The sequence below is a fragment of the Nonomuraea sp. NPDC050643 genome, from assembly GCF_040654715.1.
In the GTDB taxonomy this organism is placed as follows: Bacteria; Actinomycetota; Actinomycetes; order Streptosporangiales; family Streptosporangiaceae; genus Nonomuraea.
The window spans coordinates 1-54820 of sequence record NZ_JBFAIM010000055.1 but is presented as its reverse complement, the minus strand read 5'-3'; the positions used below and the strand labels follow the sequence as shown (position 1 = coordinate 54820).

The window sequence follows — 54820 nt, the reverse complement described above, 5'->3', positions numbered from 1 at the left end:
AGGCCGGGCTCGACGAGATCGTGGTGCAGCCGGTCATCGATCCGGCGACGGAGCTGGCCGGGCTCGCGAAGCTGATCACCTGAGCGGTGCTCGGCGGTGCCGACGTTCGGCCGCTCCGTCGCGCTCGCCTCATTGGGCGAGGCGCCGGAGTAGCCCTTCGTGCACGTCGCTCACCCACTCCCAGCCGGGCTTGGCCGACGGGCCGATCCGTGGGTCGGCGGAGTCCTGGCCGTTCCGCAACGCGAGTACGTACGCCCGATCCAGGTCGATCCGGGCCTGTACCTGGCCGGAGCCGCCGACGGAACCGTGGCCCGGGACGACGACATCGACGTCACCCGCCACGCCCTCGAGCAGCCGCAGCGCGGTGAGGTACTCCTCGATCGCGGTGGCGACGTCTCCGTCGTCGAGCATCGGAACCAGGACGTCGGACAGCATGTCGCCGGCGACGAGAACCCCGCGCTCCTCGATCAACAGCGCCGCGTGGCCCGGGGCATGCGCCTGATGCTCGATGATCCGGACCTGAGGGCCGTCCCAGGGAACGTGCGCGGTTCCGGCGGGCAGGCCGGTAATGAGGCCGAGCAGGTCCAGCGGCACCTGCCCGGCGACTTCCGTCTCGATCAGGTGGGCGGCGATGCGGGCCTTCGCGTCTGCGTCCGACAACTGCTCTCGGACGGCGGCCGCGCAGCGCGCCGTGCCGTAACGGGGGGCCTCGCCGAGCCGGGCGTGCCAGAGCAGGTGGTCCCAATCCGGATGCGTGGAAAACCCTGCCACCACGGGCTGACCCAACTCGCGAAGGTCGTTCGCGAGGCAGTCGATCTCGGAGCCCGTCACGCCGGGGTCGATGAGCAACACACCGGCCCGGCCCCGCACCACAACGCCGTTGCTCTGCACGAACTCGCTCTCGTGGACCAGCACACCCTCGGCGACCTGCCTCAGCATGGGCTCGCCTCCTTTACGTCCCGGATGGCGTAGCGACGCATCGTGACGCCCTGGTTGAACGATCGCTGCTCGAGCAGGTCGAGCTCGATCGGCACGTCGTAGTCGTCGAACAGCGGCCTGCCGAAGCCGAGGATCGCGGGATGGGTGATGAGCAGCAGCTCGTCGAGTAGCCCAGCCCGGAGCAGTTGCGTCGCGAGCGCCGCGCCGCCCACACTGATGCTGCCGTCGGTCCCGGCCCGCAGGGCGGCGAGTTGCTCGATCGCGTCGTCTCCGCCGATGATCCGGGTGTTGTGATCGGCGCTGCGGCGGGTGCGGGAGACGAGCACCTTGGGCTTGGCGGTCCAGATCTCGCCGTACTCACGCATGAACTCCGGCAGCGACGCGTCCTCGCGCGCCTGTGGCCAGCACTCCTCCATGACCTCGTAGTAGACCCGGCCCTGGACCATGAGCGCGAGCGCCTGCGTCAGCGCGTTGCACTCGCGGTGCAGTTCCTCGTCGATGCGCAGCCACTCGCCGGCACCGTTGTCCCCGGGAACTTGCTCGATCCGCAGGTCGAGGGAAACCTGCATCGAATAGACGAAGCGGCCCATCAGCTCCTCGTCCCATGAGTGATTGTATTCTGCAACTACTATAGGTAGGGCGAAAAGCCTGTCAAGGAGGAATCGTGGAACCACGGTCCGGGTGTCCGATCAACGCCGCGGTCGAGGTGCTCGGAGATCGCTGGTCGTTGCTGGTGCTGCGCGACGTCATCTTCGGCGACCGCCGCTACTTTCGGGCGCTGCTCACCGGGTCGATGGAGGGCATCGCTTCGAACATCCTCGCCGACCGCCTCGTGCGGCTCGTCGACGCGGGGATCCTCACCCGCGGCACCGCCGTACGGGGGCAGCGCGCCCGCTACAGCCTCACCGAAGCCGGTATCCAGATTCTTCCGATCATCTACGCCCTCGGCAACTGGGGCCTCGACTGGCGCCCGGGCAGCGAGGAGCTCCGGAGCCGACAGCGGCTCATGCGCGATGAGGGTCCGGCGTTCGTCGAGGAGCTCATGGACGAGCTTCGCGTCCGCCACCTCGGCGCCCCGCCGAAGCCGCGCAACGGTCCAGGCCCGTTCGAGCGTCTCGAGGTCGCCTACGCCGCGGCCGGTGACGATGGGAGGCGTCCGCCGGGCTCCTCGACGTGACGGGCCGTTCGGTGCTGAGAAGGCGGCTCGGATCCCTTTGAGTGATCACGCCCGGTGGGTTCTTGATTCGTGCGGTGAGCCTGCCATCCGGCAGCTTTGTTACGCTTCGCGCCATGATCCACTTCCTCCACGGGTCATTCCGGCTTCCCGCGAAGTTCGCCATGCCCGGGGCGGGCACCCTGTTGGTCGTGCTGACCGGCGTGTTCATCACGATCCTGGACTTCTTCATCGTCAACGTCGCCATCCCGGCCATCCAGCGTGACCTGCACGCCGGTGCCGCCGCGACCGAGTGGGTCGTCGCCGGGTACGGCCTGGCGTACGGATCCGGGCTCATCCTCGGCGGGCGGCTCGGCGACATCCTCGGCCGACGCCGCATGTTCACCCTCGGAATGGCCCTGTTCACGCTTGCCTCGATCGCGTGCGGCCTGGCCCCCGACGCCGGTACGCTGATCGCCGCCCGGGTGGCGCAGGGCCTGGCCGCGGCGGCGCTCACGCCTCAGGTGCTGGCCATCCTGCGGACCGTCTACAGCGGTTCCGCCCAGGCCAGGGCCCTCAACGCGTACGCGCTGACCATGGGGATGGCCGCCGTCTTCGGCCAGCTCATCGGCGGCGTGCTGATCCAGGCCGACCTGTTCGGGCTCGGCTGGCGGGCCTGCTTCCTGATCAACGTGCCGATCGGGGTGGTCGCGCTCGCCCTGACGGGCCGCCTGGTCCCCGAGAGCCGTCCCGGCGCCTCGGCACGGCTCGACCTGGGCGGCACCGCCCTCGTCACGCTGGCGCTGCTCGCGATCCTGCTGCCGCTGATCGAGGGCCGCGACCAGGGCTGGCCGTTGTGGACGTGGTTGTCGCCGGCCGTCGCCGTCGTCCTCTTCGCCGCCTACGCGCGGCGGCGGCACGAGTCACCCCTGATCGACCTGACGTTGTTCCGCGAGCGGGCCTTCACCGCCGGCCTGCTCACCCAACTGGCCTTCACCATGGGCATGGCCGCCTACTTCCTGGTCTTCGCCCTGTACGTCCAGGGAGGACTCGGGCTGGACGCGCTGGGGGCCGGCCTGATCTTCACACCGATCGGCGCCGGCTATGTGGCGGCCTCACTGCTGGCGCCCAGGTTCGCCGCACGGCTCGGCCGCCAGGCGATCGCCCTCGGCGGTCTGGTCCGGGCCGCCGGCCTGGCGGCGCTGCTCGCCCTGGTCGCCTCGGGCGCGGCGATCGGATGGCTGGTGCCGGCGCTGGTCGTCGACGGGTTCGGCATGGGGCTGGCGCTCGCGCCGATCATGGGCACCGTACTGGCCAGGGTCGCGCCGCACCACGCCGGGGCCGCGGCCGGCGTGCTGACGACGGCTCAGCAGGTCGGCGCGGCCCTCGGCGTCGGCATCGTCGGCATCGTGTTCTACGGCAGCCTGCCGGACGGGGTGGGCCAGGCGTTCCAGCACGGGCTGCTCTACCTGATCGCCATCGCACTGGCCATCGCCGGCCTCGTCCAACTGCTGCCTCGCGCCCCCGGCAGCAGTAACGGGGATGAAGAAATTTCCCAGTAACCGAGCGCGCCGGAGTTTGTTGGAGCCACTTCCCGTCGCCAGCCGGAGCCCCTCACCAGTACCTCGGCGGGCTCGCATCGCGTCTGTAGCCGCGGTGTAGCGGAATTGTGGCGTCGCTGCGGAGCATGTGCCTGAAGTGCCAGTCATGGCCGAGAGGAGATCGCTAGATGAGCGCAGAACCAGCACCGATCAAGGTCGAGGACGACTTCGGCATGGAGGGTTACGAGGGCATCGGGCTAGAAATGGCCGTCGGTGACTCCCAGTTGGACCAGGTGGCCGGGTAGACAGCTGTTCGCGGTGCCCGCCATCCGCCGGGTGCCGCGAACATCCTCGTCAAAGGTCGGCAGACGAGAGGGACGAAAATGGACGCGACTTCAGGCCAGACAAAGATCCGCATCGTCAAAACCTCGACGCTGCATGGCCACGAGCTACATGACCTGCTCCCCATCCCACACACGACACGCCCCTCGGACTCGCAGGCCCTGCGGCGTTGTGTCGGTGACGTGGAATCCTTCACCACTCAGATTTGGGGCAAACGCACTCACGTGTCGCATGACAGCGCTCTGAGGGCCGAGCTGATCACCCTCACCGACATCGACCGCCTGCTGACGGCAACCTCGGTGTTGCGATGGGATCATATCCGGCTGGTCCAGGATGGCACGATCATCCCCCGCCCGAGTCACCTCAGACCCATGCGGGAGGCCATGCCGCAGGCGTCGCGCGGGGCCGCCGAGAGCGATCGGCTCCTTGACGCCGTGCATCGCGGCATCGCCAGCCCGTCCGAGGTCATCGTGGCGGTGACCGCCGGAGCGACCCTCATCCTCCAGGCGGTGCATTGGTACCACCGACCGGTCATGGACTTCTGCCGGGCCCTGGAACTCTTCATCGGCCACAAGTGCCAGGCCAACTTCTATCTGGGCCCCCCATCCGCGCAGGCGTTCACCCGCCACACTGATGAGCACGACCTCTTCATTCTTCAGGTGTTCGGAGAAAAGGTCTGGCACCTGGAGCAGACCCCTTGGGAGGAGGAACATGGCGTGGCGGCGACGCACGGCGAGATCGTGCTCCGTCCAGGGGACGTCCTGTACATGCCCAAAGGAACACCACATCTAGTGCGCACCGAGTCGGAGATGTCCGGGCACCTGTCCATCGGGGCTCTGCCGAACACCTGGCGCGACATCATGCTCGGCGTCCTGATGGAATCCCTGGAAGGGCACAGCCTGGACGAGGAACTGCCCCTCGACTGGATGCGCGAGGCCTCCCGATTGGCCGAGATCGGCGACAAGCGGATGGCGGAGCTGTCCGACCGGCTGGCCTCGCTGTCCCTGGAGACCGCACACTCGGCGCACCTCCGGCGTTTCCTCGACCAACTGCCTGACAGGATCCCCGGCAGCTTCGAGACTCGGGTGTCGTGCGAGGAAATCAACGATGACACGATCCTGGTCCGAGCGAGCGGCGTCCCATGCGAGCTGTTCGCGCGGTCGGCCGCCCGGACCCTGTACGCGGTGCTGGGGCAGCGCACCGTGAGCATGCCGCTCGAGTTCTCACCGGCGATGCGCCGCATCCTGGACCTTGAGACGTTCCGGCCGGCGGATCTGGCCGACACGCTGTGTCAGCAGGACCGCATCGAGCTCTGCCGCACGCTGCGTAACGCTCACCTGCTGCTTCCCGAAGCCACAGACGGAATCGATGAGCGCCCCGTCGCGTGCTAGGACGACCCCTGGTGGCCAGGTCGGCTGGTATCGCGTATCGCAGGAACGCCGGCTGGCAGGCGCAAGCTTCGTCTCCTGGGCCGGCTATGGGATGTACGCCCCAGGCAGCCTGCTCTTCCTGACGAAGGTCGCGGACGTCTCCATTGTGTACGCGGGTCTGGCGCAAACGGCCGGAATGGTGTGCGGACTGCTCGTCAGCGTTCCCGCCGGGCGCGTCATCGATGTCGTCGGCCCGCACCGGATGGCTGTCATGTCCTACGGTCTGCAAGCGGTGCTGTTACTGGCGATGAGCACCGCCTCTCCCCTCATGGCGATCCTGATGGTGATTCTCCAGGCGATCGCGGCCCAAATGGCGTACATCGCGCTCGGCGCCGTCGTCGCCGAGTTGCCCAATCCCGATCGACGGACCCGCGTCAGCGCGCTCCTGCAGAGCGCCAACAATCTCGGCTTCATGGCCGGAGCCCTGCTGTTCGGCGCGATCGTGACCGCAGGTGCGTCCACTGCCTACACCTCCTGCGTCATTGGGTACGCCGTGGCCCAAGCCCTCTGCGCGGCCCTGCTCCCGCGGACGAAGGGTGGCACCACCAGGCTGGATCAAGCGGACGAGCGAGCGCCCACGTTCTCGGTATCGGCGATCAAGGACATTCCCTATCTCGTCATGGCCGTGATGTGCGGACTCATGATGATCTCCGATGCCGTGCTCATCGTGGGCATTCCACTGTGGATAGCCGGCCATCCAAATATCCCCACCATTTTCACCACGCTGCTTATCGTGTTGAACACGGGCATTGTCATACTCCTTCAGATGCGGTTCAGCAGAGCGGTCGATTCCAGGCAGGCCGCCGTACGCCGCCTGCGGCTCTCCGGCCTCCTCATCGCGACAGCCTGCCTGCTCTTCGGGGCTTCCGGTCTGTTCGCACTGAGCGCGGCTCCGACGTTCCTGATCATCGGGGCGGTGGTTCTCACCCTCGGGGAGCTGATCTTCAGCCCCGCCAAGTGGTTCCTCCGTTACAACCTGGCCCGTGAATCCGCCCAAGGGGAGTACGGAGGGGTGTTCGGTATGGCCGTGGGGGCGGGCGCCGCTATAGGACCGGTCCTGATCGCAGGACTGATCGCGGGGATCGGCTCATGGGCCTGGCCGATACTCACGGTCGGCTTCCTGATCATCAGCCTCCTCACCTCGATCAGTGTCCCGCCCCGAGCAGCGGGCCGAAAGCCAGCGTTCAGCGATTCGGGCCGGCCGACGCGCCGGAGTCCGGCACTCCTGCGTAGTCGGGCAGTTCGGCGCCGTTGATCGCACGCTCGACCAGTTCGGTGAACCATTCGCCGGCGAAATCGGGGCTCGGCCCGGCGTCCGGCCCCGGGACCTCGAGGCTGTGTACGTGCAACCGGCCGATCTCCTGGTTGGCCTCCACGAACGAGCGCATACGAGCCTCGTAGCCGGCGAACCCGGCCTCCGGGTCCCACCCGGCGGCGGCCAGCTCTCCGGCCAGCAGGTAGGCGCCGACCAGGGCCAGCCCGGTGCCCGCCCCGGACATCGGCGACGCGCTGAACGCCGCGTCCCCGAGCAGCCCCACCCGTCCGCTCGACCAGCGGTCCATCACCACCTGAGCGACCTGGTCCAGATAGAAGTCCGGGGTGTCGTCCACGTGCGCGAGGATGCGCTGGGTCAACCAGCCGAACCCGTCCATCCGCTCGCACAGCAGGCGCTTCTGCGCCGCGACGTCGCGGTAATCGACGTCGAAGTCGGCCGCGGGGAAGGAGAGCATGGCCATCGCCCGAGTGGCATCCGGCATGGGCCGCAGGCCGGCGGACAGTCCGGCCTCCTGATAGTCGATCATCCAGCGGTCCACTCCGAACTCGTTGGGCACGCTGTAGAAGGCCAGCACGAGCCCGAGATGGCGGATGAAGTGCTCGCGCGGCCCGAAGACCATCGCTCGCAACTGCGAGTGCAGCCCGTCGGCCCCGATCACCAGGTCAAAGCGCCGCCGGTCGCCGCCGGCGAAGAGCACGTCAACCCCGTCCGCGTCCTGGCTGAGCTCGGCGATCCGGTCACCGAAGACGTACTCGACACCGTCCCGGGTGTCGTCGTGGAGCACTCGGGACAGGTCCCCGCGCAGGATCTCGATATCCGCGATGAACCCGTCGCCGCCGTGGTCGTCCGCGCGGTGGGTCTCCAGCACGTTCCCGTCCGCGTCCACGATGTACGCGCCGGCGGTATCGGTGCGGGCCGCGCGCACCGCCGCGTCCAGCCCCATCCGCCGGATGACCTCTTTGGCCACCCCGCGCGCGTCCACCGCCTGCCCACCGGGGCGCAGCTCGGGGGCGCGCTCCACCACGGTCACCTCGGCCCCCCGCCGGCGCAGCCAGTGGGCCAGCGCTGGTCCCGCGATGCTCGCCCCCGCCACCAACACCCTGATGCCGCTCATATCGCCTCCTGCTCGTCCGATTCGTGTCGATGATGTGAGTCGGCCCAGTCCTCGGTCCGCCTCCATCTCGATGGTCAGACTCGGGCGTGGCCAGGAAATCATCGCTGCGCGGTCATCGGATTCAGCGAAGGGTTGAACAGCAGCGTCGGCGAGTCGTGCTCCATCGCCCGGCCCAGCAGGAAGGCGCGTGAGATCGTCCGATGAGGGGCGTCGTCGAGCGCGCCCCGCATCGGACGATCACGGACGTCAACGCACGTAGATGTCCGGCCGGGCGGGAGCGCTCATCCGGTCGCCGATGAAGTAGCTCGTGTGCGGGGGCTGGTTGTAGGCGGTGTTCTGCCAGGCCACCGACACGCGGTAGAGCGGGTCGTGCATCAGGGTGTAGAGGCGCCGGTCCGTCGGCGTGGGCGTGGAGTAGACGCGCAGCGCGCGGTTGTCGCTGGTGGGCCAGACGACCTCCTCGCGCCAGTCGCCGAACAGGTCGGCCGACAGCGACGGGGTGGCCTTGGTGCCGTTGTTGGAGTGCACGCCCGAGGCGGTCAGCAGGCGGGTGTCGGAGCCGGTGCCGTATTTGTCGATGCGGGTCTGGTCGAGCAACTCCCTGACCGGGTCGGCGTCCCACCAGATGAGGAAGTTGACCGAGGACGGCTTGCGGCCGGCGGTGTTGCCGGTGACGCTGCGCAGATTGCCGTCGGCCGCCGACCAGAACTCACCGGCGACCCGCACCGTCGAGATGTCCCCGGCCACACCGCGGCCGTTGTCGGAGCCCGAGGCGGTGGACCAGAGGATCTGGCCGGTGCGCGGATCGATGTAGAGGGAGCCGGGCTGCGAGGTGGACTCGCTGACCTTGAAGTACTCCAGGCCCGCCCTGGCCGGGTCGAAGTCGCCCAGGTGCTGGGCGTCGCCGTGGCCGGTACGGGTGCTCCACAGGCCGGTGCCGTTGTCGTTGACGGTCATCGCGCCGTACACGATCTCGTCACGTCCGTCGGCGTCCACGTCGCCGACGGACAGGCTGTGGCTGCCCTGCCCGGCGTACTGGGAGCCCGCCGAGTTGCTGTCGAACGTCCAGCGTTTGGTGAGCGTGCCGTTACGGAAGTCCCAGGCGGCGATGACGCTGCGGGTGTAGTAGCCGCGGGCCATGATGAGCGAGGGACGTTCGCCGTCCAGGTACGCCGTCCCGGCCAGGAACCGGTCGACGCGGTTGCCGTAGTTGTCGCCCCAGGAGGAGACCGTGCCGCGCGGCGGGTCGTAGGTGACCGTCGACATCGCGGCGCCGGTCTGCCCGTTGAACATGGTCAGGAACTCGGGGCCGCTCAGCACGTACCCGCTGGAGTTGCGGTAGTCGGCGCTGGAGCTGCCGATCACCGTGCCGCGGCCGTCCCTGGTGCCGTCGGCGGTCTTCATCGCGACCTCGGCCCGGCCGTCGCCGTCGTAGTCGTACACCTGGAACTGGGTGTAGTGGGCGCCGGCGCGGATGTTGCGGCCCAGGTCGACGCGCCACAGCCGGGTGCCGTCCAGGCGGTAGGCGTCCACGAAGACGTTGCCGGTGTAGCCGGACTGGGAGTTGTCCTTGGCGTTGGACGGGTCCCACTTCAGGACGAACTCGTACTGGCCGTCGCCGTCCACGTCGCCCATGCTCGCGTCGTTGGCGCTGTAGGTGTAGGAGACGCCGTCGGGGGTGGTGCCGCCCGACGGCGGCTGGATGGGGACGTCCAGGTAGGAGCCGCCGGTGAAGCGGAGCGAGGCGGGGGACGCGGCCTGCTCGGCCCCGCCGACCACCGCGCGCACGGTGTAGGAGGCGTCGGCGGCGGCTCCGTTGTCCAGGTAGTTGGTGGAGGTCGTCAGGCCCGAGGCCACCCTGGTCGAGCCGCGGTAGAGGTTGAAGGAGACGCCGTCGGGGTCAAGGCCCAGCAGTCTCCAGGAGACGAGGTTGCCGGAGCCGGAGCGGACGCTGATCAGCCCTCGGTCCAGGTCCTCCATCTGCTTGGTGGGCGGCGCCGCCTGGGCCGGGGCGGAGGGGAGCGTGGAGGCGGCCAGAGCCAGGACGGCGGCGGCCGCGAGGCGTAAGCGCATGATGGGTTCCTTTGCGTGTGGTAAGCGCTTTCCCGATGAGCAAAAAGAAAGTTTCACGAGGCGGGGTGACGCGGTGATAGCGCTAACAGGCACGCGCGGAGAACGAGGGCGGTGAAGAATGCTGCCCGACCTGCGGGGATGGTCACAGGGACTCCTCGACGGCGACAGGGTTGGCTGGGGTCAGCGCCAGGGCGTATTAAAGCCAGGCGCCTGCCCGTCGGCAAGGCCCTTTCAAGTCCGCGCCGCCGCCGGCCCGGCGCCACGGCGACGGCGTGGTCGGTGCGGCTCGATGGCTACACTGTTCCCGTGATCGTGGGCCGCCCCCTCGAACGGTCGCGACTGACCCGCCTGGTGGCCGATGCGAAGGACGGCCGGAGCCGGTCGCTCGTGCTGCGCGGCGAGGCCGGGATCGGCAAGACGGCCCTGCTCGACTACGCGGCCGCCATCGCCGACGGCATGCGCGTGCTCCGCATGGTCGGGATCGAGTCCGAGGCCGAGATTCCGTTCGCCGCCCTGCAGTTGATGCTGGCCGGCGACCGCCACCGTTTCGACACCCTGCCAGAACCACACGCACAAGCGCTGCACGCCGCGTTCGGGACGGGGTCCGCCTCCGGCGACCGGCTCATCGTGGGAGCGGCGACCTTGACGCTGCTCTCGGAGCTCGCCGGTGACGGCCCGTTGCTGTGCCTGTTCGACGACGTCCAGTGGTTCGACCAGTCCTCCGTCGACGCCCTGTTGTTCGCGGTGCGGCGGCTCCACAACGACCCCATTGCGGCGATCTTCGCGGTGCGTGACGGCGAGCGGCCCTTCACCGCCTCCGGGATCGACGACATCCGCCTGCCGCGCCTGGATCACCGGGATTCCGCCCGGCTTCTCGCCAGCATCGGCTTCTTACCGAAGGAGATCGCCGACCGGGTCCTGCTGGAGTCGGGCGGCAATCCGCTGGCGATCGTCGAGCTCGCGGCCAACGCCGCCGGTGGCACGCTGCCGGCACCTGTCGTCCCGCTCGCGGCCGCCGGACGGCTGGAGGAGCACTATCGCCTGCAGATCCGCGCGCTGCCCGAGCGCACCCGGCTGGCGTTGCTGCTCGCGGCCGCCGACCAGGGGTCCGAGCCGTTGTTGTTCCTGGCCGCCGCCCGGCGGCTCGGGCTGGACGCCTCCGACCTGGAGCCGGCCGAGCGCGGCCGGCTCATACGCGTGATGTCCGACGCCGTGGAGTTCCGGCATCCGCTGATCCGCGCGGCGGCGTACCAGGAGGCGCCCTTCGCCCGGCGGCTCGAGGCGCACCGGACGCTCGCGGACGCCCTCTCCGATCCGCGCGACGCCGACCGCCGCGCCTGGCACGCTGCGGCCGCCGCCACCGGCGGCATCGACGACAAGGTGGCGGCCGAGCTGGAGAGGGCCGCCGAGCGGGCCTTCGGCCGCGGCGGGCCGATGGGCGCCGCGCGGGCGCTGGAGCGGGCCGCGCAACTGAGCGGCGACCGCGCCGTCCGAGCCCGGCGTCTGGTGGCCGCCGCACGTGCGGCGTATGACGCCGGCCAGCTCGACCGCGCGGCCGAGCTGGCCACCGCCGGTGCCGCGTTGACCCAGGACCCGGGCGAGGCGGCCGAAGCGGGGTGGGTCCGGGCGCAGGTCGCCTACGAGCGAGGCTCGCCCGCCGGAGCGAGTGTGCTCGCGCTCGACGCCGTCACGCCCGTGCTCACGGCTGATCCGGTCCTCGCCGTCGGCCTGTTGACGGAGGCGACCTGGTGCGCGCGCGACGCGGCCGACGAAGACCTGCTCAGCCGATGCGCGGAGCGGTTGCGGATCGTCCGTGGTGGCCCCACCGAGATCATCGGCGGTCTGGTGGGCTTCACCGACTTGTTGCGCGGCCGGCCCGAGGCGGCCGTGCCGCCGATGCGCGACCTGCTCCATGCCGCCCACACAGGGGGCGTGGAGGGGTCGGTCGAGCGGCTGACCGCCGGATTCATGGGCGTGCTGATCGGCGCGGACGACATCGCCGTGCCCCTGCTCGACGGTCACGTCGCGACGCTCCGCGACCAGGGCGCGCTGGGCTGGCTGCCCTACGCCCAGGAGCCGCTCGCGCTTGCCCTGCTGGTCACCGGCAGGTTCCAGGACGCGGCCGCGAACGTGGCCGAAGCCATGTCGTTGGCCGCCGAGCTGGGTCAGGACCTCCAGGTGGTCGTCCTCACCGCGATCTCGGCCTGGCTCGCCGCGGTTCGCGGCGAGGTGGCCGCCACCCGCCGGCAGGCCGACCTCGTCCTGGACGATCCCCGGCACCATGCGATGGCGGCCGCCCAGGCGAGGTGGGCACTGGCCCTGATTGATCTCATGCACGGCGACCCCGCCGCCGCGCTCGACCGGCTCGACGACGTCTGCGGCGGCATGTGCGGCTGGGACGTGACCATCCGGGCCATTCCCGACCTTGTAGAGGCCGGGGTACGCGCCGGTGACCCGGAGCGCGCGCGGCGGCATCTGACCCGGCTCGCCACGTGGGCGGAGCAGACGCGGAGCCCGGTGGCGACCGCGCTGGTCCTGCGCTGCGAGGCTCTCCTCAGCGATGGACCCGAGGCCGGGCAGCGATTCGAGGCGTCATTGGGCGTCAAGGGATGCGGGCCCTACGACCGGGCTCGCACGCGGATGGCGTACGGCGAATGGCTGCGACGCAACCGCCGCCGCTCCTCTGCCCGGACCGAGCTACTGGAGGCACTTGCCGCGTTCGAACGCATCGCGGCGCATGGCTGGCGTCAACGGGTCAGAACCGAGCTCGACGCGCTGGGCGGCGCCGTCCCCGACCCGCCCGCGGCCGTCGGCGGGGTCGCCCGCCTCACTCCGCAGGAGTTGCAGGTCGTACGACATGCGGCACTCGGGTTGAGCAACCGCGAGATCGCCGCTCGATTGTTCCTCAGCCCTCGCACCGTGGGGCATCACCTCTACAGGGCGTACCCGAAGCTGGGCATCAGCAGGCGCGCGGAGCTGTCCCAGCTCGACCTGTGACGGGTAAGTACGCCGGCAATTCACCGCCAGTCGTTCGACCGATGCGGCCCGGTCACCTCCACTCCTAACGTTCACGGCATGTGAGGGGAGAGGCGTCCGCCATCGTTCGCGGGCGCCCCTCCATGAACGGAGATCGGAGAACCCCCGATGGGACAGCTCGTCGTCCACAACGACATCGCCGCCAACGGCGTGTTCGAGTCGCCCTCACCCGAGGACTGGCTGGTGCTCGACACCGACAGCTCGGACGCCGGGCTGGAGCAGCTCATTCTGGCCGACGCGTTGGTCCTCGGCCGCAAGACCTACGAAGGCCTGGCGGCCGTCTGGCCCCACCTGACACAGGACCCCGTGCTCGGGCGCTTCGCCGGCCGGATCAACGCCATGCCGAAATACGTCGCGTCGCGCACGCTGACGGAGCCGCTGGAATGGAACGCCACGCTCATCAAAGGTGAACTCGACCAGGCGGTGGCGGAGCTGAAGAACGCGCACAGCGGCAGGTTGATCGTCTCCGGCGCCGGAGAGCTCGCCCATGCTCTCGCCCGCCAGGGGCTGGTCGACGAGTTCTGGCTCCGGGTCCATCCCACGCTGTGGGCGACGGGCCCGCGCATCTTCGACGGCGTCGGACCCATCCGCCTGCAACTGGTGGCCGCGACCCCGTACCGGTCGGGGGTCGTGTGGCTGCGCTACCGGCCCGCGACCGGCTGATCCCGCCTGGAGCGTCGACGACGCGAGCGCTCTGGCGCGGTTGGTCTTTTGCCCGCATTCTAGAGCGATGATTACTGACCGAGTGACCTGGCCCGCGAACTCCGGGTTGGGCACGAAGCACTTGGAGGTGCAGCGATGGACACATCCGCGTATTTGACGGCCGTCGTCGAGCAGACGGCCACCTTGGCCGATTGGGTGCACGGCAGGGACGCGGCGACCCCGGTACCGACATGTCCGAAGTGGACGCTGGCCGATCTTGTCGACCATGTCGGCGGGACACAGCGCATGGTGACCATGCTCGTGGGCGAGCAGATGACCGAGCCGAGCAGGGCGTTCGCCGGCCACGTCCCGGGTCCGACCGATTCGGGCCAGTGGCGCGCCTGGCTGAGCGACGGCGCGGCCGAGGCGAGACAGGCGTTCGCGTCGGCCGCCGATGACACACCGGTGTGGGATCCGTCGGGCGCCGCCGCGGGCGTGCCGTTCTGGTCACGCCGGCTGTTCGGCGAGGTCTGCGTGCATCGCGCGGACGCGGCGGTGGCGCTCGGCGTGCGGTACGAGTTGGCGCCGGAGCTTGCCGTCGCCGCCATCGAGGACTGGCTGAAGACGATGACTTCCCGCGGCTATTGGGAGAACAGGTCGGGCTTCGCCGACGCGATGCGCGGGGGCGGTCAGACTCTGCATTTCCACGCGACCGACGCGCCTGGGGAGTGGGTGGCACGCCGGGAGCCGGACATGGTCGTGCTGGAGCGCACGCACACCAAGGCGGACGTCGTACTACGCGGCCCAGCCGTCGATCTCCTGCTCGTGATCAGCAGGCGTCGCCCCCTGGATGCGGCTCCGGCGCTGGAAGTGGAAGGCGATCGGACGCTGGTCGACCACTGGATCGAGCACATGGACTGGATCGCCGAGGGCTGATCCACGCGTGTCCAGGCCACCTGATCGCCGCGACTGCCCGGAGATCACCGCAGCAGAACCTGTAACGACCGGACCCGAGGATGATCGAGAAAGGGTAAGGTCGCCGCATGAGGAACAAGATCATATGTATGGCCGCCGCTGCAGCCGCCATGGCGTCAGCGGTCGCCATCAGCGCGTTCGCCACGTCTCCAGCCAACGCCACGTCGAGCGCGGCGGCCGCCTGGGAGTATGTCGCGTCTTATCCACTGACCACCGCGGGCCAAAATAGCTGCCGTGCCGCCGGCAGGCTTTTGGGAGGCACTTGGCGGTGTAACGGCATTCAAGGCGCGCACTGGTCCCACACCACCTCGCACTATCACCTTGAGGTCTTCGAGTAAGGCATAACTCGGCCCGGTGGCTCACCCTGCTCTTTGCCGCCGGGTCGGCTGGACGCCTCGGGGAGAAACGCCGGTTCAGCGCGTCGCCCGACCGGCGCAGCAGGTCGGTGGCCACCCGGGCAGCGACCTGCTGATCGCGGGCCAAATCGTGAATACGCTCGACCTTCTCCTGCACGCTGACCGGATGATCGACCAGCCGCTCGGCGGCATCCTGCGTCCACCGGTGCTCACCCGTCCGCTCGTCGCGTGGCGGTTTCGCGATGGTCGTCCACCGCTTCTCGTCCTCGGGGATCTCCGCCAGGATGCGATGCACGCTGTGGCACACGCCGGGCCGACCTACGGCTTCACCGGGCTCTGGCCGTCGCGTGCCAACGTGTCATTCGACGGCGCTCTGGCCCAGGGAGTACACGCGGTGGACGTCATGGTCGAGGCGAGCCTCTACGATCCGGCGCGCGCCGCTGCCGGCCGCTCTGCACCTGCTCACGTGGCTGCCCAACGCGCTGGTGATGCTCCGCGGCGGCCCCGGATGATGACCATCGACGCGTACCTGGTGCCCGGCGACGTCGACTGGCCACCCTCAAAACCGGCAAAGGCAGGGCCATCAGGTTCTCCACCCTGGCCCGGCTGTGCGAAGTGCTCGAGATGCCGTGCAAGCGGATGGCCGCCCACGTCAAAGCATCCCAACCAGGACGCCGCCCGCCGCGCCGAGACCTCGCCGGAATTTCCTGGCCGTTGAACCACCGGGACTCACAGCCTGGCTGCCGCCGGCGCGCTCCAGGTTCGGCATGGCCGGGAAGGCGTCCGCCGAGCCGCATGCGGTGCGCGAGCTCATCCGGCCTCGTGCTCGTGAGGCCGGATGAGCCGGTGCTGTTGAGCGGTCATCGTGATCTCGGCGGGCACATCTCGGCTTCCATTTCCTTGGTGAGGATGCTGATCGGGTTGTCCCAGTCGCCGTTGATGTTGGTGACGACCATGTGCCTGCCGTCTCGGGTGCCCATCGCATAGGTCCAGGAGCCGTGGATCCTGCCGCCGTTGCCCCAGACCGTCACGCCGCAGGACAGCTTCTGGGAGAAGATGCCGAGCCCGTAGGCGGTGTTGTCGATCCACTGCACGCCCTTGGTGGAGACAGCGGTGAACATCTCCGTTTGCTGTGCGGGCGGCAGCAAACGGCCGTTCAGCACTGCCCGGTAGAAGGTGTGCAGGTCGCTCATGGTGGAGACGATGCTGCCGGCCGCCCCGGCCCAGGAGGGGTTCATGTCGGTGAGGTCGTAGGGGGTTGTGGTGTCCTCGCCGACCAGGAACTTGACGTAGTGCCGTGCGTGCGGCTTGCGCAGCTTCGTGCCTTCGCCCGGCAGGTACGTTTTGCGCAGGCCGAGCGGGCGGATGATGCGCCGGTTGATCTCTTCGGTGTAGGACCTGCCGGTGACCTTCTCGATGATCATCCCGGCGAGCGTGTAGTTGGTGTTGGAGTAGCCCCAGCCCTTGCCCGGCGCGAAGGAGGGCGGGTTGGCCATGGCCACCTTCACCAGATGCTCGGGACGGTAGCTGTTGAAACGGCCCTTGAGGAAGGCGGTGCTCCACTGTTCGGTCGCCAGGCCCTCATCCGAGGTGTAGGGGAAGATACCGCTGGTCTGGTTGAGCAGTTGCCTGATGGTGATCTTGCCGCCGTCGTGGCCGTTGCCCTTCACCACGCCGGGCAGCCACCTGTCCACGGTGTCGTCCAGGCTCAGCCGGCCCTCGGCCGCCAGCTTCAACACCACGACCGCGACGAACGTCTTGGTGGTGCTGCCGGCCCGGAAGTACTCCTGCCGGCGGCGCTTGAGGCCGGTGTCGGTGTCGGCCACGCCTGCCGTACCGAACCATGACCCGCGGCCGTCACGGACTTCAGCGATGGCGCCAGGCAAGCCGTCGGCCACGGCTCGGTCAAGCACCCGCTGGAGCCGGGCGTGGTCGTCGGTGCGGCGGTCGGCGTGGTCGCCGGCCGCCGCCGACGACGCGCTTACGGTCACGGCGACTGCGGCGGCGAGCAGGCAGGCGGTGGTGGTGCGGAGGATCTTGGTCATGGGTCGATCGCCATTCATACAGGTGGAGTGTTGGTGTAGGGGAATACGTGAGTCGGCTGGTGACGCGATGGAGCAGGATGTCGCCCTGGGTGACGTGGGCGTGGAGCTCGACGGTGTTGCCGTCGGACACCTCGGGGTCGTCGGCGGTGGTGAGGGCAGCCTGGCCCCGGGCGTGGCCACGGTGATGTCGCCGTCGCCGGTGCTCAGGCGCGACCCGCCGGTGCGGGCGAGGTGGATGTGGCCACGGGAGACGTGGGCCCGTACCTCGCCCAGGCGGCCCTGGCCGTTCAGGTGCCCGTCGCGGAGGCTGATGTCGAGCGCCGAGCCGTTGGGCAGTTCGACCGTCACTGCGCGCGTCCGGGAAGGGATCGGATGCTCGAGCGGTCCCTGACCGTCAGGCGGCCGCCTGCGTAGGTGACGCGGGCGCGTTCGGCGGCTGCGACGTCGGTGGCGTCGGTGCACTGGGTCGCGCTGGTGCGGATGTCGGCGGTGGTGGGCGGCGTGCTTACGCACCGATGGAAACGCCGAACTCCGCTTCGATGATCTTGAACATGGGGTCCCAGGACTTCCACTCGGTGTTGGTGTGCACGGCGATGGTGTGCCGGCCATCGGGAGTGCCGACCGCGAAGAAATAGGAGCCCCAGAAGCTGCCGCCGACGCCGCGCAGCGTCCGGCCGCCGGTCGCCTGCTCGTCGAACTCGAACATGCCCAGGCCGTAGCGGGCGTGCGGCATCCAGATGCCGGGAATGCCGACCTCGGCCACCGACCAGTCGAGCACCTGCTGCACGTTCTCGTGGGCTGCCATTGCACTGCCTTTCGGAGGTTTCTTCCGTACGTCCTCCACGGTGTCCACCGGCGCTTACATGCGTCTTAGAACGCTCTTTTAGCCGGTATGGCGCCACTTTCAAACGGCACGTACGCGTCTTCGTGCTCATAGCCTTTGTGCATGCGGATGGAGTTGCTGGGACCGGTCCGGGCCTGCGCCGACGATGGCACGCCGATCGAGGTCGGCGGCGTCATGGTCCGAGCGCTGCTGGCCCGGCTGGCTCTGGCCGAGGGCGAGACAGTGCCGGTCGACGCACTCGTTGACGGCCTGTGGGGGGAGCATCCGCGCGGGGGCACCGTCAACGCACTGCATGGGCTGGTCCATCGGCTGCGCAAAGCTCTGGGCGAGGCCGAGGTCGTGGAGAGGGCGGCCGGCGGGTACCGCCTGCACGTACGCGCCGAGGACGTCGACGCCTGTCGGTTCGAGAAGAAGGCGAAGCGGGGCGGTCGCGAACTGGCCGCGGGTGACGTGCGGCGAGCGGCCTCGCTGCTGGACGAGGCGCTGGCGATGTGGAGGGGAGACGCGCTGGCCGACGTGCGTGACACCCCCTTCGCCGCCACGGCCGGCGCGCGGCTGGACGAGCTACGGGTCGCGGGCATGGAAGACCGTTTCGAGGCGGAGCTGCGACTGGGCCACCACGACGAGATCCTGGCCGATATGGCGGCGTTGACCGCCGGTCACCCGCTGCGCGAACGGCTGGCCGGACTGCGCATGAGAGCGTTGCACGCGGCAGGCCGCCAGTCCGACGCGCTGGCCGTGTTCGACCAGGTCCGCGGCACCCTCGCCGAGGAACTGGGCGTCGACCCCTCCGCGGACCTCCGCGAGACGTACCTCGCCGTACTGCGGGGTGAGCGGGAGCACCCCCAGGCGCGACAGGCTCGGCCGCACGCAGTGCCAGGACGTCTGCCCGCCCAACTGACCAGCTTCGTCGGCAGACAGGAGGAGCTGAGGTTGCTGGCCGGGTTGCTGGAGTCCTCCCGGCTGGTCACCGTCGTGGGCCCTGGAGGAGTGGGCAAGACCCGGCTGGCCGTGGAGGCCGTGAGCCGGCATCGGGTCCATCAGCGAGGCCGGGCCTGGCTGGTCTCGCTGGCCGCGGTGAACACGGCCGACGGGCTGGTGGAGGCGGTGCTGAGCACGATCAGCCTCGCCGGAGCCCAGCCGGCCGGCACGCTACTGGAGCGGGTGGTCAACCTGCTCGCCGGTGGTGAAGGCGTGCTGATGCTGGACAACTGCGAACAGATCTCCGGAGCCGTCGCGGAGTTCGCCGGGCAGTTGCTGGAGCGCCAGCCGGACCTGACCATCCTGGCCACGAGCCGGGAACCGCTGGACGTCATGGGTGAGGCGCTGTGCCGCCTGGGACCCCTCGGTCTCCCCCCGGAGCACGTGGATCGCGATCGTGTCTCCGCATCGGCCGCGGTGCGGCTGTTCCTCGACCGGGCGGGAGCCGTACGACCCGGCTTCGCACTGGACGCGTCGACCGCGCGGCCGGTCGTGGACATCGTGCGCCGGCTGGACGGGCTGCCGCTCGCCCTGGAACTGGCCGCGGCACGCCTGCGGACCATGAGTGCCGAGCAGATCGCCCGGCGGCTGGATGACCGCTTCCGGCTGCTCAGCACCGGTAACCGGACCGCCCAGCCCCGCCAGCAGACGTTGCATGCGGTCATTGAGTGGAGCTGGGATCTCCTCACCTCACAGGAGCGCACCCTGGCCGCCCGGATATCGATATTTCCGGCGCGGACGGGTATCGCGGTGATCGAAGCGGTCTGCGCGGATGAGACGCTTCCCGCGGACGAGGTTGTCTACCTCCTGGACTCCCTGGTCGACAAATCCATCGTGGAGCGGGCCGGCGACGGCTACCGGATGCTGGAAACCATCCGGGCACACGCGGCGGGGAAGCTCCGACTCGCCGGAGAGACCCACGCCGTCCTGCGTGGGCTCACCCGGTACTTCGCGGACCTGGCCGACGAACACGAGCCGCTGCTGCGCTCGGACAAGCAGGCGGAGTCGCTGCGGCTGTTCCAGGCCGAGTACGACAACCTGATGTACGCCCTGCAAACGGCCATCGACGGAGACGACGCCGAGACCGCGGCCCGGATTCTCGGACCGCTGTACTGGTACTGGGTCATGCTCCGCTACGACGCCCGGGCCGAGACCTACATCGCCAAGGTCACCGAGTTCGGCGACGCGCTGCCCGCGGACGCCCGCGCCGCGTTCACCGCGATCCACCTGGTGGGCGTCGAGGGCGGGCCGATCACCGACCCCGAGCGGCTCCGCGCGCTCATCGGCGACTGCGCGCGCACGGGCGCGCTGCGCCGCTATCCGATGCTGCTGACGATAGTGGTGGTGATGGCGGCGATACTCGGGCTGGACGAGCTGCTCGATCAAGAGATCGCCCGGGTGCGCAGCGGCTCGGACCACTGGGCGATCGCCTGCACCTTCATGATCGAAGCCATGCGCCATCGCGAACAGGGCGACCGGGAGGGCTCCGCGACCGCGATGACCACGGCACTGCGCCTGTTCGAGGAGACGGGCGATCGGTGGTGGACGGCGAAGGCGCTGTACGGCCTGGCCCAGATCCACGCCATCGCCGGAGACCACGACCAGGCGATCACCGCCTACGAGCACAGCCTCGCGATCGCCACCGACCTCGGCTCGCAGGACGAGGTCTCCACCCGGCTCGGGCTCGCCACAGAACGCGTGCGCGCCGGCGACCTGGCCGGCGCGAGGCGCGACATCGACACCGCCGAACGAGCGGCCTGGCGGCGTGGCCAGCCGGCGCTGGAGATCGAGGTGCTCGGCGTCCAGGCAGAACTGCACCGCCGCTCCGGAGAGGTCGAACGCGCCGATCAAGCGCTCGACCGGATGGAGGCGCTCCTGCGCAAGCTGCCCCAGTCGGCGGAGGCCATCGACCGTCGGCTGCTCCTCGCTCGGGTAGCCAACCTCCTCACCGCTGGCGACGCCGTACGCACCCGCGAACTGATGCCCCGCGCTGTCGAGGCGGCGCAGGCGATCATGGATGCCCCCTTGGCTGCTCAACTCCTGGCCAGGCTACTGTTGCTGGAGGGCGATCCGGCAGGCGCGGCCACCGCGCTCGGCCTGAGTCAGGCCATCCGCGGCGCCTTCGACCACGGCGACACCGAACTGCGCCGGTTCTCGGAGCTGCTCGCGGAGTCGCTCGGCCGTACCGACTACGACAGCGCCTATGAACGGGGCGCCGACCTGACCCCACACGAGGCCACCGACCGTCTGACACAGCTACGTGTATAAGTCACATCTGTTGACAGTGCTCCCGGATGGAGGCAGGCGGCCCGCCGAAACCGATGATGTCGGCAGGGGCGACCGATGTCGGAGGCCTATCGATGGCGGGACCCCGGGTGTTGACCGCTGAACAGAGGGCGATGGCCTTCTAGGGGTTCACCTGAGCCCAGAACGCGCCCGGGAGGCGGGACGGCGGGCATCCGGGGCAGGTGCCGCCGGGGTGAGGTTCAGCCGGTCAGGCCGGCGTCGTGGGCGAGCAGGGCGATCTGGGTGCGGTTGTTGAGGTCGAGCTTGTCGAGAATGCGCGAGATGTGGGCCTTCACGGTCGCGATGCTCATGAACAACTCGCCGCTGATCTCGGCGTTGGACCTGCCCCGGCCCACGGCGACGGCCACCTCCCGTTCCCGTTCGCTGAGCAGGCTCAGCACGCGTACGGCGTGCTGCCGCCGGGCGGCGGCGCCGGTGTCGGCGACGTGGGCGATCAACTGGCGGGTCACCGTCGGCGACAAGATGGGCTCCCCGGCCGACACCCGTACGATCGCGCGCAGGATCTCGGCGGGCGGCGTGTGCTTGAGCAGGAAGCCGCTGGCCCCGGCGCGCAGGGCGCGCAGCACGTACTCGTCGGCGTCGAAAGTCGTCAGCACGACGACCTCAGGCGGGTCAGGCCGGGCACGCAGCAGCTCGGTGGCGGCCAGGCCGTCCAGCACGGGCATGCGGATGTCCATCAGCACCACGTCCGGGGCGCAGGCCTCCACCGCGGCGGGCACCTCGGCTCCGCAGGCCGCCTCGCCCACCACGCTCAGCTCGGGCGAACCGCCGATGATCATCGCCAGGCCGGCCCGTACCAGCGGGTCGTCATCCACGATGAGAACCCGGATCGCGGCGTTCACCTCGGCCACGGCAACCATGCCCACAGCCGGAACTCACCCGCGGCGGTCGGGCCGTACTCCAGCCGTCCACCGGCCAGGCCGGCCCGCTCGGCCAGGCCGATCAGGCCACTGCCGCCGCCCGGAATCCCGGCGGCGGCGGTGGCGCCGGCCGGGTTGCGCACCTCGACCGTCAGCCCCTCCCCCGCCGACCCGCCGACGGTCACCGACACCTGGCCGTCGCGGCCGTGCTTGCGGGCGTTGGTCAGCCCTTCCTGCACGATCCGGTACGCGCCGCGCCCGATCGCCGCGGGCGCGGCCGCCGGTTCCCCCACCCGGCAGTCGAGCAGCACCCGCATGCCCGCGCGCCGTGACTGATCGACCAGGTCGGGAAGATCGGCCAGGGTGGGCTGGGGCCGCTCCGGCGCCTCCTCGGACCGGTCGAGGCGGCCGGCGCGGAGCATGCCGATGACCTCGCGCAGATCCTCCAGCGCCCGGTGCGCGCTGTCGCGGATCACCCCCGCGGCCCGGGCGACCTCCTCGGGCGCGGCGTCGGGACGAAGCTCCAGCGCCCCGGCGTGCAGGCTGAGCAGGGACAGGCGGTGGGCGAGCACATCGTGCATCTCCCGGGCGATCCGGTCGCGTTCGGACCGGCGGACCTGGGCGAGGCGCAGTTCCCGCTCGGATTCGACCCGCCGGGCCCGTTCGCGCAGGGACTGCCGCCGGGCTCGTACGAACATCCCCCAGGCGAGCACCGCGGCGATGCAGGCGAAGCCCAGCAGGACCTGCCACCAGGGCGGCACCGGGACGTCCGGCCGGACCAGCGGCGTCAGCAACGGCACCACCACGCACCCGGCCACGATCGGGCCGGCCACCGCCACGCGCCGGTGCGCCGCGACGGTGAACAGCGCGATCAGCGCCACCCCCGCGGCCGACATCGAATAGACGCTGAACGCCACCGCGACCACCGCGAAGCCGACCGGCCGGCGCCGGCGCAGCCACACCCCCAGGCAGCTCAGCCCGCCGAGGGCGGCGTCCACCGCGAACGGCACCGGTGCGGGATGCTGGCCGAGGCCTTCCACCACGCCGAGCGCCGTGAGGCCAACGGCCAGCAGGAACAACGCCACATCAGCCGCCCAGTCGCGCCTGGTGCGCCCGGCCGGGCGCACCGGGGCGGGCCCGGGGCCACTGAGCGCGCCGGCGGGGAGCAGGATCCGATGGTCCAGGCCGGCCGGGGTCGTCACGACCCAAGGGTACGGCCGCCCCCGGTCCAGCGGAATCCGACCAAAGTAGATCCCGTACCGCCGACCTTCGGCCATCCGGGCGCCGACCTGCGGCCGTAGCGACGCGCCCGCCCGTCGCGCCAGCCTGTCCCCATGACCGGTCCGGGCAGCTTCCGTCATCGCCGGCAGCCGCGCGGAACCGGCCGGGAATCCCCAGACCCCCGTCCCACGACCCAGAAAGGCGCCGAGACCGAAATGAGTGACGTGCGAGCAAGACTCTCCACCCTGTGGATCGTCGTCATGTTCACCATGCTCTACGCGGATGTCCTCAGTTTCCTGAACGCCGAATTCCTGCGAGGGCTCATGGCGGGACATGCCGAGGGCGTACCCGTCACCCCGCTGCTCCTGGTGGGATCCGCGGTCATGGTCGAGATCCCGATCGTGATGGTGGTGTTGTCGCGTGTGCTGAAACCGGCGGTGATCCGGTGGGTCACCTTGGTGGCGGCCCCGCTGACCGCGGCGTTCATCATCGGCGGCGGATCGGCGAAACCCCACTACCTGGTCCTGGCCGCCGTGGAGGTGGTGTGCCTGGCCGTCATCCTGCGGCAGGCCTGGCGCATGGACACCTCTCCCGCCGTGAGCCGTCCTGCGGGATGAGGCTTCGCCGACGCCGGGCCCGCACCGGCCTCGCGCAAGCGCCGGACGGCTGTCCTGCTCGGCGGCACCAACCCCTCCTACGGCAAGACGCTCGCCTACCTGACCGAGCAGGCGACCGAACCGACCTGGTCCTCCCTCAACGCAGACTCCGCCCGGCCTGATCTCCGGTGGCCGGCAGGGCGCGCACGGCGCCCTGCCGGCTGAGGGCTTCAGTTCAGCAACGCGACGAGCTGCTCCTCCTCGTAGTCCAGGTGGGCCTCCACCTCACGGGTGAGCCGCTCGACCCCGGCCAGCAGCGCGGGCGGGGCCACGTCGTCGGCGGCGAGGAGGGTCTGGAGCTCCTCCAGCAGCCGCTGTACGGTCACGTGCTCGGCACGCAACCGCGCCATCACCGGGGCGAGCTCCGGATAGCGCTCCTCCAGCGCGGGGAACATGTGACCGTCCTCGCGCGAGTGGTGCCCGTGCAGGCCCTCGCACATGGTCAGGCAGTTGACCCGGAGCTGCGCGGCCAGGCGCGGCCCCGACGCGGCCACCTCGCGGCGGATCAGGGCCAGTTCCCGGCGGAACGCGCCGTGAATCGTCTTGAGCGCGTCGCCCATGGACCCCGTGGGCGGCCCGAAGTCGGTGGGCAGCAGGGCGAGGACGGGCAGGGTTCGGCCGGACCTGGTCTCGTACTCGGCCCAGCCGGGTTCGGACTCGACGGCGCGGGCGAACAGGCGAGCCCGCTCCTCGCCCTCCAGCACGACCGCCTTGGCCTGGTAGGTGAAGCTCCCGTCCTCGACGGTGGCCTGCGGATGGGCGAGCAGGTTGTGGTACCAGGCCGGGTTCCTGGGCGCGCCGCCGGCCGAGGCGATGATGAGGATGCGGTCGCCGTCGGGCAGGTAGCCGAGCGGCGTCGTGTGCGGCGCGCCGGTTCTGGCGCCGGTGGTCGTCAGCAGGAGCAGTCTGGCCCCTTCGAAATAGCCGCCGACCCGGCCTTTGTTGGCGCGGAATTCGTCAATGATCTGCTGGTTGAAGTCGTTGGGCATGCTGAGTTCAGGCTCCAGGGCGGTGTTGGTGTCGATGACATGACGAACCCCGCACGGGCATGCCGATGCGAGCGGGGTCAGGACACCGCCGAGGGCATGGGACGACGCGCGGGGGCGGTGCGCTCAGGCACGACCGAAGTAAGCGTTCACGGCGTCATCCCCTTTGATTCGGCGCCTCCGTGCCACCCCCTTGCTCCCCGGGTGGCGGCACGCGACGCGACGGCCATTACACGCCTCTCGCGGGAGATGTGTCAAGCCGTTACGTACCCCGTACCGGACTCGAACCGGCGATTTCCCGGGTGAAAGCCGGGCGTCCTGACCGCTGGACCAACGGGGCTCGCGTACGTCCGGCGGGATTCGAACCCGCACCGCCCGGCTCCTAAGGCCGGTGCCTCTCCCATTGGGCCACGGACGCTTGTCGCGCAAAAAGAAAATGCCGCTCGGTGCTTATCCGGCGGCCTTGGGATGTCCTTTCCGTGGACTATCCTTCGAGCCGCCGCGGCAGAATGCGGCCGAGCGCCGCAGGGCGGCGCAGCCGCTGTTCGGGCGGATTGGCTGCGTATCTCATGGCCGACTTTTCCTTTCGACGAGTTCGACGGTAACGGGCGGGAGCGTTGGCCACTTAATTTACTCGCGGAATTAAGACGGACCGTACCGTCTCGTTGTCGTGGTAAAGTGCTCCGCATGACCAAGCCACCCGACCCGGCCCGGCGCAGCGAGCGGTCGCGTCAGGCCATCCTCGACGCCACCCGCGAGCTGGTCTCCGAGGTCGGCTACGCCAAGCTGTCGATCGAGGCCATCGCCGCGCGGGCCGGCGTGGGCAAGCAGACGATCTACCGGTGGTGGCGCTCCAAGGGCGCGGTGGTCTTCGACGCGTTCCTGGCGCTCAGCGACTCGGGCGAGGGCATGGCGCTGCCCGACACCGGCGACATCGAGGCCGATCTCAAGGTCGTGATGCGGGCGACGGTGGCCGAGTTCGCCGATCCGGCGTTCGAGGCGCCGATCAGGGCGCTCAACATGGAGATCATCAACGATCCCGATCTCGCCGTCCAATACCGGGAGAAGCTGGCCGGTCCGGTCGACGAGGCCAAGAAAGACCGGCTGCGCAGCGCGCAGCGGGCCGGCCAGATCGCCGCCGACGCGGACCTCGACCTGGCCCTGGAGCTGCTGTATGCGCCCCTCTACCAGCGCTGGCTGCTTCGCTCGGGCCCGCTGACCCCCGCCTACGCCGACGCCCTGGTCGACCTCACCCTCAAGGCGCTGCGCCCCCCGGTTTGACGTTGACGCCACGTCAACGTCTTAACTGGAGACATGCGGATCGGAGAGCTCGCCGCACTGCTCGGGGTGTCCACCCGGACCGTGCGCTACTACCACCACCAGGGCGTCCTGCCGGAGCCGCCGCGCCTGGCCAACGGCTACCGCGAATACGGCATGCGCGACGCCGTCGCCCTGGCCCGCGTCCGCCGGCTGACCGAGCTGGGGCTCAGCCTCGACGAGGCCCGCGACGTCATCGCCGAGGACCGCTCGAGAGATCTGCCCGAGATCCTCGCCGAGATCGACGCCGACCTGGCCAGGCAGGAACGCGAGATCCACCTCAGACGCGCCCGCCTGGCCCAGGTCCTCGAACGGGCCGAGGCCGGCACGCTGACCCCCGACGACACCGCCTCGCCCGACCTGCTGGCCTTCCTGCGCACGGTGGAGCTCCCGGCCTCGAAGGCGGCGGCCTGGGACCGCGACCTGCTCGTCCTCGTGGACAGCGTGGCGGCCGCCCCCGACAAGACCCGGACCTTCGCCATGCTGGACACACTGACGGTCGATCCGGAGATGGCGGCGCGCGGGCACGAGTTCTACCGCCGCCTGGACGACCTGGCCGACGCCGACCCCGGCGACCCGCGGGTGGGGACGCTGGCCGAGATGATCGCGGACTTCAGCATGGAGCACCTGCTGGCCGACTTCGCGCCGGCGACACCGGGGTGGGACCCGCAGGTGGTGGAGCCCTTCCTCGACGGGCTGGCCCCGGCGCAGGCGGAGGTCGTACGGGAGGCGATGCGGATCATGACCGCGCGCGGGCGTGGCGACGCCTGAGCCCTGAGGACGCGCGGGGCATACGCGGCGATTTCGTGGGTGATGCCGGAGCGGGAGCGTAAAGAACGCGCCCGGTCCCTGTGGCGTACCGGCCTGGACCGCCACGGCTCGTGATCTCCTGAGCGAAGTCGTCACCGTACGTCACTCGGGAGGTCACATATGCGCCGTCATACTCCGGCTCACCTGCTCGCCACCGCCGCCCTGGTCACCGCCCTCGTACCGCTCGTCGCCGCGAACCCCGCGGGCGGGCTCCTGGACCAGTTGCGCACCATCGTCGAGGAACTCGTCGGGGAAAGCGCCATCCCCAGTGTGGCCGACCTCCTCGAGCGTCAGGGCGCGGTACGCATCGCCGCCGGTCTGGAACCCCAGACCTTCGCGCGCTCGCTCTGAACCCGATGCCGGCCATCCGCGCATCGGCTTGACGGGGAACCAGGGGCCAGTCCTCAGCCCGTGCACGCGTTGAGTTCCTCCTGGCACACGTCCAAGCACCTGAGGTACGCACTGCCGCCGAGCGGATAGGCTCGGCGGCAGTTCTGGACACAGTGCTTGTGCTCGAAGGCGCAGGTTCCGCCACGTACGTCCGGCTGCCGCGCGGCCTTGCCGACGGCGTGGCCCAACTGCCGGAAGACCTCGCTCAGCGCCGGGTCGGCGAAGGAGACCTCGACCACCATCAGCCGCTTGCCGCAGCACTCCTTGGTGTCCTCGGTCGTGGTGATGGACTCCAGGGCGTCCTTCGGCACGGTCACGCCGAGGGAGCAGGAGCATCCGAGACCGGACACGAACGGCGTCACCTTGACGCGGTCGGGCCGATCGGGGACCGCTTCGACGGTGGACAACGTGCCGGCCCTGTCCTGGCGCGTCAGCAGGTCATCCAGTGAGATCGGCTCGCGGGCCATCCCGGCCTCCAGAGAATCGGAGATGTCCTCTCGTCTTCTCTATCCCCGGCCGCACGACGAATCGCCTGGGTGAGGGGCGTTTTGGCCCGTCGCGGCGACTATCCATACTTCCTCGTCGCCCGCCGGGACTCCCCCGCGCGTGTTCCTTACCCTTATGACGATTCACCCTGCTCCTGGCCCGGCAGGTTCGTGACGGGCCCACTTTCACGGTCGCCGGTCGGCTCCCCCGACTCCGCGATCTCCGTCATCGGCGTCTCGAACTGCCGGCCGAGCCGGTCGCGCTCCTCCTGCGATCGGCTCTGGGCCTCGGCGGCACGCAGGAACGCCGGGTGCCCCCAGTTCTCGGTGTTGCCGTAGATCATCAGCAGGTACTTCATCGTCGGCTCCTCGCTGTGACGCGACGCCCGGCTCCGGGCCTCTCACCTCACAGGTCGGAGCCGGAGGGCCGGTCTCGACAATCCCGCGTCATCCGGTGGGGGCGACGAACTCGGGCTGGTCGATGACGCGCAGCCAGCTTCCGTCGGGCTGGCGGCGTACGACCTGGGCGCGGGCGCCGGAGCCGTCCTTCGGCGGGGTCGAGGTGAGGGCGAGGTCGCCGTGGATCAGGGTCGGCAGCGGCTCCTCCTGCTCGAAGTGCGGCCGCCCGGCCAGCACCTTCTCCCACAACTCCCGGATCGCCTCCCGGCCCACCGTCCGACCGCCCGGCGGGTACGCCAGCACCGCGTCCTCCTCGTACAGCGCCGCCACCCCGGCCGCGTCCCCGGCGTTCGACCGCTCGACGAACAGGCGGGTGATGTCCTCGGGCCGCATGGCCTTCTCGTAGTCCGGCATGAAAGCTCCTTCTTGACGTTCGGTCGGTTCCCAGCCTGCCGGGCCCACTTTCAGAAGTCCAACAGATGGATCTGATGAGAGCTAGAATTCCCAGTTATGGAACTGAGGCAGCTCGAGTACTTCGTCGCGGTCGCCGAGGAGCGGAACTTCACCCGGGCCGCCGAGCGGGTGCACATCAGCCAGTCCGGCGTCAGCGCCCAGATCCGCGGGCTCGAGCGCGAACTCGGGGCCGAGCTGTTCGACCGCTCGGGGCGCGGCGCGACCCTGACGGCCGCGGGCCGGGCGGCGCTCGAGCACGCCCGCGCCGCGCTGGCCGCCGCCGAGGCCGTGGGGCAGGCGGTGGGCGAGGTGGCCGACCTCATCCGGGGGCGGCTCGCGGTCGGGATGGTCATCGGGTGCACGCTGACGCCGTTGTTCGACGCGCTCGCCACGTTCCACCGCGCGCATCCCGGCGTGGAGATCGCGCTGCTGGAGGACAACTCCGACCGCCTCGTCGAAGGCGTCCGCGCGGGCAGCCTCGACCTGGCCCTCGTCGGCACCGCGAGCGCGGCGCCGGAGGGGCTGGAGGCGTACACGATCATCAGGGAGCGGATCGTCGCGGCCGTTCCGGCCGGGCACGAGCTGGCGGGGCGGGACGGCGTGCTGCTGCGGGAGCTGGTGGCGTACCCGATCGTGTGCATGCCGCCGGGCACGGGGCTGCGTACCGTGTTCGACCGGGCGTGTGCCGCGCAGGAGCTGCGGCCGGTGATCGCGATGCAGGCCAGCGCCGCCGACGCCATCGCCGACCTGGCCGGGCGCGGGATGGCGGTGGCCGTGCTCAGCGACTCGATGGCCGCCCACTACGGCGACCGGCTCACCGCCCTGCCCATCCGCGACGTCGACACGCCCGCTCTGCTCGCGCTGGTCTGGAGGACCGCGCACGGCCCCGCGGTGCGGGAACTGCTCAGGTACGCGCGGCGGGCCTTCCCGGCGTAAGGGGGAGGCCGATCAGCAGCAGGCGCCGGCCGAGCCGCTCTTTCCTTCCAGGTCGGAGGCGATCCGGCCGCGCAGCATGGTCTCCATGACCTCCATGAAGCGCTGCGTCCTGGCACGGCCGATGACGAACGGGTTCCCGGCGGACCCGCCGCGCAACTCCTCCATGCGGGCCAGCCCGTTGTCGGCGAGCCCGTGGTTGTTCAGCTCGACGTCCACGCCCGCCCGCCGCATCCGGGAGGCGAAGGCGCGGATGGAGGCGAGGTAGGTGCGCTTCTCCGCGGTCGCGGTGGGCGGATTGGTCCCGCCCCACAACATCGCGGTGTGCCGCCTGCCCTTCCAGCGCACCGGGAAGATCGGCGAGACCGTGCCCGGCGTGTGCCCGGGGGTGTGGTGGAATTCGATCGTGGTGTCGCCGAGGGTGAGCCGCCCGCCGTCGGCGATCTCCAGGTCGCGGGTGGGGGCGTTGGCCTCGGTGGCGGCCAGGGCCCAGTCGGCCCGGGTCATCATGACGCGGGCGCCGTACTGGTCGGCGAGGTACTGGGCGCCGCCGAAATGGTCGGCGTGGCCGTGCAGGGCCACCACGTACTTGATCTTCGACGGGTCCACGCCCACGGAGCGCAGCTCGGGGACGATGACCTTCTGGGCGTCGGCGGGTGAGCCCAGCGCGTCGAGGAGAATGACGCCCCCGGACGTGAGCAGCGCGGTGGCCGAGACGAAGCCGGTGCTCACCACCGCCACGTTGTCGAAGATCCGCAGCGGCTTGGGCGCCTTGACCTGCGGGATCGGCCTGCCCGGGGTGAGCGCCTTGACCAGGGAGCGCAGGACCGGGTCGTCGCCGGCCAGCCTGGCCGCGCGGTCGTAGTAGTGCCGCGCCGGCTTGGGCGCGGTGGCCGACGCCTCGGCCGGGCCCGCCGTCAGGGGCAGGAGGGCCGCGCCGGCCAGCAGGGTACGGCGCGACGGGGCGGACTGCTCGAAGGACATGCGATGGGTGCCTGCTTTCACCCGCCCAGCAGACCAGAGCCGATCATGTGGCGTCCAATATTGGTATTGCTCGCGTGTCCATAGAGGAGTCGATATCGAGGCAGGTCAGGCGCCGTTCCACACCTCGCGGGACAGGCCCATGGTGATCGAGGTCCACCAGTCCTCGCCCACCTGGATGGACTTCGCGTCCACCTCCTCCTCGCGGAACCCGAGGCGTTCGTAGAGCCGCGCGGCCCCGCGGTTGTGCGCGTAGACGGCCAGGCCGACCCGCCGTACGCCCGGATCGGCGAACGCGGTGCCGAGCGCGGCCTTGAGCATCGCCAGCCCGTACCCCTTGCCGCGGGCGGCGGGTGACACCAGGACCATGCCGAGGCGTACCGATCCCGGTTCCTCGGGCCGCAGCATGAAGTGGCCCGTCGCCCGGCCGCCGGTGTCGGTCGCGATGAGGAGGCGGTGGGCGGGGTGGGCGTCGCGGAAGGCGAGCAACTGGGCGCCGTCGAAGGGCCAGGCGAAGCCGGACCTGCCGGACCAGGTGACGAGGGCGTCCAGATCGTCGATCCAGGAGGCGACGGTGGGGGCGTCGGTTCGCTCGAACGCGCGTAACTCGATCATTCGGACATTTCTAGCAGGGCCGCGCCGGGCCGACCGCATGCGGCCTCCGGTGGGCAAGGGATGCTCACTTCGTCAGCAGGTCGGACTCCTGGACGGCGTTCTCGTGGCTGGCGACGAGGAAGGCGTGGACGGCCGCGAGCTGTTCCGCGGTGAACCCGTCCATCAGCCGGCGGCTCCGTACGTCGAATCCGGTGTAGAGGGCGGCGATCCTGGCGAGCGCGTCGGGCACGGCCTCGACCACGACGCTGCGGCGATCGTCCGGATGGGGGCGGCGCCGGACGTATCCGGCCTTCTGGAGGCGGTCGATCATCTGCGTGATGGCCCCCAGCCTTCGGCGTCACGATCTGGGGCAGCCTCGTCCTGCTGGCACTCACCATCGCGGCCAGCTTCCTGCTGCCCCGCAGGTCCGCCGCCGGCTGATCCTCGGCTTCGCAGTCTCCTACCTGCTGCACGCGTGGGGCAGCGCGGGCAAGTACACCCTGCTGGCCGAGCTGCTGCCCGGCGAGCAGCGGCCGGCCGCGAACACCCTGGTCAGCTCGCTCGACTTCACCGCCACCATCGCCGGGCCCACGCTCGCCGGCTCAGGACTGGTCACCGTGGCGCTCGGCGCCGTCGCCGTCGTCCTGCTGCTGGCCCGGCGCGGAACCGGCGCACGCGTGAGCCCGGAGCGACACCTGAGCAGGAATGAAGAAGCGCCGACCCGGGGCCGCACCTAGCCTGACCACCATGGACGTCACCATGAGCCGAATCGGGTGAAGTCCGGGCACACTCGTCGAAGCTGGTTAGATCGAGCAGGCGACGCCGACGAAGAGAGCACGAAGGCAGCCCCGCACAACAGATGGAGACACAATGAGCATGGCCACGAGGACGGACACGCAGTCGCCTGCGCCGCACGTCGCCGACAGCCACGACATGATCCGCGTGCACGGCGCGCGCGTGAACAACCTCAAGGACGTCAGCGTCGAGATCCCGAAGCGCCGGCTGACGGTGTTCACCGGTGTCTCCGGCTCGGGCAAGAGTTCCCTGGTGTTCGGCACGATCGCCGCGGAGTCGCAGCGGCTGATCAACGAGACCTACAGCACCTTCGTGCAGGGCTTCATGCCGACGCTGGCGCGGCCCGAGGTCGACGTGCTCGACGGGCTGACGACCGCGATCCTCGTCGACCAGCAGCGGATGGGCTCCGACCCCCGCTCCACGGTCGGCACCGCCACCGACGCCAACGCGATGCTCCGCATCCTGTTCAGCCGGCTCGGGCAGCCGCACATCGGCTCGCCCAACGCGTTCTCCTTCAACGTGCCCTCGGTGCGCGCGAGCGGCGCGATCACCGTCGAACGCGGTGGCGCCACCAAGGCCGTCAAGCAGACCTTCACCCGCACCGGCGGCATGTGCACCCGCTGCGAGGGCCGGGGCGCGGTCTCCGACATCGACCTCACCCAGCTCTACGACGACTCCATGTCGATCGCCGAGGGCGCGTTCACCATCCCCGGCTGGAAGTCCGACAGCTGGTGGACGGTGCGGACCTACGCCGAGTCCGGCTTCCTCGACCCGAACAAGCCGATCCGCGAGTTCACCGAGCAGGAGATGAAGGACTTCCTCTACCGGGAGCCGACCAAGGTGAAGGTCGAGGGCGTCAACCTCACCTACGAGGGGCTGATCCCGAAGATCCAGAAGTCGTTCCTCTCCAAGGACCGGGAGGCGATGCAGCCGCACATCCGGGCGTTCGTGGACCGGGCGGTCACCTTCACCGCCTGCCCCGAGTGCGGCGGCACCCGGCTCAGCGAGGGGGCCCGGTCGTCGCGGATCGACGGGATCAACATCGCCGAGGCGTGCGCGATGCAGATCAGCGACCTGGCCGTCTGGGTCCGCGGCCTCGACGAGCCGTCGGTGGCGCCGCTGCTGACGACGCTGGCGCGCACGCTGGAGTCGTTCGTGGAGATCGGGCTGGGCTACCTGTCGCTCGAGCGGCCGTCGGGCACGCTGTCGGGCGGCGAGGCGCAGCGCGTCAAGATGATCCGCCACCTCGGCTCCTCGCTCACCGACACCACCTACGTCTTCGACGAGCCCACCATCGGCCTGCACCCCCATGACATCCAGCGGATGAACGACCTGCTGCTGCGGCTGCGCGACAAGGGCAACACGGTGCTCGTCGTGGAGCACAAGCCGGAGACGATCGCGATCGCCGACCACGTCGTCGACCTGGGCCCCGGCGCCGGCAGCTCGGGCGGCACCGTCTGCTACGAGGGCACCCTCGACGGGCTGCGGGCCAGCGGCACCATCACCGGCCGCCACCTCGACGACCGGGCCGCCCTCAAGAAGACGGTGCGCGCCCCCTCCGGCGCGCTGGAGATCCGCGGCGCCACCACCCACAACCTGCAGAACGTCGACGTCGACATCCCGCTCGGGGTGCTCGTCGTCATCACCGGCGTCGCCGGCTCCGGCAAGAGTTCGCTCGTGCACGGGTCGATGCCGGCCCGTGCCGGTGTGGTGTCGATCGACCAGGCCGCGATCCGCGGGTCGCGGCGCAGCAACCCGGCCACCTACACCGGGCTGCTCGAGCCGATCCGCAAGGCGTTCGCGAAGGCCAACGGCGTGAAGCCGGCGCTGTTCAGCGCCAACTCCGAGGGCGCCTGCCCCAACTGCAACGGCAACGGCGTCATCTACACCGACCTGGCGATCATGACGACCGTCGCCACCCCCTGCGAGGAGTGCGAGGGCAAGCGGTTCGACGCGTCGGTGCTGGACTACCACCTCGGCGGCCGTGACATCAGCGAGGTGCTCGCGATGTCGGTGAACGAGGCCGTGGAGTTCTTCGCCGCCGGTGAGGCGCGCATCCCGGCCGCGCACGCCATCCTCGTCCGGCTCGCCGACGTCGGGCTCGGCTACCTCAGCCTCGGCCAGCCGCTCACCACGCTGTCCGGCGGCGAGCGGCAGCGGCTCAAGCTGGCCACCCACATGGCCGAGAAGGGCGGCGTCTACGTCCTCGACGAGCCGACCACCGGCCTGCACCTCGCCGACGTGGAGCAGTTGCTCGGCCTGCTCGACCGGCTCGTCGAGTCCGGCAAGTCGGTCATCGTCATCGAGCATCACCAGGCGGTCATGGCGCACGCCGACTGGATCATCGACCTCGGCCCCGGCGCCGGTCACGACGGCGGCAAGATCGTCTTCGAGGGCACCCCCGCCGATCTCGTCGCCGCCCGCTCCACCATCACGGGCGAGCACCTCGCGGCCTACGTCGGCGCCTGACCGAGGCTCACCGCTGCCGGGGGCCGCGCCCCCGGCAGCGGTTGTCCGCCCTCGCCGCATCGCACTACCGTGCCGATGTGGATCTCTTCTCACGCTCTTGGACGGCGTTGCGCACGGCGGTCGCCGAACTCCGGGACGAGGACTTCGCACGGCCGTCCGGCTGCGCCGGCTGGCTCGTGCGGGACCTGGTGTGCCATCTGGTCATCGACGCCCAGGACGTCCTGATCACCCTGGCGACCCCCGCCGCGACGGAGCCGACCCGCGACGCGGTGACCTACTGGGAGGTCGCCGAGACGCCGCCGACCGGCGACGACCCGCTCGACGCGCTGACCGTCCGGCTGGCCGCCGCGTACGGGGAGCCCTGGCTGCTCCGGTTCCACCTGGACGACGTCGGCTCCGCCGCTGGCCGCGCCGCCGGGCTCGCCGATCCGGGCCTGCGGGTCGGCACCCGCGACGAGGTCCTCACCGTGGGCGACTACCTCTCCGCGTACGTCCTGGAGTGGACGCTGCACCACCTCGACCTGATCGCCTGCCTCCCGGACGCGGCGGAACCGCCCGCGGAGGGGCTCGCCCGGTCCCGCGAGATGCTGGAGAAGATCGCCGGGACCGCGTTCCCCACGTCGTTCTCCGACAAGGACGCGCTGCTGGTCGGCACCGGACGGCGCGTCCCGACCGACGCGGAGAGGGCCGCGCTGGGCGAGCTGGCCGCGAGAGTCCCGCTCGTCCTCGGCTGAGCGAGGCGTCACGGCAGGACGCGGTTCCCGCCCTGCCGGACCGGCACCCGCACGGCCTTGACCAGCAGCCACACGATGAACGAGATCTCCGCGACCGCCGCGGGCGTCATCGCGAACGGTGAGATGGCCGCGCCGAAGCCGGGGGCGAGCAGACGCGCGAACACGTCCACGAGGTGACCGAAGCAGCCGATCACCAGCAGGATGCCCAGCGCCTTGGGGAAGTAGCCCGACTTGCCGACCAGGTAGCCCAGCGGCAGCAGCCACAGCCCGAAGTACGTCTGGGCGATGAGGTATCCGTCGTGTTGCAGACCGGCGAACAGCAGGGTGAGCTGGTCGGCGCCGGCGGGGCCGAAGGCGGCGGTGTGGCCCGGCCCGGTGGCGATCGTCACCGCCGCCTGCTGGTTGAGCAGGCTCAGGCTCTGCATCGCGACGCCGACCGCGACGAAGGTGACCATCGCCGCGGCGACCGGCCGGTTGACGTGCTTGAGCAGCAGGTACAGGGCCATGCCCGTCGACAGGAAGGCGGTGGCGCCGACCAGTTCGCTGACCAGGCCGACGCGGAACAGGGTGGCCGAGGCGGCGATGTCTCCTGGCTCGACGATGCGCGTGTTCACCAGCCCGGCGAAGATGGTGAGCACGGCGACCGTCAGGTAGAGGCAGCCCGCGATCCTCGCGAGCGTCTTCGGGGCGGGCGGGGCGCTCACGCGGGATCGCCGGCGTGGGCGAGGGCCGACGGGGTCAGCCGGCCGACGATGGCCGGGGCCTCATGGACGAGGGCGTCGTCGGCCACCGCCTCGACCATGAAGCGGGCGTAGTCCACGCGACGGGTCAGGTTGCTCGCGAGGACGGGGTCGCCCACGTGCCGGCTCCACACCGGCAGGCCCTGGCTGTCGCCCTCCTCCAGGTCGCTGCCGCGCACGACCGTCCAGCGGGTGTCGCTGGCGAAGATCCTCCGGCACGCCTCCACCTGGTCGTTCACGTCCACGACGCGGGCCAGCTTCGCCAGCCGGCCGAACACGGCCGCGTACGCCTTGAACGTCCGGCTGTAGACGTCCTTCCCGTCGCGGGTGATGTGCCAGCCGCAGGAGAACACCAGGCGGGAGCCCGGACGGGCATGGTCGAGCACGGCCTGGGCCGTGCCGGAGGCGTAGTGGTTCACCCCCCACGGCACCAGCACCGTGAGCACGGCGTCGCAGTCGTGCACCGCCCGCGCGATGACCGCGCGGTCGTCGGTCGCCCCGGGGACCACCGTGATCCGCCCCTCGAACTGGGCGAGCTTGTGCACGCTCTGCTCCCGGCAGACGCCCACGACCTCGTATCCGCGGTCGAGCGCGTGCCGCACCATGTACTGCCCGAGCTTCCCGGACGCGCCGACGACGCACATCCGCTTCCCCGTCTCTTCCACGACCCTCTCCTCTGTTCGCCGACCCTCTCCACCTAACGGTGTTAGGTGGAGACTAACGCTGTTAGGTTCCCCTAACGGTGTAAGGTTGTCAAGCCTCGTCCCAGCGACCCAGGTGGAGGACCTCGTGGCCATGGAGCCGACCGGCACCGCGCCCCGCCGCGCCGCGCTCAGCCGGGAGACGGCGCTCCGCACGGCGGTCGAGCTGGCGGACGAGGCCGGCACCGGCGTGCCGAGCATGCGCCGGCTCGCCGAGCGGCTCGGCGTCGAGGCTGCGTCGCTCTACCACCACTTCCGCGGCAAGGACGTGATCCTCGACGGCATGCTCGACCTCGTCTTCGGCGAGATCGAGCTCCCGTCCGGCGACGTCGGCTGGCGGACCGCGATGCGACGGCGGGCCGTCTCGATGCGCGCCGCACTGGCCCGCCATCCCTGGGCGATCAGCCTGATGGACTCACGGACGAACCCCGGCCACGCGACTCTGCGCCACCACGACGCGGCCATCGGCTGCCTGCGGTCGGGCGGCTTCTCGATCGCCGGCGCGGCCCACGCGTTCTCGGTGCTGGACAGCTACATCTACGGGTTCACGCTCCAGGAGCTCAGCCTGCCCTTCACCTCCTCCGACGGCTTCGAGGACGTGGCGGGCTCGATCCTGACCGGGCTGCCCCGCGAGGAGTTCCCGCACCTCACCGAGATGATCGTCGATCGCGCCCTGAAATCCGCGTACGCCTACACCGAGGAGTTCGGCATCGGACTCGACCTGATCCTCGACGGGCTGCAGCGGCAGCGCGACGGCTGGCGGTGACCCGCACACACCACGTAAAGGACACTTCACGCATGAACAGGACGTACGCAACGGAAAGCTGGCTCACCCCGAGCGCCCGCCGGCAGCCCTCCCCCATCCACGGCGCCGGCCTGTTCGCCCGTGAGCAGATCCGCCAAGGCGAGCCCGTGATGCGCCTCGGCGGACGCGTCATCACCGACGAGGCCCTGGCCGATCTCACCCCGCCCTACAGCAGCCTCACCGTCGCGGAGGGCACCCACCTGCTCCTCGATCTCGCTCACCCGGTGAGCTCCGGCAACCACTCCTGCGACCCCAACCTCTGGCACCTCGACGCGACCACGGTGGTCGCCCGCCGCGACATCGGCCCCGGCGAGGAGCTGACCATCGACTACGCCACGCACACCGGCGTCGAATCCTGGTCGATGACCTGCCGTTGCGCCGCCGCCGCCTGCCGCAGCGTCGTGACCGGCGGCGACTGGCGCCTGCCCCGCCTCCAGGCCGCCTACGGCGCCCACTGGAGCCCCTCGCTGCGCGAACGCATCGAAGCCGTGGACCTCCCGTAAAGCATGTGCGGAGACGACAGGATCGCCGCAGGTGGTGACGCCCAGGTCGCCACGAACACCGAAGGAGAAGCGGACATGACGCAGCACGGCAACGTCGAGGGCCGCAGGGTCGTCGCCAACATCGCGCTCTCGCTCGACGGCCGGGTCCGCGGCCAGGGCGGCGAGGTGGACATGAGCTGGATCGTCCCCCACGCGCTCAGCGAGGGCGCCCGCGAGCACATGGTACGGGTGACGAGCACCGCCACCACGGCCCTGCTCGGCCGCAAGAACTACGAGGGGTTCGGCTCCTTCTGGCCGGCGGTCGCCGAAGACGACAACGCCGATCCCCGCGACCGGGCCTTCGCCCGGTGGCTCGACGCGACCGAGAAGATCGTCTTCTCCTCGACCCTGACCGAGGCGCCGTGGCTGAACTCCCGCATCGCCGACGCCGAACCCGCCGAGCTGGTCAAGAGGCTGCGCCCGCAGCCCGGCGGCGACATCATCGTGCTGGCCAGCAGCAGCGTCATCCAGGCCCTGCTGGCCGCGGGTGAGCTGGACCGGCTCAGCATCACGCTCTGCCCCGAGCTGGTCGGCGGCGGCGCCCGGCTCTTTCACGACGCCCTGCCCGCCACGTCCTGGTCGCTCACCGACGTGTCGGCCACCGAGTCCGGCGCGATCTGCCTGCTCTACGACCGGATCAGCGCAGCAGGCTGACGCCCCGCCCAGGAGAGGCGGCGCGTCAGGTGCACCCGTGGGCGACACCTCCGCCATCCCCGCCAAGGGCCGGCCCCACCCGCCCCCGGCCACGAACCCCTTCCCAGCCCAGAAAGAGACCAAGGGCCGGAAGCTGGCGGAGATGGGCTGACCGGCCGGAGGCTTGCACCGATCACGGAGCATCCTGTTCCCGATACCGGAAACGATCTTTACTTCATCGTCGCCCTGTGCGACGATCGCCTCGCTTTGATACTTGAGTTCGAAAGATAGCGATGAACACGCGCCGATTATTGTCCGGCTCGTCCACCCGAACCCGCCGCCGCGCCGCCCTGATCGCGGCCCTGGCGCTCCCGCTCTCGCTGCTGAACGCACCCGCGACCGCCCAGGGCCCCACGCCCTCCCCCGCTTCCGCCGACCCCGTCTGGTCGATCTTCGCGGCCTCGGCCGCCTGATCAACCGGTTCTCGCAACAGGAAACCGACCAACATGATCCTTAACCTCGCGGCATTGCATGATCAACATGCCTCTGGCATGGTGAGATCGCGGCCGACTCTGCTCGGCCGCCTCGCCCCGACCTGTGGTTCGGAAAGGACATCTACGTGGTTCAAGCAGGGAGGATCTACACGCTGAAGAACCAGAACACCGACACGTGCCTGGATCTCAACACCGCTAACGGACGGGTCAGAGCGTGGGGTGGCAACGGCGGCGATAATCAGAAGTGGCGGCTTGATCGGGAGGGCCCCGGCCACCGGTGGCACCTTCAAAACGTCGCGGCTGGCCTCTACCTTGCTCCCGAGCACGACGGCGTGGGAGCCGCACTTCGCGGTGCGTCGGACCCCTACTTGTGGCATATCTCCGACGACGAAGGAGGGCACCGTTTGCAAATCGCCCGCGACGTCGATTTGCACATCGACGTAGAAAATGCTTCTTGTGACGACGACACAAAAGTTCTGTTGTGGGAACGCAAGGGCGACAACCAAGTCTGGATCTTGGAAGATGCCTAAAGGGGGGCGTTTGGTCCTGTCTCATCGCGTCGGGTCCTGGTTGGTGCGGCGGGGATGGGTGCGTGAGCTACGGGGCGGGTCTCCAACGCATGACGGCGGGTGCCCGTGGAGGGGTCCAAAGGCTTTCCACCTGAGGAACAGGTCTGGGAGCCTGTCGCTGCTGCACAAGCAACAGATCCGCTTCACCGCCGACCGCGCGATGGTTATCTAGGGTTAATAGTCTCTTCCCACTGGTCAGAGCGTGATGATCTCTTCTTTCACGTGGGGCACGTTGGCTGATCTCCACAGCAAGTTGCCGACAGCGCGATCGGCCTCCTGCCGGACGCGGCGCTGCTCCCGCTCGGCGGCCTCCTGCGCCTCACGGGCGGCGCTCGGCCAGCTCGGCGCGGATGTCGGCCTCGCTCTTGTCGCGGCGGGCGTCGGCGGCCTCGGCCGCGACGCGCTCGCGGTGGTAGCGGGTGCGGTGATCGGGGCTGCAGTCCAGCGCGTCGGCGCGCTTGCCCGGTGGCAGGGCGCCGCCGCAGTAGCGGCAGGCCCGGCGGCCGGCAGGCTCGTCGAAGTGGACCCGGATGCCTATCATCTGTCGATGACCGTTGTTCCTGCGGAATAGAGGTTCGCCGAACAATGCGCGAGGGCATGCCGGAAGACGTTTCGCAGCTGGTGGACCAGAGGATGGCGCTCGCGCGGGAGTGGGACGCTCTCGTCGAGCGGGTGCGCGAGCTGGATGGCTTCGTGGACTTCCTCAGGCCGCCCAGCATGGAGAGAATGCTTCCCGCCGCGGGCGGCGGACCGGTCGTGATCGTCAATGTCAGCGAGTGGCGGTGTGACGCGCTCCTCGTCCGGCCGGAGGGCGTCACGGTGCGGCCGTTGACCGGTCTGACCGTGCAGGATGCGGCGGATCAGGCCAACCGCTATCTGGGGGCGCTGGCCGAGGCCGAGACGACGGCCGACACGTACGAGATGGCCAGGCGCCGGGTCAGGGCCACCGGCACGATGGCCGACAGGCAGACCGCCTACCGGGCGCAACGCGCACTCGACGAGGCGCGAGCCACCACCGAGACGATGCTCACCGAGTTGCTGGCGTGGCTCTGGGACACGATCGCCGAGCCCGTGCTGTCCGAGCTGGGCTTCCACGGCCCTCCCGATGGGCCGTGGCCCCGGCTGTGGTGGTGCCCGACCGGGCCGCTGACCCTGCTGCCGCTGCACGCCGCAGGCCGCCACGAGCAGAGGGCGACGGTCATGGACAGGGTCGTGTCCTCGTACACGCCGACTCTGCGCGCCCTGCTGAAGGCTCGCGAGCCACTCGGTCCCGCCGCCGGAGACGACCGCTTCTTGATCGTCGCGCTGGCCGACACACCTGGCGAGCGCCACCTGGCGGGTGTCGCGGATGAGGTCGACCTGCTGACGAGGCTGTTCCCCGCCACCCTGCTGCAGGGAGAGGAGGCCACCAGGGCGAGGGTCAGGCGCGAGCTGCCCGGCCACCGCTGGGTGCACTTCAGCTGTCACGGCGACCAGAACCTCGCCGATCCCTCCCAGGGCGGGCTCGTGCTCCACGACGACATGCTGACCATCACGGACATCAGCACCGGGCAGTACCACGCCGAGTTCGCCGGCCTGTCGGCCTGCAAGACCGCGACGGGCGGGGTCGATCTCCTGGACGAGGCGATCACGCTCGCCGCCGCGCTGCACTACACCGGCTTCCGCCACGTCATCGGCACACTGTGGTCCGTCTACGACACCACCGGAACCAGCGACCTGTTCCAGACGGTCTATCAAGACCTGGCGGCGGACGGCAGGATGCGGGCAGAGCGCAGTGCGTACGCCCTGCACAGGGCGACCCGTGCCCTGCGCGACCGCTACCTCGGCACACCGAGCGTCTGGACACCCTTCACCCACACCGGGCCATAGGAGGACCGTTGACCGAGACCCCGTACGAAGAGGTCACCCGGCCGGCCTTCGCCGAGGAGGTCGCCAGGACCTTCCAGGTGGAGCAGCCCGACCCGCACACGATCCTCCTGCGCGGAGCCTGCCCGCGCTGCCGTCACGTGATGGACTACAGGATCACCGAACAGGTCGTACGCCGGCGCGTTCACCTCGACCGCTCCGGCGGTGAGCCGGAGACCACAGAAGAGACGATGTTGTGCACGTGCGGCGCCGATCACCCCGACCGGCCGGACGGCAACGTGGGCTGCGGGGCGTACTGGAACCTGAAGATCTCCGAGTCATGATCCGCCTGTCGCCGGGCGGCAAGCCCACCGTCTCCGGCCATCGGACCGCACAGGCCGTCCAGCGCCTGCTCCGCGACGAGTTGCCGCGGGTCCGGGCCGCCGCGACCGCCTGGCGTAACGGCCTGGCGGGACTGCTCGCCGGTCTGCTCGGCTTCAGCCTGATCAAGGGCAGGTCCGACGTGAGCAGGCTGGCCCCGCCATGGGACGTCGTGGTCGGCGGCCTGCTGCTGGCGGCGCTCCTGGCCGGCGCGGTCGGCGCGTTCATGCTGCTCTGGGCGGCGCACGGCCGGCCCGCCGCCGTCGAGCGGCGGAAGCTGAAGGCCGGGGACGATCACGACGAGGCCATGCGGGCGCGGCGTGCCCTCGACCGGGGCATCGTGCTGACTCTCCTGTGCACGGCGCTGCTCGTCGCCGCGGTGGGAGTGACCTGGTACGGCCCCGCGAAGGACGCGCCGAGGCTCCAGGTGACGACACCCGACGGGGATGTGTGCGGCTCGATCGTACGCATGGCGCGAGGCACGCTGACGCTGAAGACCGCCGGCGGAGAGACGGGCGTCGAACTGGCCACGGCGACCGGAATCCGCGCGGTAGAGACGTGCCCGACCGGCTGATCCTGGCCGCCTCACCCTCCTGCGGGAGCGGGGGCGTCCAGCTCGGCGCGGATCGCCTCCAGCCTGGCGGCGATCTCAGGTGCGGCCTCGCTGAGCGCGGCCAGGTCCGTCCAGGTGTCCAGGCGCTGTGCCCACAACACGCCTCTCGCCTGTTCCAGCAGCTCTCCCGCCTGCTCCACCCGGCCGGCGAGAAGCGCGGCCGCGGCCGCGTCATTGCCGAGGCCCGCGAACTGCCTCAGGTGATGCTCGCCGTCCATCCGCTGCAGGCCGCGCCATACGGCGCGGGGCAGCAGCTCCACCGCTGTGGCGAATCCTTCCGCCGCCGTCGCCCAGGCTCCCGCGAGCGCCACCGCGATGCCCCACCCCTGCGCCGCCTGCACTCGCGCGGACGGCGGTGCCGCCGCCATCCCGGCGGCCTCGCGGCACATCTCCGCCGCCTCCCCCAGGTCGCCGGGCCCCTGCCGATCGAGCAGAAGAGTGGCGACCTGGTACAGGTAGGTGGCCCGGTCGGGGACACCTTGAGCGGTCAGGGACAGCGCCTCTCGCCCCGCCGCTACGGCCTCGTCCAGATCGGCGGCCAGCCCGGTCCTGTCGTACCGTAACTGCAGTGCCTGGCACAGGATGACGAGGTACGCGCCGCGGTAGGTGTCGTCACCGGAGGCGGCCTCCCTGGCCAGCCGCAACGCCTCGTCGAGGTCGTCCGGCGCCCCCGTGGCCGCGTGCCGCGCCCGCAGGATGTTGCTCAGGTTGGACAGATACCAGGACCTGGCGGGGTCACTGACGGAGACCGCTGCCACCGCGCGGGCACCGTGCTCCGCGGCCTCGTCCAGGTCCGCCACCTGCCCGGTGTTGTGGAACCGGATCACCAGCGCCTGGGTGAGCGTGGACAGGTAACCGGCCCTGGTGAGGTCGTTCAGCAGCGGCGAAACCGCCGCCCGCCTGCCTGCCTCGACGGCCCCGTTCAGATCTTCCAGCGACCCGGCCAGGATGAAACGGGCGAGCAGCAGCGTACCGAGGAGGCTCACCCGCCTGGCCAGCTCGGGATCGTCGGCGGGCGTGAGCGCGACCGCCGACCGTACGGCGGTCAGCGCCTCGTCGAGGTCGCTCAGCATCCCTGAGGCGCGGAACCGGAAGTGCAGGGCTCCGGCCAGATTGGACAACCGTCTTGCCCGATCGGGATGGTCGTGGGCGGTGACGAGCACGGACCGTCGTCCTGTCTCCACTGCCTCGTCCAGGTCCACCGCCGCACCGGTGTGCCAGAACAGGAACTGCGCCAGCCCGCAGAGACCGGTCAGATAAAGGCCGAGGTCGGGGTGGTCCGCCCCGGTGACGGCCACCGCCCGCCTCGCGTGATCCAGCGCCTCGTCCAGGTCCGCCCTGTCGCCGTCATGGGCGAACCGCAACTGCAGGCTGCCGGCGAGGTTCGACAGGTACATGCCGAGCGCGGGATGCCCCGGCTGGATCAGGTCCAGCGCCCGGCGCCCGGCGTTCACCGCCTCCTCCAGATAGGGAGTCTTCAGCGTCAGGAGGTAGCGCTGCTGCGACACTCCGCCCAGGTCCGACAGGCGCTGGGCGAGTTCCGGATCGCCGGGCTCGGTGACCTCCACCGCCCGTCGTCCGATCTCGGCGGCCTCCTCCAGATCGGCGGGATCATGAAATCTTCCGTACCTGGCCAGAAGGGCGCCGCTCAGATTGCTCAGGCAGCCCCCGAGCACGGGGTCGTCGGGCTCGACGATGCTCCCCGCCCGCCGCCCGGCGTCCACCGCCGCGTCGAGATCCTCCGGATCGCCCAGCCGGGCGTAGCGCAGCCGCAACGCGTTACACAGGTTGGACACATCCAGGGGATCGGGTTTCTTGGCCACGACCAGCCGGCCCGTGTCAACGGCCTCGTCCAAATCGTCTACGTCACCCGTCCGGCTGTAGCGCAGCTGCAGGGCCGCCGCGAGGTTGCCCAGACACTTCGCCCGCTCGGGATGCCCGTCGGGAAGGACCGAACGTGCTTCCCGCAGCAGGGCCACGGCCTGGTCGATTTCCGCCGGGTCAGGCATCCCGTGCAGGATGTCCGATGCTCGCTCGACCGCCCGGACAGCGTCCTCTTCGAGAGACATGTCCTCAGAGTGCCAGGAGATTCATTCCTCGGGCCGGTGGGCGAACAGTCTCGCCTACATCAACACCCTCATGATTCAAGACACCGTTACCGAGCCCGCTGGGCCGACGTGCTGACCGACGTCGACCGGCGGGGCCTGACCCCGCTCTTCCACACCAACATGACCCCGTACGGGACCGTGCAGCTTCGCCCTGACCGAAGGCTGGACCTGACGGGGACGCCGCCCGCGCCCGAGAGCTGCTGGGACAGGCCCGTGCCCGGCAGTGGGAGCGGGTCGGATGGACTCGTTCGTGGCCTCGGGCGCGGATCTCATCGCGGGTTTGTTCGGCCGCGGCGAGAGATCGTGCGGAGAGGAAGACCTCTGCGCCGCGGTCGGCGAGGCTGATGGCCAGGGCGCGTCCGAAGTCGCGTCCGGCTGCGGTGACGACGACTTTGTGCTGGTCGAGTCTCATGGGGGGGGTTCCTGTTCGTGGTCGTCGGCGGCGTAGGTCGTCCACTCGCCGGCCAGGCCGCCGTTGTTCTCCGTCGTTCCCCTCATGGCCGGTTTGCCGATATCTCGGCTGGACCCGTGGCGGCTCACACCATGTCACAGCCGATCGGGATATTTCGTCTTAGAGCGCATGACGAACTCGGAACGGACCTCGGTGTTGATCACCGGAGGTAACCAAGGGCGCGGCCTTGAAACGGCCCGGCGGCTCGGCGTACAGGGCTGGACGATCTTTCTTGGCTCGCGCGACGAAGGGCGAGGACCGACGGCTGCCGACAAGCTGACAGACGGCGGCGCGGCATCCAGAACGCCGACCTTGAACGACCGGCACAACTGCGCCAGATCTACCCGGGAGCTCATTGATGACGACGAGCGTTGCGGCGATCTCGCGGCCTGGAGTTGCCGGTCGAGCGGGGCTGCCCGTTCACCCACCCGCGCCTACGTGGCTGGTGATCCTTGAGGTTCCATCGCCCGTGCGGGAAATCTCCGACGTCGCTGACGTCGTGTTCGAGCAGAGGACTCGATCTCGGATGAGGACAGGAAGCAATTGATGATCAGGACGGAGCAAGGAATGGGTTCGTTGGCCGGGAAGGTTGCGGTCGTGACCGGAGCGGGGTCCGGTATCGGCGCGGCGACCGCGGTGAGGCTGGCGGCTCTGGGAGCGCGGGTGTGCTGCGCTGGCCGTACGCTCGAGAATGTCGAGCGCACGGCCGGGGAGATCGTGGCTGCTGGTGGCCAGGCGTTCGGGATGCGGGTGGACGTGGCATCGCCTGAGGACAACGATGCGATGGTGCGCGAGACGGTCGCCGTTACGGTGCCGTGCACATCGCACACCTCAACGCCGCGACGGGGCACTGGGCCGGTGTGCTGGATCACTCGCTGGAAGAGTGGGACCGCATCATGGCGGTGAACCTGCGTGGTGTGCTGCTCGGTTTGCAGGCGGCGGGCCGGGCGATGCGCGACGCGAGTGGCTCGGTCGTGGTCACCTCGTCGGCTGCCGGGCTCACCGGTGCCCGGATGTCAGCGGCGTACGCGGCGTCGAAGCACGGTGTGCTCGGACTGGTCAAGTCGGCTGCCCTGGAACTGGGGCCGGTCGGTATCCGGGTCAACGCCATCTGCCCGGGATACATCGCCAGCAACGATCTCACCCGGACAATGGGCGAAGAGCTCGACGTCGCCAGCCGATTTCCGCTGGGCCGACCGGGGCGCAGCGAGGAGGTCACCAACCTGGTAGCGTTCCTGGCCGGTGAAAGCGCGTCGTTCATCACGGGCAGCGTGTTCACCATCGACGGCGGCTGGCTGGCCGGCGGCATCGAACTCGGAGGCGATGCCGAGCAACACACGACCAGCGACGACCGAATGGCTGCCATGGCCAACACACCCTCCCTGAACTCGTAGGAACCGGCCGAACACGGCACCGCATCGCCGACGCGAGGCGATATCACCCAAGAGGCATGCCCTGACCGCCGTCCGGGTCTGCCACCCAGTGTCAGGAGGACATATGCAACGTGGCGAAGTCTGGTGGGTCGAGTTCGACGAGCGGCGGCCGGTCGTCCTGCTGTCGGGAGACGATGCGTCCGGGTTCCGGGCGATGCAGGTCGTCGCTCCGGCGGGCGTCGACCTCAGCGGTCTGGGCGTCGAAGTGGCGGTAGGAGCCGGGGCAGGGCTGCCCTTTGAAGGCGTGCTGCGAATAGCGCTCCCTCGTCCAGGCAGGACTCCTTGTACGTGGCTGACCACGGTGTCCCGGGACGACCTGATCGAGCAAGCGGGCGTCCTGTCCTCCGCGAAACTCAGCGAGATCGAGGATGCCCTCCGTCTCGGTGGACCCAGGTAGGCGGAGAAGTGAACCACGTCCTGGACGACCCACTCGCGTGGTCGGCGAGGCACCGCGCATGCTCGCCCCCGACGGGCGCATCGTGCTGATCGGGCAGGACTGGGACACCTTCGTCACGCTCGCCGCGGCCACCGACGCCTTCCTCGCCACGGCGCGCACGGCCAACCCGAACACCCACCGTCGAGGACCTCGACCTGGAGCACCGGCGCGCCCCCGTCCGGTCCAAGGGCGGCGCCACCGAATGGGTGTACTGGGAGACCGGCACCGCCTACCTGCTACCCCGCCTCCTTCGGCTTCCCGATGGCAGCACGCGTACCCACGGCCCGGTGTTCCTGTCCGAACGCCGCCCCGTCCCCGCCCGCCGACCACCCGCCGCCGACATCTGCCCGCACACCGGCCACGCCCGCCTCGGCTACGACCGCGCCCGCGTCCTGCTCGACACCTACACCGGGCCCGACCTGCACCAGCTACGCCACAACGCCGCCACCCACCTCGGCGACGCCGAAGTCCCGCTGCAGCCCATCATGGGCAAGATCCGCCACAAGAACCCCCGCACCGCCATGCGCCACGTCAAACCCGGCGCCGAAGCCATCGCCAAGGCCACCGAGATCCTCGCGCCCCGCCGCCGTACTCACTGACCTGGCTTAACACGCTCGCGTGTACTTGGTGACAGCTTCCTTAGCGCGCCGCCGAGCTCGGCCACGCCTTAGCATGACCGCGACCGTGACGGCCATGCACGCCACGGTCGCGGCGCTCGCCACAGCGCTCAGCTGAAACCCTGCGGTGAACGCTTCACGGGCTGTGCTGAGCAGCATGACCCTGGGCCGATCGGGAAGAATGTGACTCGCCGTCACAGCGCCGCCCAGGCTCTCCCTCGCGGCGGACACGGCCTCTGAGGGGAGGCCCGCCACGACAGCGCGGCTCATTTCGCTCTTGTACACCGCGGTGATGGCGCTGCCAAGAAGCGCGATGCCGAGTGCACCGCCGAGTTGAGGCGCGGTCGAGGAGATCGCCGAGGCGGCACCGGCCTGCTCGGGCGGTGCGGTGCTGACGATCATGTCGGTGGCCAGCGCCATCATCGGACCGAGTCCAGCGGACACGACGATGGCCCCGGTGACCAGGAGAGCTAGCGCACTTGTCCCGGTGCTCATGCCCGCCTGGGCGACCACGACGAAGCCGACGGCAGCGAGGGCCAGTCCGGTCGCGATGACCGGTCCCGGGGCTGTCCAGCGCACGATTCTGGAAGCCAGCGTCGATCCGGCGATTACCCCGATGGCTGAAGGCGCCGTCCACAGACCGGCCTCCAGCGGCGAGAGCCCGCGCACCAACTGCAAATATTGCGCGAAGGCGTAGTTGAAACCCCACAGCACGAAGATGCCGAGCGCCAACGTGGCCACGGCGGTGCTGAACTCCCGATTCACAAACAATCGCAGGTCGATCAGCGGGTGGCGCAACGCGCGCTGCCTGCGCAGGAAGACGACGGTGAACAACAGCCCGGCTACGACGGAGAGCACGGGCAACCGGCCGGGACCGTCGGCGGCGATCTGTTTGAGACCGTAGACCGCAGGCAACACCGCAGCCAGCGACAGTGCGGCGCTGATCGGGTCCAACCGCCCTGCCCCCTCGTCGCGTCGCTCAGGCAGCAGGACCGGCCCCAGCGCCAGGAGCAGCGCCATCACCGGCACGCCGAGCAGGAACACCGAGCCCCACCAGAAGCGCTCCAGCAACCACCCGCCCACGAGAGGGCCGATCGCGGTGCCTCCGGACACGCTGGCGATGACGATCCCGACGGCGACGGTGCGTTGCCGCGGATCCCGGAACATGGCCACGGTCAGAGAGAGCACGGACGGCATCAACGTAGCGCCAGAGATCCCGAGTAGTGCGCGGATCGCGATGAGCGCGCCCGCGCTGGGAGCGTATGCCGCGAGCACGGATGCGAGGCCGTACGTGGCCGCGCCGATCAGCAGCAGCCGCCGGCGGCCGATCCGATCGCCCAGCGTACCCATGGTGATCAGCGATCCGGCGAGCAGAAAGGCATAAACATCCACGATCCACAGCAGCTCAGCGCTGTCGGCTGCCAGCGCTCTGCCGATGGCGGGCAGTGCCAGGTGAGTCACGGTCAGTTCGAGGGAGGCAAGGAGGGAGGGGAGGGACAGAACGGCAAGTCCGATCCATTCCCGACGCCCGGCGCGGCCGGTGGTGGGCGGGGCGGTATCCGCAGGAGATCTCGTCACTCGTCAAGCATGAAACCTCGACTATAGACGAGGTCAAGCTCTAGCCTGAGAGGCGTGACGAAACCCCCTTTTGACGCCAAGGAGCTCACTGTCGGGCAGCTGGCGGCCCGTGCCGGTGTCGCGGTGACCGCCTTGCACTTTTACGAAGAGAAGGGCCTGATCCGCAGCCGCAGGACTGCGGGAAACCAACGACGGTACTCCCGCGACACCCTGCGCAGGGTGGCCTTCATCCGGGTGGCGCAGCGAGTCGGCATTCCGCTGCGTATGGTAGGCGAGGCGCTGGCAGGCCTTCCGGAGGAGCGCACCCCGAACAGGGAGGACTGGGCCCGCCTATCCGCCTCCTGGCGAGCCGAACTCGACACCCGCATCGAGCAGCTCACCCGCCTGCGCGACAGGCTGTCCGACTGCGTCGGCTGTGGATGCCTTTCCATCGATCGGTGCGTGCTGCGCAACCCCGACGATCGTCTCGGAGATGAGGGTACCGGCCCGCGTCGCCTTTTGAGCCGTCGACTGGCAGATGAAAGCCGCTTTCCATCTCTCTGACCGCGCAGTCGTCAAATGCTCCGGCCGGATGCAGACAGACTGCAAGTCCTGTGGCCAGTCTGTTCTCCCATCGCAAGACCCGACCGCCGGCGTCCGCTCAGGTCGCGGCGAGGTCGAGCCGGGTTTCCATATCTAGCCGGAATCGGCCGTAGGGGGGTCTCAGTAGCGATCGAGCAGAAAGCAACGAACCTGCTCTTGACCTGCAGTGACGTGCCTTCCGCGTTGAGGCAGGAGGACGATCCGCTCTATCTATCGTGTTAAGGGCTGACCCCGAGAGTGAGCGAGATCAGAGGCCTTGACGCAGGACGGCGTACTCAGCGCGGGCCTGCTCGACGGCGTCGGGGTGGTGCATGATCGGCAACATCACCGCCGAACTGGTCCCGTACGATGCCGAGGCCCGCGAGATCGTGGCCCGCTCGCACGCCCGCTTCACCCAGATCGTCGCCGACGCCCTGCGGCGCGCGCAGGCCGGCGGCGAGGTCACCCAGGCCGCCACCCCCGAGGCCCAGGCGCAGCTACTGCTGTTCACCGTCCAGGGCCTTCCCTGGTCTCCCGCGCCGGGCTCGACACCTCTGCCGCACTCGCTGCCGTCGACGCCCTGATCGACGCCCTCCGCGCTTAATCCGCGGGCACGAGGCCCCACCGCGCCATCGGCCGGTCCGGCGAGCACACCCCCGCCTGCCGCTGGATCGACCCGGCCGACGCGCATGGCAGAGACCTCACCCAAGTCAGTTCAGACCATCCCCGACCGGCTCCGGCACACCGCCGCGAACAGCGATGGGTCTGTTCGCGCGAACTTGTGAGACTAACGCCTTCTCGGAACTACACTCCGGTGGTGACTTCCGAGAAGGCGTTCCCGCCCGGATCACAACCCCCCGGAACAACTTCCGAGAACACGCAGCCAGCCGCAGGCGAGGCACGGCCGAAGCGGCACGGCGCCCGCCCCACCCCGCTGCCCACCGACTATGAGCAGTTGCTCGCCGAGTACAGCGCCGCGCTGGAGCAGGTGCCGCTGGCCGCCGACACCCGCCGCACCTACACTTCGCGCGTGCGGATGTACCTGGCCTGGCTCGCCGAGCGGCCCGCCGCCATGCAAGATCCGCTCACCGACCGCCGTGCCCGCGACTGGGCGGTGCGCGACTACCGCCACTACCTGCTGCGCGAGGCCGACCCTAGACGCTCGGCGCGCTACGTCAACAACGCCCTGGCCGCCCTGGACGACTTCCACCTCCGGCGCGGCCTGGGCAAGGCCGACGTCGGCCGCGAGGACATCCCCAAGACCGCCCCCAAGGCGATGAACGCCCCGGCCCAGATCCGCTGGCTGCGCGCCATCGTCACCCAGCTGATCCGCGGCGGCGAGGACCTCGTCATCGTCGCCGAGATGACTGGCCACACCCGCCTGGACACGCTGCGCGTCTACAGCCAGCCCACCAAGGAGGACAAGCAGCACGCGCTGCGCCACCTCACCGTCGACCGCTGATCGGCAAGGACCGCCGCCGCGACCCGCTGTTCCCCCTACGTAAGCCGACCATGGACAACGACGAACACAATCCCGCCGAGCCGCACGAACCTCCTGCCGAATCGGTCACGCCGCTCTACACCGTCCCGCATCGTCCGAACGGCTGGCCCAACCGGCGCGGCCGCCGCCCCATGCGCACCGCCGACCGCGCCAAGACCCGCGAGGCGCTCGAAGCCGGACCCTCCGACGGCCCGCTCACCATCCCCGGCCCGTTCCTGTGCTACCTCACCATCGGCATTCAGGGCCCTGATGCCCAGGACCGCATCAACCAGCTCGGGGTGACCGTCAAGAACTCTGCGATGAGCCGCTAAACCGTCCTGAGCTGGTCCGGGCCTGCGGAGCGCCGGGACCAGCACCCGCAGCAACTTTGCGAGCCGGGCGCCCTCGTGAGCCGGACGGTGTGGTATGTGGCGGCAATCGCACCGCCGCGCGAACGGCGGCGATCCCGGCTGGACGCCGCAGCGGAGGCAGGGTGGCGCTCGATGTCTCCGAGTCGCTCAGCGAGGGGTCCTGAGTCCGTCACAGTGCCGCATCTCGCACAATGCAAGTCAGCAGCAGGGCAGGCCCGCTCTTGCGTGAGAACGACCTCTCAGCGCCCAGGTCCTGATGCTTCCCTGACGTCGCCCGCGGCCGGATCCGAGACGCGGAAGGTGCGCCGGTACGCCGATGGGGCGACCCCCGTCTCCGCTGCCAGGTGCCGCCGCAGCGAGGTGGCGGTGGCGAAGCCGACCTCGTGGGCGACCCGTTCCACCGGCAGGTCGCTGGACTCCAACAGGTGCCGCGCCCGCCTCAGCCGCTGCTGGGTCAGCCAGCGGCCGGGGCTCAGACCGGTCTCTTGCCGGAAGCGTCGGGCGAAGGTGCGGGTGCTCATCGCCGCGTGCGCGGCCAACTCCTCCAGCGACAGCGGCAGTTCCAGCCGCTGCAGCGCCCAGTCGCGGGTCGGTCCTGTGCCGGTTTCGCTCGCCGGCGGCAGCGGCCGCTCGATGTACTGCGCCTGCCCGCCGTCCCGGTACGACGGCACGACACAGCGGCGGGCGACCTGGTTGGCGACCTCGCTGCCGTGGTCCTGGCGCACCAGGTGCAGGCAGATGTCGACACCGCTCGCCGCCCCCGCGGAGGTCAGTACGTCACCGTGGTCGACGAAGAGCACGCCGGCATCCAGCTCGACCCGGGGGAACAGTTCCTGGAAGATGTCGGTGAGCTCCCAGTGGGTGGTGGCTCGGCGTCCGTCCAGGAGACCGGCGGCGGCCAGCAGGAAAGCGCCGGTGCAGATGGACACCAGGCGGGTGCCGGGGCGGACCTGGGACAGGGCGGCCAGGGCCTGCGGGTCCGGGGCGGCGGCCGAGGCCGGCGAGATCCCGTACGGAGGGATGATCACGGTGTCCGCCTCGGCCAGCACCTCGGGACCGTGCCCGGGGGTGACGGTCAGGTCCGCGTCGGTACGTACGGGTTGCCCGTCCACGCTCGCGGACAGCACCTCGTAGCGGCCATCGGCGGATCCCAGGACCCGGTGCGGGATGCCGAGTTCGAAGGGGTAGACGCCGTCGAGGGCAAGGACGACGACCTTGTGCGCGCCGTGCCGCGGGGCCGGGTCCAGTTCGGCCGCGCGATCAGCGAGGTCACGGGCCCGGGCGGACGCGGGGAGGGCGCGGGGAACGCGGTGGGCGGCAGGGTCGATGGGCATGGCAAGAATGTATCGGAGGCTGACCTTCTTGCCATCGCCCCGGGCTAGACCGTAGGGCCAGGATCGGGGCATGACTCCGACGGACACCCCTGACAATCTCAGCTCCCCGGGCCCCGCTGCCCCGCACAGCTCCCCTGTGATGCTCGCCCTGCACCAGACGGCCCTCGGCGGCCCTGAGGTTCTGCGGTTGACCGAGCTTCCGCGGCCCGCGCCCGGCCCCGGGGAGATCCTCGTCGCCGTGCACGCGGCCGGGCTCAACCCCACGGACTTCAAGCACCGCGCCCTGAGTATTTTCCTGCCGCCCCCGCCGCTGATCCTCGGTTGGGACGTCTCCGGCACCGTGGCGGAGACCGGCCTGGGCGTCACCCTCTTCCAGCCCGGTGACGAGGTGTTCGGCATGCTGCCCTACTCCTATGGGGCCGGCTCCCACGCCGAGTACGTGACCGGTCCCACCCGCGCCTTCGTCCCCAAGCCCACCGGGATCGACCACATCCAGGCGGCCGCTCTGCCGCTGGCCGCGCTCACCGCCTGGCAGGCCCTCGTCGAGACCGCGGGCCTGCGGGCCGGGCAGCGGGTGCTGATCCACGCTGCGGCCGGCGGCGTCGGTCACCTCGCCGTACAGATCGCCAAGGAACGCCGGGCTCATGTCACCGGGACGGCGAGCGCCGCCAAGCATGCTTTCCTGCGCGAGCTCGGCGCGGATGCCTGCATCGACCACCGCTCCGAGGACTTCACCGACACCGAGGAGCGCTACGACGTCGTCCTCGACGCCCTCGGCGGGGAGACCGCCACCCGTTCCGTGGGCGTGCTCCGCCCTGGCGGCGTCCTCATCTCCCTGGTGCCGGGCGCCGAGGACACCCGAGCCGCGGCCGAGAAGGCACAGGTCCGCGCCGTCACCCTGATCGTTGAGCACGACCAGGCCGGGATGCGTGCCATCGCCGACCTCGTCGACCGGGGCAGGCTCCGCGCCCACGTCTCCGCCACCTTCCCCCTCGCCGAAGGCGCCCGGGCCCACGTTCTGGGGGAGACGGGCCGCACCACGGGCAAGCTGGTCATCACCGTGCGCTGAGGCGGATGGCTCCGGCGCTGGCGGTGGACGTGTCCCGTGCCGAGCGTGTTCCGACGGTCCGCGCCCACGCCTCAAGAGAGGAGAAGGCTCCCGACGCCCCAAGACGGCAGGAAGCTCGAACCGGACTCTCCTCCCGCGGCCGGACAAGTCGGTGAGGATCTGGTTGGCCTCAGCCATGTTGCGGGCGAACCGGTCGAACTTGGTCACGGTGAAGACGCTGCCGTCCCACACGGCGGCGAGGGCCTGGTCGAGGCCGGCGCGGTTGCGGCGGGTGGTGCCCGAGAACCCGCGGTCGATGTAGATTCGGTCCTCGGGCACGCCGAGGGCCAGCAGTTGCTCGGTCTGGACGATGACGTCTTGTTCATCGGTGGAGCAGCGGGCGTAGCCGACCCGGGTTCCGTTCACGCCCTCAAATGTTCCGGATAACCCCCCATCACCGGAACAGAACGCGGAACACCTATACGGAGCACCTCGACCTGGGGCGCTCTCCCGGGCGGCTGGTGTTCCGGTAGGGGATCCCCTTTCGGAACATCACCACGATCATGCGGCCGTCGGCCTGGAGATGCCCGAGCGGTGCCTTTGCGCCAGCGAACACAAGGCCGTGGTTGCCGATCCCGTCGCTGATCTCGCACGAGGCGTTCGACTCGGGGTGGTGCTGGGGGCGGCGCCGCCCGCCCGGCTGCTGGATCAGGCAGGCGGGCCGCCGACGCGGCCCGCCTGTCGTCCGGCGGATGCAGGCTCAGACGCAGCCGCCCGGCTTCAGGGACTTGGACCAGGCCGGAAGTTCGTCGGTGATCTGCGGACGGGTGATGGACCAGACTTCACGCCCTAGTGCCGCGTCAGGCCACGTTTGCCCTCTTCACGATGCGGCGTAGGCGAGGGTTATCGGTGTTGCGGTTTCGCCAGGCGATGTAGCGGCGGA

General features: G+C 70.1%; 57 protein-coding genes, 2 tRNA genes and 2 pseudogenes (1 of these 61 cut by a window edge). 35 read left to right on the top strand and 26 right to left on the bottom strand.

Annotation, left to right across the window (positions count from 1 at the left end):
- Window positions 1–83, top strand: the 3' end of a protein-coding gene (locus tag AB0I15_RS47805) for an LLM class flavin-dependent oxidoreductase (RefSeq protein WP_358112420.1). Its footprint begins 985 nt before the window's first position; the window shows 83 of its 1068 coding nt (coding positions 986–1068); its start codon lies off the left edge, out of view; the stop codon is at window positions 81–83.
- A gap of 46 nt (window positions 84–129) precedes the next feature.
- Here the strand turns inward: AB0I15_RS47805 and AB0I15_RS47800 are convergent, their stop codons facing one another.
- Both AB0I15_RS47800 and AB0I15_RS47795 read right to left on the bottom strand, forming a co-directional pair.
- On the bottom strand, window positions 130–939 hold the full coding sequence (locus AB0I15_RS47800; protein ID WP_358112417.1) for an MBL fold metallo-hydrolase: 810 nt from the start codon (window positions 937–939) through the stop codon (window positions 130–132).
- The gene (locus tag AB0I15_RS47795; protein ID WP_358112414.1) at window positions 933–1529 is read right to left on the bottom strand and encodes a dihydrofolate reductase family protein; all 597 of its coding nucleotides are present in this window, start codon (window positions 1527–1529) and stop codon (window positions 933–935) included. The genes AB0I15_RS47800 and AB0I15_RS47795 overlap by 7 nt, the downstream gene beginning before the upstream one ends.
- A 74-nt stretch (window positions 1530–1603) precedes the next feature.
- Between AB0I15_RS47795 and AB0I15_RS47790 the strand changes: the two genes are divergently transcribed.
- The 4 genes from AB0I15_RS47790 (at window position 1604) to AB0I15_RS47775 (ending at window position 6660) form a co-directional block, all read left to right on the top strand.
- Window positions 1604–2116, top strand: coding sequence for a helix-turn-helix domain-containing protein (locus tag AB0I15_RS47790; protein ID WP_358112411.1), 513 nt, complete (start codon window positions 1604–1606; stop codon window positions 2114–2116).
- A 113-nt stretch (window positions 2117–2229) separates the two neighbouring features.
- A complete protein-coding gene (locus tag AB0I15_RS47785) occupies window positions 2230–3654 on the top strand; it encodes an MFS transporter (RefSeq protein ID WP_358112408.1) in 1425 nt (474 codons plus the stop codon).
- Between the two features lie 362 nt (window positions 3655–4016).
- Window positions 4017–5366, top strand: coding sequence for a cupin domain-containing protein (locus tag AB0I15_RS47780; RefSeq protein ID WP_358112405.1), 1350 nt, complete (start codon window positions 4017–4019; stop codon window positions 5364–5366).
- Window positions 5344–6660 carry an MFS transporter gene (locus AB0I15_RS47775; RefSeq protein ID WP_358112402.1) on the top strand — a complete coding sequence of 439 codons (1317 nt, stop codon included), beginning with the start codon at window positions 5344–5346 and terminating at the stop codon, window positions 6658–6660. Before AB0I15_RS47780 ends, AB0I15_RS47775 begins: the two co-directional genes overlap by 23 nt.
- On the opposite strand, the gene AB0I15_RS47770 is transcribed toward AB0I15_RS47775, so the two are convergent.
- The 3 genes from AB0I15_RS47770 to AB0I15_RS47760 all read right to left on the bottom strand — a co-directional run bounded on the left by AB0I15_RS47770 (window position 6590) and on the right by AB0I15_RS47760 (window position 9868).
- The gene (locus AB0I15_RS47770) at window positions 6590–7795 is read right to left on the bottom strand and encodes an FAD-dependent monooxygenase (protein WP_358112398.1); all 1206 of its coding nucleotides are present in this window, start codon (window positions 7793–7795) and stop codon (window positions 6590–6592) included. The genes AB0I15_RS47775 and AB0I15_RS47770 overlap by 71 nt on opposite strands.
- Before the next feature lie 98 nt (window positions 7796–7893).
- Complete coding sequence (locus AB0I15_RS47765) at window positions 7894–8025, bottom strand: hypothetical protein (RefSeq protein ID WP_358112394.1); 132 nt, start codon at window positions 8023–8025, stop codon at window positions 7894–7896.
- Window positions 8026–8041: 16 nt separating this feature from the next.
- Window positions 8042–9868: a rhamnogalacturonan lyase gene (locus AB0I15_RS47760; RefSeq protein WP_358112391.1), complete on the bottom strand. Its 1827-nt coding sequence runs from the start codon at window positions 9866–9868 to the stop codon at window positions 8042–8044.
- A 306-nt stretch (window positions 9869–10174) separates the two neighbouring features.
- On the opposite strand from AB0I15_RS47760, the gene AB0I15_RS47755 reads away from it, so the two are divergent.
- The 3 genes from AB0I15_RS47755 to AB0I15_RS47745 all read left to right on the top strand — a co-directional run bounded on the left by AB0I15_RS47755 (window position 10175) and on the right by AB0I15_RS47745 (window position 14482).
- Complete coding sequence (locus tag AB0I15_RS47755) at window positions 10175–12865, top strand: AAA family ATPase (RefSeq protein ID WP_358112389.1); 2691 nt, start codon at window positions 10175–10177, stop codon at window positions 12863–12865.
- A gap of 147 nt (window positions 12866–13012) precedes the next feature.
- Window positions 13013–13567, top strand: coding sequence for a dihydrofolate reductase family protein (locus tag AB0I15_RS47750; protein ID WP_358112387.1), 555 nt, complete (start codon window positions 13013–13015; stop codon window positions 13565–13567).
- Window positions 13568–13702: 135 nt separating this feature from the next.
- Window positions 13703–14482 carry a maleylpyruvate isomerase family mycothiol-dependent enzyme gene (locus AB0I15_RS47745; protein ID WP_358112385.1) on the top strand — a complete coding sequence of 260 codons (780 nt, stop codon included), beginning with the start codon at window positions 13703–13705 and terminating at the stop codon, window positions 14480–14482.
- A gap of 168 nt (window positions 14483–14650) precedes the next feature.
- On the opposite strand, the gene AB0I15_RS47740 is transcribed toward AB0I15_RS47745, so the two are convergent.
- Complete coding sequence (locus AB0I15_RS47740) at window positions 14651–15151, bottom strand: DUF6192 family protein (RefSeq protein ID WP_358112573.1); 501 nt, start codon at window positions 15149–15151, stop codon at window positions 14651–14653.
- Here AB0I15_RS47740 and AB0I15_RS47735 point away from each other — a divergent pair.
- Window positions 15044–15595, top strand: a complete 552-nt coding sequence (locus AB0I15_RS47735; protein ID WP_358112576.1) for a hypothetical protein — start codon at window positions 15044–15046, stop codon at window positions 15593–15595. The two genes, AB0I15_RS47740 and AB0I15_RS47735, sit on opposite strands and share 108 nt — an antisense overlap.
- A gap of 142 nt (window positions 15596–15737) precedes the next feature.
- Here AB0I15_RS47735 and AB0I15_RS47730 read toward each other — a convergent pair whose 3' ends face one another.
- Window positions 15738–16922: a serine hydrolase domain-containing protein gene (locus AB0I15_RS47730; RefSeq protein WP_358112382.1), complete on the bottom strand. Its 1185-nt coding sequence runs from the start codon at window positions 16920–16922 to the stop codon at window positions 15738–15740.
- 505 nt (window positions 16923–17427) lie between these two features.
- The gene (locus AB0I15_RS47725; protein ID WP_358112379.1) at window positions 17428–17727 is read right to left on the bottom strand and encodes a hypothetical protein; all 300 of its coding nucleotides are present in this window, start codon (window positions 17725–17727) and stop codon (window positions 17428–17430) included.
- Between the two features lie 141 nt (window positions 17728–17868).
- Here AB0I15_RS47725 and AB0I15_RS47720 point away from each other — a divergent pair, with 141 nt between their 5' ends.
- The gene (locus AB0I15_RS47720; RefSeq protein ID WP_358112376.1) at window positions 17869–21015 is read left to right on the top strand and encodes a BTAD domain-containing putative transcriptional regulator; all 3147 of its coding nucleotides are present in this window, start codon (window positions 17869–17871) and stop codon (window positions 21013–21015) included.
- Between the two features lie 218 nt (window positions 21016–21233).
- Here the strand turns inward: AB0I15_RS47720 and AB0I15_RS47715 are convergent, their stop codons facing one another.
- Together AB0I15_RS47715 and AB0I15_RS47710 are read right to left on the bottom strand one after the other, a co-directional pair.
- Window positions 21234–21914, bottom strand: coding sequence for a response regulator transcription factor (locus AB0I15_RS47715; RefSeq protein WP_358112569.1), 681 nt, complete (start codon window positions 21912–21914; stop codon window positions 21234–21236).
- Entirely contained in the window at window positions 21893–23116 is a 1224-nt protein-coding gene (locus tag AB0I15_RS47710; protein WP_358112373.1) for a histidine kinase, read from the bottom strand. The genes AB0I15_RS47715 and AB0I15_RS47710 overlap by 22 nt, the downstream gene beginning before the upstream one ends.
- Window positions 23117–23359: 243 nt before the next feature.
- On the opposite strand from AB0I15_RS47710, the gene AB0I15_RS47705 reads away from it, so the two are divergent.
- Window positions 23360–23752 (top strand): DUF6326 family protein, encoded by a 393-nt coding sequence (locus tag AB0I15_RS47705; protein ID WP_358112370.1) that lies wholly within the window; start codon window positions 23360–23362, stop codon window positions 23750–23752.
- Between the two features lie 209 nt (window positions 23753–23961).
- On the opposite strand, the gene AB0I15_RS47700 is transcribed toward AB0I15_RS47705, so the two are convergent.
- From AB0I15_RS47700 to AB0I15_RS47690, 3 genes are all read right to left on the bottom strand, one after another.
- Window positions 23962–24780, bottom strand: a complete 819-nt coding sequence (locus tag AB0I15_RS47700) for a nitroreductase/quinone reductase family protein (RefSeq protein ID WP_358112367.1) — start codon at window positions 24778–24780, stop codon at window positions 23962–23964.
- A 264-nt stretch (window positions 24781–25044) separates the two neighbouring features.
- Window positions 25045–25117, bottom strand: a tRNA-Glu gene (locus AB0I15_RS47695).
- Window positions 25118–25122: 5 nt separating this feature from the next.
- Window positions 25123–25195, bottom strand: a tRNA-Leu gene (locus AB0I15_RS47690).
- A 269-nt stretch (window positions 25196–25464) separates the two neighbouring features.
- Here AB0I15_RS47690 and AB0I15_RS47685 point away from each other — a divergent pair.
- The 3 genes from AB0I15_RS47685 to AB0I15_RS47675 all read left to right on the top strand — a co-directional run bounded on the left by AB0I15_RS47685 (window position 25465) and on the right by AB0I15_RS47675 (window position 27255).
- Window positions 25465–26058, top strand: coding sequence for a TetR/AcrR family transcriptional regulator (locus tag AB0I15_RS47685; RefSeq protein WP_358112364.1), 594 nt, complete (start codon window positions 25465–25467; stop codon window positions 26056–26058).
- 33 nt (window positions 26059–26091) lie between these two features.
- Window positions 26092–26865 (top strand): MerR family transcriptional regulator, encoded by a 774-nt coding sequence (locus AB0I15_RS47680; protein ID WP_358112361.1) that lies wholly within the window; start codon window positions 26092–26094, stop codon window positions 26863–26865.
- A gap of 159 nt (window positions 26866–27024) precedes the next feature.
- Entirely contained in the window at window positions 27025–27255 is a 231-nt protein-coding gene (locus AB0I15_RS47675) for a hypothetical protein (protein ID WP_358112359.1), read from the top strand.
- A gap of 53 nt (window positions 27256–27308) precedes the next feature.
- On the opposite strand, the gene AB0I15_RS47670 is transcribed toward AB0I15_RS47675, so the two are convergent.
- The 3 genes from AB0I15_RS47670 to AB0I15_RS47660 all read right to left on the bottom strand — a co-directional run bounded on the left by AB0I15_RS47670 (window position 27309) and on the right by AB0I15_RS47660 (window position 28592).
- The gene (locus tag AB0I15_RS47670) at window positions 27309–27761 is read right to left on the bottom strand and encodes a hypothetical protein (protein ID WP_358112356.1); all 453 of its coding nucleotides are present in this window, start codon (window positions 27759–27761) and stop codon (window positions 27309–27311) included.
- A 152-nt stretch (window positions 27762–27913) separates the two neighbouring features.
- Entirely contained in the window at window positions 27914–28138 is a 225-nt protein-coding gene (locus AB0I15_RS47665) for a hypothetical protein (protein WP_358112353.1), read from the bottom strand.
- A gap of 88 nt (window positions 28139–28226) precedes the next feature.
- Window positions 28227–28592 carry a nuclear transport factor 2 family protein gene (locus AB0I15_RS47660; protein ID WP_358112350.1) on the bottom strand — a complete coding sequence of 122 codons (366 nt, stop codon included), beginning with the start codon at window positions 28590–28592 and terminating at the stop codon, window positions 28227–28229.
- A gap of 96 nt (window positions 28593–28688) precedes the next feature.
- Between AB0I15_RS47660 and AB0I15_RS47655 the strand changes: the two genes are divergently transcribed.
- Entirely contained in the window at window positions 28689–29567 is an 879-nt protein-coding gene (locus AB0I15_RS47655; RefSeq protein ID WP_358112347.1) for a LysR substrate-binding domain-containing protein, read from the top strand.
- Window positions 29568–29579: 12 nt separating this feature from the next.
- Here AB0I15_RS47655 and AB0I15_RS47650 read toward each other — a convergent pair whose 3' ends face one another.
- The 3 genes from AB0I15_RS47650 to AB0I15_RS47640 all read right to left on the bottom strand — a co-directional run bounded on the left by AB0I15_RS47650 (window position 29580) and on the right by AB0I15_RS47640 (window position 31470).
- The gene (locus tag AB0I15_RS47650) at window positions 29580–30548 is read right to left on the bottom strand and encodes an MBL fold metallo-hydrolase (RefSeq protein ID WP_358112344.1); all 969 of its coding nucleotides are present in this window, start codon (window positions 30546–30548) and stop codon (window positions 29580–29582) included.
- A gap of 105 nt (window positions 30549–30653) precedes the next feature.
- The gene (locus AB0I15_RS47645) at window positions 30654–31160 is read right to left on the bottom strand and encodes a GNAT family protein (protein WP_358112341.1); all 507 of its coding nucleotides are present in this window, start codon (window positions 31158–31160) and stop codon (window positions 30654–30656) included.
- A gap of 64 nt (window positions 31161–31224) precedes the next feature.
- Window positions 31225–31470, bottom strand: coding sequence for a MarR family transcriptional regulator (locus tag AB0I15_RS47640; RefSeq protein WP_358112338.1), 246 nt, complete (start codon window positions 31468–31470; stop codon window positions 31225–31227).
- Window positions 31471–31477: 7 nt separating this feature from the next.
- On the opposite strand from AB0I15_RS47640, the gene AB0I15_RS47635 reads away from it, so the two are divergent.
- The 3 genes from AB0I15_RS47635 (at window position 31478) to AB0I15_RS47625 (ending at window position 35137) form a co-directional block, all read left to right on the top strand.
- A complete protein-coding gene (locus AB0I15_RS47635) occupies window positions 31478–31876 on the top strand; it encodes a hypothetical protein (protein ID WP_358112335.1) in 399 nt (132 codons plus the stop codon).
- Window positions 31877–32009: 133 nt separating this feature from the next.
- Window positions 32010–34403, top strand: coding sequence for an excinuclease ABC subunit UvrA (locus AB0I15_RS47630; protein WP_358112332.1), 2394 nt, complete (start codon window positions 32010–32012; stop codon window positions 34401–34403).
- Window positions 34404–34480: 77 nt separating this feature from the next.
- Window positions 34481–35137: a maleylpyruvate isomerase N-terminal domain-containing protein gene (locus tag AB0I15_RS47625; protein ID WP_358112329.1), complete on the top strand. Its 657-nt coding sequence runs from the start codon at window positions 34481–34483 to the stop codon at window positions 35135–35137.
- 8 nt (window positions 35138–35145) lie between these two features.
- On the opposite strand, the gene AB0I15_RS47620 is transcribed toward AB0I15_RS47625, so the two are convergent.
- Entirely contained in the window at window positions 35146–35841 is a 696-nt protein-coding gene (locus AB0I15_RS47620) for a DUF4386 domain-containing protein (RefSeq protein WP_358112326.1), read from the bottom strand.
- Window positions 35838–36542, bottom strand: coding sequence for an NAD(P)H-binding protein (locus AB0I15_RS47615; RefSeq protein ID WP_358112323.1), 705 nt, complete (start codon window positions 36540–36542; stop codon window positions 35838–35840). The genes AB0I15_RS47620 and AB0I15_RS47615 overlap by 4 nt, the downstream gene beginning before the upstream one ends.
- Window positions 36543–36627: 85 nt before the next feature.
- Between AB0I15_RS47615 and AB0I15_RS47610 the strand changes: the two genes are divergently transcribed.
- The 5 genes from AB0I15_RS47610 (at window position 36628) to AB0I15_RS47590 (ending at window position 39582) form a co-directional block, all read left to right on the top strand.
- Window positions 36628–37344, top strand: a complete 717-nt coding sequence (locus AB0I15_RS47610; protein WP_358112321.1) for a TetR/AcrR family transcriptional regulator — start codon at window positions 36628–36630, stop codon at window positions 37342–37344.
- Window positions 37345–37376: 32 nt separating this feature from the next.
- Window positions 37377–37886, top strand: coding sequence for an SET domain-containing protein (locus AB0I15_RS47605; protein ID WP_358112318.1), 510 nt, complete (start codon window positions 37377–37379; stop codon window positions 37884–37886).
- Window positions 37887–37961: 75 nt separating this feature from the next.
- Window positions 37962–38579, top strand: a complete 618-nt coding sequence (locus tag AB0I15_RS47600; RefSeq protein ID WP_358112315.1) for a dihydrofolate reductase family protein — start codon at window positions 37962–37964, stop codon at window positions 38577–38579.
- A gap of 272 nt (window positions 38580–38851) precedes the next feature.
- Window positions 38852–39031, top strand: coding sequence for a hypothetical protein (locus tag AB0I15_RS47595; protein WP_358112312.1), 180 nt, complete (start codon window positions 38852–38854; stop codon window positions 39029–39031).
- 146 nt (window positions 39032–39177) lie between these two features.
- Window positions 39178–39582 carry an RICIN domain-containing protein gene (locus AB0I15_RS47590; RefSeq protein ID WP_358112309.1) on the top strand — a complete coding sequence of 135 codons (405 nt, stop codon included), beginning with the start codon at window positions 39178–39180 and terminating at the stop codon, window positions 39580–39582.
- 358 nt (window positions 39583–39940) lie between these two features.
- Here AB0I15_RS47590 and AB0I15_RS47585 read toward each other — a convergent pair whose 3' ends face one another.
- A complete protein-coding gene (locus AB0I15_RS47585; RefSeq protein ID WP_358112306.1) occupies window positions 39941–40162 on the bottom strand; it encodes a hypothetical protein in 222 nt (73 codons plus the stop codon).
- A gap of 56 nt (window positions 40163–40218) precedes the next feature.
- On the opposite strand from AB0I15_RS47585, the gene AB0I15_RS47580 reads away from it, so the two are divergent.
- The 3 genes from AB0I15_RS47580 to AB0I15_RS47570 are packed head-to-tail and all read left to right on the top strand — an operon-like array spanning window position 40219 to window position 42421.
- On the top strand, window positions 40219–41490 hold the full coding sequence (locus tag AB0I15_RS47580; protein ID WP_358112304.1) for a CHAT domain-containing protein: 1272 nt from the start codon (window positions 40219–40221) through the stop codon (window positions 41488–41490).
- Between the two features lie 8 nt (window positions 41491–41498).
- Window positions 41499–41810, top strand: coding sequence for a hypothetical protein (locus AB0I15_RS47575; protein ID WP_358112301.1), 312 nt, complete (start codon window positions 41499–41501; stop codon window positions 41808–41810).
- Window positions 41807–42421 (top strand): hypothetical protein, encoded by a 615-nt coding sequence (locus AB0I15_RS47570; protein ID WP_358112298.1) that lies wholly within the window; start codon window positions 41807–41809, stop codon window positions 42419–42421. Before AB0I15_RS47575 ends, AB0I15_RS47570 begins: the two co-directional genes overlap by 4 nt.
- Before the next feature lie 11 nt (window positions 42422–42432).
- On the opposite strand, the gene AB0I15_RS47565 is transcribed toward AB0I15_RS47570, so the two are convergent.
- Window positions 42433–44529 carry a hypothetical protein gene (locus AB0I15_RS47565; RefSeq protein ID WP_358112295.1) on the bottom strand — a complete coding sequence of 699 codons (2097 nt, stop codon included), beginning with the start codon at window positions 44527–44529 and terminating at the stop codon, window positions 42433–42435.
- Between the two features lie 619 nt (window positions 44530–45148).
- Between AB0I15_RS47565 and AB0I15_RS47560 the strand changes: the two genes are divergently transcribed.
- The 4 genes and pseudogenes from AB0I15_RS47560 to AB0I15_RS47545 all read left to right on the top strand — a co-directional run bounded on the left by AB0I15_RS47560 (window position 45149) and on the right by AB0I15_RS47545 (window position 47487).
- Window positions 45149–45475 (top strand): hypothetical protein, encoded by a 327-nt coding sequence (locus tag AB0I15_RS47560; protein WP_358112292.1) that lies wholly within the window; start codon window positions 45149–45151, stop codon window positions 45473–45475.
- Window positions 45476–45565: 90 nt separating this feature from the next.
- A pseudogene (locus tag AB0I15_RS47555) lies at window positions 45566–46413 on the top strand (SDR family NAD(P)-dependent oxidoreductase).
- A gap of 103 nt (window positions 46414–46516) precedes the next feature.
- The gene (locus AB0I15_RS47550) at window positions 46517–46849 is read left to right on the top strand and encodes a type II toxin-antitoxin system PemK/MazF family toxin (RefSeq protein ID WP_358112289.1); all 333 of its coding nucleotides are present in this window, start codon (window positions 46517–46519) and stop codon (window positions 46847–46849) included.
- 245 nt (window positions 46850–47094) lie between these two features.
- Window positions 47095–47487: a hypothetical protein gene (locus AB0I15_RS47545; protein ID WP_358112286.1), complete on the top strand. Its 393-nt coding sequence runs from the start codon at window positions 47095–47097 to the stop codon at window positions 47485–47487.
- A 6-nt stretch (window positions 47488–47493) separates the two neighbouring features.
- Here AB0I15_RS47545 and AB0I15_RS47540 read toward each other — a convergent pair whose 3' ends face one another.
- On the bottom strand, window positions 47494–49083 hold the full coding sequence (locus tag AB0I15_RS47540) for an MFS transporter (protein ID WP_358112283.1): 1590 nt from the start codon (window positions 49081–49083) through the stop codon (window positions 47494–47496).
- 54 nt (window positions 49084–49137) lie between these two features.
- Between AB0I15_RS47540 and soxR the strand changes: the two genes are divergently transcribed.
- The 4 genes from soxR to AB0I15_RS47520 all read left to right on the top strand — a co-directional run bounded on the left by soxR (window position 49138) and on the right by AB0I15_RS47520 (window position 51456).
- Window positions 49138–49626 carry a redox-sensitive transcriptional activator SoxR gene (soxR, locus tag AB0I15_RS47535; protein ID WP_358112280.1) on the top strand — a complete coding sequence of 163 codons (489 nt, stop codon included), beginning with the start codon at window positions 49138–49140 and terminating at the stop codon, window positions 49624–49626.
- Window positions 49627–49976: 350 nt separating this feature from the next.
- A complete protein-coding gene (locus AB0I15_RS47530) occupies window positions 49977–50228 on the top strand; it encodes a hypothetical protein (protein WP_358112277.1) in 252 nt (83 codons plus the stop codon).
- A 233-nt stretch (window positions 50229–50461) separates the two neighbouring features.
- Complete coding sequence (locus AB0I15_RS47525) at window positions 50462–51106, top strand: hypothetical protein (RefSeq protein WP_358112274.1); 645 nt, start codon at window positions 50462–50464, stop codon at window positions 51104–51106.
- 50 nt (window positions 51107–51156) lie between these two features.
- Window positions 51157–51456, top strand: a complete 300-nt coding sequence (locus AB0I15_RS47520) for a hypothetical protein (protein WP_358112271.1) — start codon at window positions 51157–51159, stop codon at window positions 51454–51456.
- Between the two features lie 278 nt (window positions 51457–51734).
- On the opposite strand, the gene AB0I15_RS47515 is transcribed toward AB0I15_RS47520, so the two are convergent.
- Window positions 51735–52829 carry a helix-turn-helix domain-containing protein gene (locus tag AB0I15_RS47515; protein ID WP_358112268.1) on the bottom strand — a complete coding sequence of 365 codons (1095 nt, stop codon included), beginning with the start codon at window positions 52827–52829 and terminating at the stop codon, window positions 51735–51737.
- 139 nt (window positions 52830–52968) lie between these two features.
- Here AB0I15_RS47515 and AB0I15_RS47510 point away from each other — a divergent pair, with 139 nt between their 5' ends.
- Window positions 52969–53898 (top strand): NADP-dependent oxidoreductase, encoded by a 930-nt coding sequence (locus AB0I15_RS47510; protein ID WP_358112566.1) that lies wholly within the window; start codon window positions 52969–52971, stop codon window positions 53896–53898.
- Window positions 53899–54027: 129 nt separating this feature from the next.
- Here the strand turns inward: AB0I15_RS47510 and AB0I15_RS47505 are convergent.
- A pseudogene (locus tag AB0I15_RS47505) lies at window positions 54028–54303 on the bottom strand (recombinase family protein); the annotation flags it as partial.
- Window positions 54304–54820 lie beyond the last annotated feature (517 nt).

Coding starts and splice junctions, on each gene's coding strand:
- AB0I15_RS47800 (WP_358112417.1), bottom strand. CDS start 939: ATGCTGAGGCAGGTCGCCGAGGGTGTGCTGGTCCACGAGAGCGAGTTC.
- AB0I15_RS47795 (WP_358112414.1), bottom strand. CDS start 1,529: ATGGGCCGCTTCGTCTATTCGATGCAGGTTTCCCTCGACCTGCGGATC.
- AB0I15_RS47785 (WP_358112408.1), top strand. CDS start 2,230: ATGATCCACTTCCTCCACGGGTCATTCCGGCTTCCCGCGAAGTTCGCC.
- AB0I15_RS47780 (WP_358112405.1), top strand. CDS start 4,017: ATGGACGCGACTTCAGGCCAGACAAAGATCCGCATCGTCAAAACCTCG.
- AB0I15_RS47775 (WP_358112402.1), top strand. CDS start 5,344: ATGAGCGCCCCGTCGCGTGCTAGGACGACCCCTGGTGGCCAGGTCGGC.
- AB0I15_RS47770 (WP_358112398.1), bottom strand. CDS start 7,795: ATGAGCGGCATCAGGGTGTTGGTGGCGGGGGCGAGCATCGCGGGACCA.
- AB0I15_RS47765 (WP_358112394.1), bottom strand. CDS start 8,025: ATGCGGGGCGCGCTCGACGACGCCCCTCATCGGACGATCTCACGCGCC.
- AB0I15_RS47760 (WP_358112391.1), bottom strand. CDS start 9,868: ATGCGCTTACGCCTCGCGGCCGCCGCCGTCCTGGCTCTGGCCGCCTCC.
- AB0I15_RS47750 (WP_358112387.1), top strand. CDS start 13,013: ATGGGACAGCTCGTCGTCCACAACGACATCGCCGCCAACGGCGTGTTC.
- AB0I15_RS47745 (WP_358112385.1), top strand. CDS start 13,703: ATGGACACATCCGCGTATTTGACGGCCGTCGTCGAGCAGACGGCCACC.
- AB0I15_RS47735 (WP_358112576.1), top strand. CDS start 15,044: ATGATCGACCAGCCGCTCGGCGGCATCCTGCGTCCACCGGTGCTCACC.
- AB0I15_RS47730 (WP_358112382.1), bottom strand. CDS start 16,922: ATGACCAAGATCCTCCGCACCACCACCGCCTGCCTGCTCGCCGCCGCA.
- AB0I15_RS47725 (WP_358112379.1), bottom strand. CDS start 17,727: ATGGCAGCCCACGAGAACGTGCAGCAGGTGCTCGACTGGTCGGTGGCC.
- AB0I15_RS47720 (WP_358112376.1), top strand. CDS start 17,869: ATGCGGATGGAGTTGCTGGGACCGGTCCGGGCCTGCGCCGACGATGGC.
- AB0I15_RS47715 (WP_358112569.1), bottom strand. CDS start 21,914: ATGGTTGCCGTGGCCGAGGTGAACGCCGCGATCCGGGTTCTCATCGTG.
- AB0I15_RS47700 (WP_358112367.1), bottom strand. CDS start 24,780: ATGCCCAACGACTTCAACCAGCAGATCATTGACGAATTCCGCGCCAAC.
- AB0I15_RS47685 (WP_358112364.1), top strand. CDS start 25,465: ATGACCAAGCCACCCGACCCGGCCCGGCGCAGCGAGCGGTCGCGTCAG.
- AB0I15_RS47680 (WP_358112361.1), top strand. CDS start 26,092: ATGCGGATCGGAGAGCTCGCCGCACTGCTCGGGGTGTCCACCCGGACC.
- AB0I15_RS47675 (WP_358112359.1), top strand. CDS start 27,025: ATGCGCCGTCATACTCCGGCTCACCTGCTCGCCACCGCCGCCCTGGTC.
- AB0I15_RS47670 (WP_358112356.1), bottom strand. CDS start 27,761: ATGGCCCGCGAGCCGATCTCACTGGATGACCTGCTGACGCGCCAGGAC.
- AB0I15_RS47665 (WP_358112353.1), bottom strand. CDS start 28,138: ATGAAGTACCTGCTGATGATCTACGGCAACACCGAGAACTGGGGGCAC.
- AB0I15_RS47660 (WP_358112350.1), bottom strand. CDS start 28,592: ATGCCGGACTACGAGAAGGCCATGCGGCCCGAGGACATCACCCGCCTG.
- AB0I15_RS47655 (WP_358112347.1), top strand. CDS start 28,689: ATGGAACTGAGGCAGCTCGAGTACTTCGTCGCGGTCGCCGAGGAGCGG.
- AB0I15_RS47650 (WP_358112344.1), bottom strand. CDS start 30,548: ATGTCCTTCGAGCAGTCCGCCCCGTCGCGCCGTACCCTGCTGGCCGGC.
- AB0I15_RS47645 (WP_358112341.1), bottom strand. CDS start 31,160: ATGATCGAGTTACGCGCGTTCGAGCGAACCGACGCCCCCACCGTCGCC.
- AB0I15_RS47640 (WP_358112338.1), bottom strand. CDS start 31,470: ATGATCGACCGCCTCCAGAAGGCCGGATACGTCCGGCGCCGCCCCCAT.
- AB0I15_RS47635 (WP_358112335.1), top strand. CDS start 31,478: ATGGCCCCCAGCCTTCGGCGTCACGATCTGGGGCAGCCTCGTCCTGCT.
- AB0I15_RS47630 (WP_358112332.1), top strand. CDS start 32,010: ATGAGCATGGCCACGAGGACGGACACGCAGTCGCCTGCGCCGCACGTC.
- AB0I15_RS47605 (WP_358112318.1), top strand. CDS start 37,377: ATGAACAGGACGTACGCAACGGAAAGCTGGCTCACCCCGAGCGCCCGC.
- AB0I15_RS47600 (WP_358112315.1), top strand. CDS start 37,962: ATGACGCAGCACGGCAACGTCGAGGGCCGCAGGGTCGTCGCCAACATC.
- AB0I15_RS47595 (WP_358112312.1), top strand. CDS start 38,852: ATGAACACGCGCCGATTATTGTCCGGCTCGTCCACCCGAACCCGCCGC.
- AB0I15_RS47585 (WP_358112306.1), bottom strand. CDS start 40,162: ATGATAGGCATCCGGGTCCACTTCGACGAGCCTGCCGGCCGCCGGGCC.
- AB0I15_RS47580 (WP_358112304.1), top strand. CDS start 40,219: ATGCCGGAAGACGTTTCGCAGCTGGTGGACCAGAGGATGGCGCTCGCG.
- AB0I15_RS47570 (WP_358112298.1), top strand. CDS start 41,807: ATGATCCGCCTGTCGCCGGGCGGCAAGCCCACCGTCTCCGGCCATCGG.
- AB0I15_RS47565 (WP_358112295.1), bottom strand. CDS start 44,529: ATGTCTCTCGAAGAGGACGCTGTCCGGGCGGTCGAGCGAGCATCGGAC.
- AB0I15_RS47560 (WP_358112292.1), top strand. CDS start 45,149: ATGACGAACTCGGAACGGACCTCGGTGTTGATCACCGGAGGTAACCAA.
- AB0I15_RS47550 (WP_358112289.1), top strand. CDS start 46,517: ATGCAACGTGGCGAAGTCTGGTGGGTCGAGTTCGACGAGCGGCGGCCG.
- AB0I15_RS47530 (WP_358112277.1), top strand. CDS start 49,977: ATGATCGGCAACATCACCGCCGAACTGGTCCCGTACGATGCCGAGGCC.
- AB0I15_RS47520 (WP_358112271.1), top strand. CDS start 51,157: ATGGACAACGACGAACACAATCCCGCCGAGCCGCACGAACCTCCTGCC.
- AB0I15_RS47515 (WP_358112268.1), bottom strand. CDS start 52,829: ATGCCCATCGACCCTGCCGCCCACCGCGTTCCCCGCGCCCTCCCCGCG.
- AB0I15_RS47510 (WP_358112566.1), top strand. CDS start 52,969: ATGCTCGCCCTGCACCAGACGGCCCTCGGCGGCCCTGAGGTTCTGCGG.